The organism is Pararhizobium sp. A13, from assembly GCF_040126305.1.
Taxonomy (GTDB): Bacteria; Pseudomonadota; Alphaproteobacteria; order Rhizobiales; family Rhizobiaceae; genus Pararhizobium.
In genome coordinates, this window is record NZ_CP149512.1 from 288,358 (window position 1) to 344,917 (window position 56,560).

At 61.5% G+C, this 56,560-nt stretch carries 55 protein-coding genes and 1 riboswitch (2 of these 56 running past the window's edge); of the genes, 20 read left to right on the plus strand and 35 right to left on the minus strand.

The window, feature by feature from the left end; all coding sequences use genetic code 11:
• The 3 genes from WI754_RS29950 to WI754_RS29960 all read right to left on the minus strand — a co-directional run.
• Window positions 1–286, minus strand: partial view of an SDR family oxidoreductase gene (locus WI754_RS29950; RefSeq protein ID WP_341486312.1) — the start only. Its footprint begins 491 nt before the window's first position; the window shows 286 of its 777 coding nt (coding positions 1–286); the start codon lies at window positions 284–286; the stop codon falls past the left edge of the window.
• 28 nt (window positions 287–314) lie between these two features.
• Entirely contained in the window at window positions 315–1,178 is an 864-nt protein-coding gene (locus WI754_RS29955) for a MurR/RpiR family transcriptional regulator (RefSeq protein WP_341486313.1), read from the minus strand.
• A 125-nt stretch (window positions 1,179–1,303) separates the two neighbouring features.
• Window positions 1,304–1,693, minus strand: coding sequence for a RidA family protein (locus tag WI754_RS29960; RefSeq protein ID WP_341486314.1), 390 nt, complete (start codon window positions 1,691–1,693; stop codon window positions 1,304–1,306).
• A gap of 113 nt (window positions 1,694–1,806) precedes the next feature.
• Between WI754_RS29960 and WI754_RS29965 the strand changes: the two genes are divergently transcribed.
• Both WI754_RS29965 and WI754_RS29970 read left to right on the plus strand, forming a co-directional pair.
• Complete coding sequence (locus tag WI754_RS29965) at window positions 1,807–2,298, plus strand: hypothetical protein (RefSeq protein WP_341486608.1); 492 nt, start codon at window positions 1,807–1,809, stop codon at window positions 2,296–2,298.
• 23 nt (window positions 2,299–2,321) lie between these two features.
• Entirely contained in the window at window positions 2,322–3,797 is a 1,476-nt protein-coding gene (locus WI754_RS29970; RefSeq protein ID WP_341486315.1) for a M81 family metallopeptidase, read from the plus strand.
• 136 nt (window positions 3,798–3,933) lie between these two features.
• Here WI754_RS29970 and ugpC read toward each other — a convergent pair whose 3' ends face one another.
• The 15 genes from ugpC to WI754_RS30045 all read right to left on the minus strand — a co-directional run bounded on the left by ugpC (window position 3,934) and on the right by WI754_RS30045 (window position 20,554).
• Complete coding sequence (gene ugpC, locus WI754_RS29975) at window positions 3,934–5,067, minus strand: sn-glycerol-3-phosphate ABC transporter ATP-binding protein UgpC (protein ID WP_341486316.1); 1,134 nt, start codon at window positions 5,065–5,067, stop codon at window positions 3,934–3,936.
• 90 nt (window positions 5,068–5,157) lie between these two features.
• Entirely contained in the window at window positions 5,158–6,321 is a 1,164-nt protein-coding gene (locus tag WI754_RS29980; protein WP_341486609.1) for an extracellular solute-binding protein, read from the minus strand.
• Between the two features lie 100 nt (window positions 6,322–6,421).
• A complete protein-coding gene (locus WI754_RS29985; RefSeq protein ID WP_341486317.1) occupies window positions 6,422–7,282 on the minus strand; it encodes a carbohydrate ABC transporter permease in 861 nt (286 codons plus the stop codon).
• Window positions 7,279–8,163 carry a sugar ABC transporter permease gene (locus WI754_RS29990; RefSeq protein WP_341486318.1) on the minus strand — a complete coding sequence of 295 codons (885 nt, stop codon included), beginning with the start codon at window positions 8,161–8,163 and terminating at the stop codon, window positions 7,279–7,281. The genes WI754_RS29985 and WI754_RS29990 overlap by 4 nt, the downstream gene beginning before the upstream one ends.
• Before the next feature lie 10 nt (window positions 8,164–8,173).
• Window positions 8,174–9,331, minus strand: coding sequence for a Gfo/Idh/MocA family oxidoreductase (locus WI754_RS29995; protein WP_341486319.1), 1,158 nt, complete (start codon window positions 9,329–9,331; stop codon window positions 8,174–8,176).
• 299 nt (window positions 9,332–9,630) lie between these two features.
• Entirely contained in the window at window positions 9,631–10,401 is a 771-nt protein-coding gene (locus WI754_RS30000; RefSeq protein WP_341486320.1) for an enoyl-CoA hydratase, read from the minus strand.
• Window positions 10,402–10,441: 40 nt separating this feature from the next.
• Window positions 10,442–11,338 (minus strand): 3-hydroxyisobutyrate dehydrogenase, encoded by an 897-nt coding sequence (mmsB, locus tag WI754_RS30005; RefSeq protein WP_341486321.1) that lies wholly within the window; start codon window positions 11,336–11,338, stop codon window positions 10,442–10,444.
• Entirely contained in the window at window positions 11,335–12,444 is a 1,110-nt protein-coding gene (locus tag WI754_RS30010) for an enoyl-CoA hydratase/isomerase family protein (RefSeq protein ID WP_341486322.1), read from the minus strand. Before WI754_RS30010 ends, mmsB begins: the two co-directional genes overlap by 4 nt.
• Window positions 12,428–13,825: a dihydrolipoyl dehydrogenase gene (gene lpdA, locus WI754_RS30015; RefSeq protein ID WP_341486323.1), complete on the minus strand. Its 1,398-nt coding sequence runs from the start codon at window positions 13,823–13,825 to the stop codon at window positions 12,428–12,430. Before lpdA ends, WI754_RS30010 begins: the two co-directional genes overlap by 17 nt.
• Before the next feature lie 5 nt (window positions 13,826–13,830).
• Window positions 13,831–15,105, minus strand: coding sequence for a dihydrolipoamide acetyltransferase family protein (locus tag WI754_RS30020; protein ID WP_341486324.1), 1,275 nt, complete (start codon window positions 15,103–15,105; stop codon window positions 13,831–13,833).
• A gap of 2 nt (window positions 15,106–15,107) precedes the next feature.
• Entirely contained in the window at window positions 15,108–16,121 is a 1,014-nt protein-coding gene (locus WI754_RS30025; protein WP_341486325.1) for an alpha-ketoacid dehydrogenase subunit beta, read from the minus strand.
• Window position 16,122: 1 nt separating this feature from the next.
• Complete coding sequence (locus WI754_RS30030; RefSeq protein WP_341486326.1) at window positions 16,123–17,355, minus strand: 3-methyl-2-oxobutanoate dehydrogenase (2-methylpropanoyl-transferring) subunit alpha; 1,233 nt, start codon at window positions 17,353–17,355, stop codon at window positions 16,123–16,125.
• A 67-nt stretch (window positions 17,356–17,422) separates the two neighbouring features.
• Window positions 17,423–18,550 carry an acyl-CoA dehydrogenase family protein gene (locus WI754_RS30035; protein WP_341486327.1) on the minus strand — a complete coding sequence of 376 codons (1,128 nt, stop codon included), beginning with the start codon at window positions 18,548–18,550 and terminating at the stop codon, window positions 17,423–17,425.
• Window positions 18,551–18,574: 24 nt separating this feature from the next.
• A complete protein-coding gene (locus tag WI754_RS30040) occupies window positions 18,575–19,762 on the minus strand; it encodes an acetyl-CoA C-acyltransferase (RefSeq protein ID WP_341486328.1) in 1,188 nt (395 codons plus the stop codon).
• Window positions 19,763–19,783: 21 nt separating this feature from the next.
• Window positions 19,784–20,554 carry a 3-hydroxyacyl-CoA dehydrogenase gene (locus tag WI754_RS30045; protein WP_341486610.1) on the minus strand — a complete coding sequence of 257 codons (771 nt, stop codon included), beginning with the start codon at window positions 20,552–20,554 and terminating at the stop codon, window positions 19,784–19,786.
• Window positions 20,555–20,752: 198 nt separating this feature from the next.
• Between WI754_RS30045 and WI754_RS30050 the strand changes: the two genes are divergently transcribed.
• Complete coding sequence (locus WI754_RS30050) at window positions 20,753–21,778, plus strand: AraC family transcriptional regulator (protein WP_341486329.1); 1,026 nt, start codon at window positions 20,753–20,755, stop codon at window positions 21,776–21,778.
• Window positions 21,779–21,937: 159 nt separating this feature from the next.
• Here WI754_RS30050 and WI754_RS30055 read toward each other — a convergent pair whose 3' ends face one another.
• The 8 genes from WI754_RS30055 to WI754_RS30090 all read right to left on the minus strand — a co-directional run bounded on the left by WI754_RS30055 (window position 21,938) and on the right by WI754_RS30090 (window position 30,296).
• Window positions 21,938–22,573 carry a hypothetical protein gene (locus WI754_RS30055; RefSeq protein WP_341486330.1) on the minus strand — a complete coding sequence of 212 codons (636 nt, stop codon included), beginning with the start codon at window positions 22,571–22,573 and terminating at the stop codon, window positions 21,938–21,940.
• Between the two features lie 29 nt (window positions 22,574–22,602).
• The gene (locus WI754_RS30060) at window positions 22,603–23,997 is read right to left on the minus strand and encodes a selenium-binding family protein (RefSeq protein ID WP_341486331.1); all 1,395 of its coding nucleotides are present in this window, start codon (window positions 23,995–23,997) and stop codon (window positions 22,603–22,605) included.
• Window positions 23,998–24,383: 386 nt separating this feature from the next.
• Window positions 24,384–25,370: a beta-ketoacyl-ACP synthase III gene (locus tag WI754_RS30065; protein WP_341486332.1), complete on the minus strand. Its 987-nt coding sequence runs from the start codon at window positions 25,368–25,370 to the stop codon at window positions 24,384–24,386.
• Window positions 25,370–26,635: an adenosylmethionine--8-amino-7-oxononanoate transaminase gene (locus WI754_RS30070; protein ID WP_341486333.1), complete on the minus strand. Its 1,266-nt coding sequence runs from the start codon at window positions 26,633–26,635 to the stop codon at window positions 25,370–25,372. Before WI754_RS30070 ends, WI754_RS30065 begins: the two co-directional genes overlap by 1 nt.
• The gene (gene bioD, locus WI754_RS30075) at window positions 26,632–27,264 is read right to left on the minus strand and encodes a dethiobiotin synthase (protein ID WP_341486611.1); all 633 of its coding nucleotides are present in this window, start codon (window positions 27,262–27,264) and stop codon (window positions 26,632–26,634) included. The genes WI754_RS30070 and bioD overlap by 4 nt, the downstream gene beginning before the upstream one ends.
• Window positions 27,264–28,409, minus strand: coding sequence for an 8-amino-7-oxononanoate synthase (locus WI754_RS30080; protein ID WP_341486334.1), 1,146 nt, complete (start codon window positions 28,407–28,409; stop codon window positions 27,264–27,266). The genes bioD and WI754_RS30080 overlap by 1 nt, the downstream gene beginning before the upstream one ends.
• Window positions 28,406–29,347, minus strand: a complete 942-nt coding sequence (gene bioB / locus WI754_RS30085) for a biotin synthase BioB (RefSeq protein ID WP_341486335.1) — start codon at window positions 29,345–29,347, stop codon at window positions 28,406–28,408. Before bioB ends, WI754_RS30080 begins: the two co-directional genes overlap by 4 nt.
• Before the next feature lie 280 nt (window positions 29,348–29,627).
• Complete coding sequence (locus WI754_RS30090) at window positions 29,628–30,296, minus strand: GntR family transcriptional regulator (RefSeq protein WP_341486336.1); 669 nt, start codon at window positions 30,294–30,296, stop codon at window positions 29,628–29,630.
• A gap of 220 nt (window positions 30,297–30,516) precedes the next feature.
• Window positions 30,517–30,655: riboswitch (TPP riboswitch) on the plus strand.
• 94 nt (window positions 30,656–30,749) lie between these two features.
• Between WI754_RS30090 and thiC the strand changes: the two genes are divergently transcribed.
• From thiC to WI754_RS30125, 7 genes are all read left to right on the plus strand, one after another.
• Window positions 30,750–32,585 carry a phosphomethylpyrimidine synthase ThiC gene (gene thiC / locus WI754_RS30095; protein ID WP_341486337.1) on the plus strand — a complete coding sequence of 612 codons (1,836 nt, stop codon included), beginning with the start codon at window positions 30,750–30,752 and terminating at the stop codon, window positions 32,583–32,585.
• A gap of 2 nt (window positions 32,586–32,587) precedes the next feature.
• Window positions 32,588–33,646 (plus strand): glycine oxidase ThiO, encoded by a 1,059-nt coding sequence (thiO, locus tag WI754_RS30100; protein ID WP_341486338.1) that lies wholly within the window; start codon window positions 32,588–32,590, stop codon window positions 33,644–33,646.
• The gene (gene thiS / locus WI754_RS30105; protein ID WP_341486339.1) at window positions 33,643–33,840 is read left to right on the plus strand and encodes a sulfur carrier protein ThiS; all 198 of its coding nucleotides are present in this window, start codon (window positions 33,643–33,645) and stop codon (window positions 33,838–33,840) included. The genes thiO and thiS overlap by 4 nt, the downstream gene beginning before the upstream one ends.
• A 2-nt stretch (window positions 33,841–33,842) precedes the next feature.
• Window positions 33,843–34,616: a thiazole synthase gene (locus tag WI754_RS30110; protein WP_341486340.1), complete on the plus strand. Its 774-nt coding sequence runs from the start codon at window positions 33,843–33,845 to the stop codon at window positions 34,614–34,616.
• Entirely contained in the window at window positions 34,613–35,218 is a 606-nt protein-coding gene (locus WI754_RS30115) for a thiamine phosphate synthase (protein ID WP_341486341.1), read from the plus strand. The genes WI754_RS30110 and WI754_RS30115 overlap by 4 nt, the downstream gene beginning before the upstream one ends.
• A gap of 10 nt (window positions 35,219–35,228) precedes the next feature.
• Complete coding sequence (locus tag WI754_RS30120) at window positions 35,229–35,978, plus strand: hydroxymethylpyrimidine/phosphomethylpyrimidine kinase (RefSeq protein ID WP_341486342.1); 750 nt, start codon at window positions 35,229–35,231, stop codon at window positions 35,976–35,978.
• Window positions 35,979–36,142: 164 nt separating this feature from the next.
• Entirely contained in the window at window positions 36,143–36,637 is a 495-nt protein-coding gene (locus tag WI754_RS30125) for an acyl-CoA thioesterase (protein WP_341486343.1), read from the plus strand.
• A 14-nt stretch (window positions 36,638–36,651) separates the two neighbouring features.
• On the opposite strand, the gene WI754_RS30130 is transcribed toward WI754_RS30125, so the two are convergent.
• Both WI754_RS30130 and WI754_RS30135 read right to left on the minus strand, forming a co-directional pair.
• Entirely contained in the window at window positions 36,652–37,185 is a 534-nt protein-coding gene (locus tag WI754_RS30130; RefSeq protein ID WP_341486344.1) for a DUF992 domain-containing protein, read from the minus strand.
• 230 nt (window positions 37,186–37,415) lie between these two features.
• Entirely contained in the window at window positions 37,416–38,753 is a 1,338-nt protein-coding gene (locus tag WI754_RS30135) for an aspartate aminotransferase family protein (protein WP_341486345.1), read from the minus strand.
• 141 nt (window positions 38,754–38,894) lie between these two features.
• Here WI754_RS30135 and WI754_RS30140 point away from each other — a divergent pair, with 141 nt between their 5' ends.
• Window positions 38,895–39,443, plus strand: a complete 549-nt coding sequence (locus WI754_RS30140; protein WP_341486612.1) for a cupin domain-containing protein — start codon at window positions 38,895–38,897, stop codon at window positions 39,441–39,443.
• Between the two features lie 26 nt (window positions 39,444–39,469).
• On the opposite strand, the gene WI754_RS30145 is transcribed toward WI754_RS30140, so the two are convergent.
• From WI754_RS30145 to WI754_RS30155, 3 genes are all read right to left on the minus strand, one after another.
• On the minus strand, window positions 39,470–40,069 hold the full coding sequence (locus WI754_RS30145; protein ID WP_341486346.1) for a DUF922 domain-containing Zn-dependent protease: 600 nt from the start codon (window positions 40,067–40,069) through the stop codon (window positions 39,470–39,472).
• 107 nt (window positions 40,070–40,176) lie between these two features.
• The gene (gene dmeF / locus WI754_RS30150; RefSeq protein ID WP_341486347.1) at window positions 40,177–41,118 is read right to left on the minus strand and encodes a CDF family Co(II)/Ni(II) efflux transporter DmeF; all 942 of its coding nucleotides are present in this window, start codon (window positions 41,116–41,118) and stop codon (window positions 40,177–40,179) included.
• Window positions 41,119–41,129: 11 nt separating this feature from the next.
• Entirely contained in the window at window positions 41,130–41,405 is a 276-nt protein-coding gene (locus tag WI754_RS30155) for a metal/formaldehyde-sensitive transcriptional repressor (protein ID WP_341486348.1), read from the minus strand.
• A 121-nt stretch (window positions 41,406–41,526) separates the two neighbouring features.
• On the opposite strand from WI754_RS30155, the gene WI754_RS30160 reads away from it, so the two are divergent.
• A complete protein-coding gene (locus WI754_RS30160) occupies window positions 41,527–42,069 on the plus strand; it encodes a Chromate resistance protein ChrB (protein WP_341486349.1) in 543 nt (180 codons plus the stop codon).
• A gap of 21 nt (window positions 42,070–42,090) precedes the next feature.
• Entirely contained in the window at window positions 42,091–43,305 is a 1,215-nt protein-coding gene (locus WI754_RS30165) for an MFS transporter (protein ID WP_341486350.1), read from the plus strand.
• A gap of 45 nt (window positions 43,306–43,350) precedes the next feature.
• On the opposite strand, the gene WI754_RS30170 is transcribed toward WI754_RS30165, so the two are convergent.
• Window positions 43,351–43,989: a TetR/AcrR family transcriptional regulator gene (locus WI754_RS30170; RefSeq protein WP_341486351.1), complete on the minus strand. Its 639-nt coding sequence runs from the start codon at window positions 43,987–43,989 to the stop codon at window positions 43,351–43,353.
• A 279-nt stretch (window positions 43,990–44,268) separates the two neighbouring features.
• Between WI754_RS30170 and WI754_RS30175 the strand changes: the two genes are divergently transcribed.
• From WI754_RS30175 to WI754_RS30195, 5 genes are all read left to right on the plus strand, one after another.
• The gene (locus tag WI754_RS30175; RefSeq protein WP_341486352.1) at window positions 44,269–44,832 is read left to right on the plus strand and encodes a TRAP transporter small permease; all 564 of its coding nucleotides are present in this window, start codon (window positions 44,269–44,271) and stop codon (window positions 44,830–44,832) included.
• Window positions 44,833–44,842: 10 nt separating this feature from the next.
• The gene (locus WI754_RS30180) at window positions 44,843–46,123 is read left to right on the plus strand and encodes a TRAP transporter large permease subunit (protein WP_341486353.1); all 1,281 of its coding nucleotides are present in this window, start codon (window positions 44,843–44,845) and stop codon (window positions 46,121–46,123) included.
• 55 nt (window positions 46,124–46,178) lie between these two features.
• Window positions 46,179–47,195, plus strand: a complete 1,017-nt coding sequence (locus WI754_RS30185; RefSeq protein ID WP_341486354.1) for a TRAP transporter substrate-binding protein — start codon at window positions 46,179–46,181, stop codon at window positions 47,193–47,195.
• Window positions 47,196–47,256: 61 nt separating this feature from the next.
• Window positions 47,257–48,117, plus strand: coding sequence for a shikimate dehydrogenase (locus tag WI754_RS30190; protein WP_341486355.1), 861 nt, complete (start codon window positions 47,257–47,259; stop codon window positions 48,115–48,117).
• A 25-nt stretch (window positions 48,118–48,142) separates the two neighbouring features.
• Window positions 48,143–50,032 carry a bifunctional sugar phosphate isomerase/epimerase/4-hydroxyphenylpyruvate dioxygenase family protein gene (locus WI754_RS30195; RefSeq protein ID WP_341486356.1) on the plus strand — a complete coding sequence of 630 codons (1,890 nt, stop codon included), beginning with the start codon at window positions 48,143–48,145 and terminating at the stop codon, window positions 50,030–50,032.
• A 165-nt stretch (window positions 50,033–50,197) separates the two neighbouring features.
• Here the strand turns inward: WI754_RS30195 and WI754_RS30200 are convergent, their stop codons facing one another.
• Window positions 50,198–50,941, minus strand: a complete 744-nt coding sequence (locus tag WI754_RS30200; RefSeq protein WP_341486357.1) for an SDR family oxidoreductase — start codon at window positions 50,939–50,941, stop codon at window positions 50,198–50,200.
• Window positions 50,934–51,686 (minus strand): SDR family oxidoreductase, encoded by a 753-nt coding sequence (locus WI754_RS30205; RefSeq protein WP_341486358.1) that lies wholly within the window; start codon window positions 51,684–51,686, stop codon window positions 50,934–50,936. The genes WI754_RS30200 and WI754_RS30205 overlap by 8 nt, the downstream gene beginning before the upstream one ends.
• Window positions 51,687–51,781: 95 nt before the next feature.
• Here WI754_RS30205 and WI754_RS30210 point away from each other — a divergent pair, with 95 nt between their 5' ends.
• A complete protein-coding gene (locus tag WI754_RS30210) occupies window positions 51,782–54,862 on the plus strand; it encodes an FAD-binding and (Fe-S)-binding domain-containing protein (RefSeq protein WP_341486359.1) in 3,081 nt (1,026 codons plus the stop codon).
• 38 nt (window positions 54,863–54,900) lie between these two features.
• Complete coding sequence (locus WI754_RS30215; RefSeq protein WP_341486360.1) at window positions 54,901–55,632, plus strand: FadR/GntR family transcriptional regulator; 732 nt, start codon at window positions 54,901–54,903, stop codon at window positions 55,630–55,632.
• A 171-nt stretch (window positions 55,633–55,803) separates the two neighbouring features.
• On the opposite strand, the gene WI754_RS30220 is transcribed toward WI754_RS30215, so the two are convergent.
• A protein-coding gene (locus WI754_RS30220; protein WP_341486361.1) for a thiamine pyrophosphate-binding protein crosses the window boundary here: on the minus strand, window positions 55,804–56,560 show its 3' portion. It continues 929 nt past the right edge of the window; only the last 757 of its 1,686 coding nucleotides appear in the window; the start codon falls outside the window, past its right edge; the stop codon is at window positions 55,804–55,806.

A 56,560-nucleotide genomic window follows, 5' to 3' on the forward strand; every position in this document is an offset into this window, starting at 1 on the left:
CGTGAAGACTGACCGCGCGGGCCGCGCCGGCATTGTTGACGAGGGTTCGCACCATTCCCAGCGCCGCGGCACGCCGCGCCATATCGGCGACATTTGCCGGATCGGTGATGTCACAGGCAAAGGCGACGAACTGACCGGGGGGGCCGAGGCTGGCTGCTGCCCTCTCGGCCGCAGCGCCGTCGAGATCGGGCATCAGCACGATATCATGGTCTTCGCCCAGACGGCGGGCGATCGCCCTACCGATGTCGCCAGCGGCCCCCGTTACGATCGCGACAGATGAAGTCATGCCGGTTCCCTTCTGACCATATCGTTTGCTAATCCCCGAGAAGCTGGCGGTCGTCGCCGTCACGATGGGCGACCAGTTGCTGCTTGATGCGTCGCAGCGTCACTGTCGCCTGCGGCTGGATGTGGTAGGCGACAAGGCTCGCGATGATATCGACCAGCGCAAGGTAAGCGATGCGGGTCGATGTCGGCCGATAGATATTGTTGCCCTCCGGCAAATCGACCGAAACGGTGATATCGGCTGCGCGGGCAACCGGACTGCCGCTCTGCGTCAGCGCGATGGTCGTTACTTTCTGGTCGCGCGCCAGCGAGAAGGAGCGGACGAGTTCGGCGTTGCGGCCGGAAAACGAGGAGCCGATGAGCACGTCCGTCGGTCTGGCGGCGGCGGCCATCATCAATTGCATGCTGTGATCGGAGCTCGCCGTCACCCGCAGCCCCAGACGAAAGAGACGGTTCTGCATTTCGCTGGCAATCATCGACGAATTGCCGCCGGAGCCGAACGCATAAATCATATCTGCCGCGGCGAGCCGCTCGGTGGCCCGTTCGATCGCCGCAAGGTCGAGATTGCGGTGCAGCAGGAAAAGCGCGTTCTGCGCCTTGGTGACGATATCCTGGGCCACGTCGGCAGGCTCCCGGCTCTTCGGCTCCGGCTTGAGATAGCGCATGCCGACATAGGCGGTGCGCGCCAGCTGAACCTTGAAATCGGAAAAGCTCTCGCAGCCGAGGCGGCGGCAAAAGCGGGTGACGGTCGGCGGCGAGACATCTGCCTTGCCCGCGAGCTCGATGATCGAGGCATTCACGGCAAACTCAAAATCGGTGAGCAGGATCTCTGCGATGCGGCTTTCGGCTTGCGAGAGCTTGCCTTTCTCTTCCTGAAGCGTGGAGAAAATATCCATTTAGAGTGCACCTTTCATGAGATCGCGAGCCCGCTTGAGGAGGCTCCCTGCAACCGCTGCAATGCTGCGATCCGGCACACGATTCTCACCTTATGTCCACCCTATTCCCGGCGCTTACCTCTGCCTCACGCAGTCTTTTCCTTGTAGGCGACGCAATCGATCTCTAACTTGCAATCGACCATCATCGACGCCTGTACGCAGGCACGGGCGGGCGGATGCTCGCCGAAATAGTCCTGATAGATCTTGTTGAAGGTCCAGAAGTCGCGCGGGTCGTCGAGCCAGACGCCGCAGCGGACGATATGCTCGGGGCCGTAGCCGGCTTCAGCCAAAATCGCCAGCAGGTTGGCGATCGTCTTGTGGGTCTGCGGGATGATGCCGCCCTCGATGATCTCGCCGTCTTCCATTGCAACCTGGCCGGAAACATGGAGCCAACCATTCGCCTCTACCGCGCGGGCGAACGGCAGCGACTTGCCGCCAGCGCCGGTCTGTTCGGCGCCGTAACGTTTGATGGGCATTCCGTTATCCTTGCAAATTATTTTCTTGATCCGTTGACAAATGACCATAGAAAGCGGAATTTGACCAGAGAAAAACGTCATTTATGAAAAGAATTTCAATCCAGGGAGCAAGCGTGCGCGATCCTTTCCGCAATCCGTTTCCATCATCCGACTCGGCCCGTCACGCAATCTGGCAAATGCTGGTCGAACGCGACATCGATGCTTTCCTCGCCGCCGACTGGTCCAAAGTCGCTGGCGATTTCGTGGAAGACGGCTTCATCGGCATCGACGGCAAACGCGAAATCAACCCCGACAAATGGCGCCTTGCCTTCCCTTCGCTGAATGCCTATTGCAACGAATGGCTGCGGCAGGCAGAAGACTTCGCCCAGCAATCCTTTGCCGAAGACCCGCGCACGGCGATCTTCACGACCACGACGCTTGAGGATATCGAGATCGAAGGCGAGGTGGCGCTTGCCCGCAAGAAATTCGACGGCAGCCTGAGGAAATCGGATGGCAGCGTTGATGTCCTGAAGTGGCAGACGCTCTATTATTGCCGCCTGCACGAGGGGCGGTGGAAGATCTGCGGCTTCACCGGCTACCTGCCCAATCCGATGGGCGAGGCCTGAGAAGCGAGCAAGAGGCAACGGCATTGCGCATATTTACCGCCGCCCTGGCAACCGAAACAAACACCTTCTCGCCGATCTGCGTCGATCGCCGCGCCTTCGAGGCCTCGCTTTACGCACCACCGGGCGAGCATCCCGAAACGCCGACGCTCTGCTCGGCGCCGATCACCGTCGGCCGCCGGCTTGCCACTGAGCGGGGTTTCGAACTGATCGAAGGAACGGCCGCCTGGGCAGACCCGGCCGGCCTTGTCAATCGCCTGACCTACGAGGGCCTGCGCGACGAGATTCTCAATCAGTTGCGCGCAGCTCTTCCGGTCGACGCTGTCGTGCTTGGTCTTCACGGCGCCATGGTCGCCGACGGCTACGAGGATACCGAAGGCGATTTCCTCGCCCACGTGCGCGATATCGTCGGACCGGATATCCTGGTTTGCGCCGAGCTCGACCCGCACAGCCATCTGACAGCGAAGCGCCTGGCGGCCGCGAATTTCTTCGTCTATTTCAAGGAATTCCCGCATACCGACTTCGTCGATCGCGCCGAGGACCTGTGGTGCATCGCGCTCAATACGCTCGCCGGCCGCGTCAAGCCGGTGATGTCGGTGTTCGACTGCCGCATGATCGACGTCTATCCGACATCACGTGAGCCGATGCGTTCCTTCGTCGACAAGATCATGCGGATGGAAATCGCGGATGCGGATATTCTGTCGATCTCCGTCGTGCATGGTTTCATGGCTGGCGACGTGCCGGAAATGGGCACGAAAATGGTCGTGCTCACCGACGGTAAGCCGGAAAAAGGCGCCGTGCTCGCCCGCGAGCTTGGCCTTGAGCTTTTCGCCAAGCGCGGGACGTTCATCATGCCGCAGATCGACGAGAGAGCAGCGGTTTCCCGCGCTCTTGCCGCGGCAAGCGGACCGGTGGTGATCGCCGACACCTGGGACAATCCGGGCGGCGGGACGGCCGGCGATGCGACGGTGCTGCTGGCGGAATTGCTGGCGCAGGGCGCAAAGGACACGGCGGTCGGCACGATCTGGGATCCGATGGCGGTACAGATTTGCATGGCGGCCGGCGAAGGCGCCGAGATCCAGTTGCGCTTCGGCGCGAAATCGGCGCCGGGCACCGGCAATCCGATCGACGGCGTCGTCAAGGTCGTCCGGCTCGTGCGCAATGCCGAGATGCGTTTCGGCGAAAGCTATGCGCCCTTCGGTGATGCGGCGCATATCCAGCTCAACGGCATAGACATCATCCTGAACTCGACGCGGGCACAGAGCTTCGACCCGAGCCTGTTTTCGGTGATGGGGATCGAGCCGACATCGCGGAAAATACTGGTCATCAAATCGACCAACCATTTCTACGCATCCTTCGCCCCGATCGCCTCGGAAATCCTCTATTGCTCGGCAGGGACGCCCTATCCGAACAACCCGACCCGCACGGCCTATCGCCGGGCGCCGCGTGACATCTGGCCGATGGTGGACAATCCGCATGGGATGGACCAGGGCGCGGCTTGAACCGATGGTTTAGGGCGGCGGTGCCAAGTGTTGGCCCTGCACTGGGGCGTTATCCGGTTGCTTCCACATATATGGAAAAGGGCGCCGTTGACGCGCCCTTCAAAGCTGCTTGATCGATCGCGATCGGCGCAGCCACTCAGACCGCGCCTGCCTTTAAAAGCCCCATGTCGACATCGGTGAGTTCGACCCGGCGCTCAAGCGCGATGCCGTCGGCATCGAAGAGGTGGCAGTCGGCGGCGTTGATGCCGACCGGAACCGTCTCCTCCGTCCGGATCGCGGCGCTGCCGGGCAGCATGGCGCAGAAGTTCTCGCCTTCGCCATTGAGCGCGGCATAGGCAACGGTGTGGGCACCGAGGCGCTCGATCACCGAAGGCGCAATTGTCATGACGAGGTCGGCCGCACCGAACTGGATGTGTTCCGGGCGTATGCCGAGCGTCAATGGCTGTCCGACGAGGCCGGCCCGCCCCTCGACGGGGATCGTCGTCGACTGCCCCTGATATTCGATCTCGACGCCGCCGGCTCCCACGGATCTGCAGACGACCGGCAGCATGTTCATCTTCGGGTTGCCGATGAAGCCGGCAACGAAGGTGTTTGCAGGTTTGTGATAGAGCGCAAGCGGCGCTCCGGTCTGGGCGATCTCCCCGGCATTGAGGACGACGATCCGGTCCGCCATCGTCATCGCCTCGACCTGGTCGTGCGTGACGTAGATCATCGTCGCCTTCAATTGCCGGTGGAGTTTCGCCAGTTCGATGCGCATGTCGGCGCGCAGCGCCGCGTCGAGGTTGGACAGCGGCTCATCGAAAAGGAAGATCTTCGGCTCGCGCACGATCGCCCGGCCGATCGCCACACGCTGGCGCTGGCCGCCCGAGAGCAATCCCGGCTTCTGCTGGAGCCGTTGGTCGAGGTGAAGGATGCGAGCGGCGTTCTCCACCTTGGCCTTGAGCTTGTCCTCCTGCATCTTTTCGACACGCAGCGGGAAGGCAATATTCTCGAACACCGTCATATGCGGATAGAGCGCATAGGACTGAAACACCATGGCGATGCCGCGCTTGACCGGCGGCAGGTCGTTGACCCGCTTGCCGTCGATCAGGATGTCACCGGAACTGGTCTCGTCGAGACCGGCGATCATCCGGAGCAAGGTCGACTTGCCGCAGCCGGACGGTCCGACGAAAACGACGAACTCGCCGTTGCGGACCTCGAGGTTAATGCCTTTCAGCACCTCGAACGTACCGTAGAATTTCTGAACCGTGTTGAGATTGAGCTGTCCCAAGAAACTGTCTCCGGCCGCCGTCGAGAAGCGACCCTTTCATAGCAGAAGAGGAGTGGACCGCGAACCTCAAGGGTTCGCGGTCCGATGGTCTTACTTGTACTGCTCGATATCGGCAGCTGCCTTCTTCAGCGCGTCGGCCGGCTCTGCCTTGCCTGTTACGACGGACTGGACCATTTCGATGATCACGTTCTGGAAGCCCTTGTAGTCGGTGAAAAGCGGCTCTGGACCGCCATAGGCGATGCCATCGATGAACGGCTTCCAGTAAGGCTCCTTGGCTACGAATTCGTCGACAAGGGCACCTGGACGCAGGGGCGTCAGGCCGGCGCCGCCCTGCAGTTCGTATTCGTGCTGGATGTCGGTCGAGGTGATGTATTTGGCGAATTCAGCCGCCTTCTCCTCGACGCCCGTGCCCTTGAAGATCGCCAGGCTGTCAGTAATGAGAAGCGTGCCTTCGCCCTTGGCGGAGGGGCCGAGCGGCAAGGCTGCGACACCCCAGTTGATCTTGGTATCCTTGAGGCGGGCAGCGGCACCCGAGCCCGCCTGGATCATGCCGACTTTGCCGTCGAGGAAGATGGCGCGGATTTCGTTCTGTTCGTAGGCGGTGGCACCTTCGACGGAATAGGGCGTAATGTCCTTGTAGGCCTGCAGCGCTGCCAGCACTTCAGGGCTATCCATGACGATCTTGTCGCCATCGATCACCTTGCCATTGTTGGTGTAAACCCAATGCATGAACTGGTGCATCGTGTTGTCGAACGTTTTGGCCGGCAGGCCGTAGCCAGCGGTTCCGGTCTTTTCCTTGATCTGCTTGGCAAAGGCGATCTCGTCCGCCCAGGTCTTCGGCGGGGTTTCCGGGTCGAGACCAGCAGCCTTGAACAGATCCTTGTTCCAGTAGAGAGCCTTGGTCGAGAAGGCGATCGGCACGCCCCACTGGTTGCCGTCGAAGGTGACGGTATCGACGATGTTCGGATAGTAGGCCTTCTTCTCGTCGTCAGTCATCGGGACCGGGATGATCAGATCGTTCTGCGCGAACTCCTTCAGCGTGCGCGAGCCGACATAGGCCATGCCGACCGGCGTACCGGCAACGGCAAGCGTCGTCGCCTTGTCCTGGCACTGCTCCCACCCGACAACCTCGGGCGCGATCTTCCAGCCGGCGTTCTGGCCTTCCCATTCCTTGATGTATTTTTCGTGAATCGGATCGATCTTGTCGCCGCAATAGATCCAGCTGATTTCCTGGTCAGCAGCCTGTGCAGTCATGGCGCCGAGTGCGGTCGAGCCGAGCAAGGCAAGGGCAAACAGCCCAGTCTTGAAATGGATTGTCACGTTTTTAGCTCCCATTTTTCTCTGGTGGTTCGGTTTATTGTTTCACCGCGCCGGCGGTCAGCCCGCTGACGAGATAGCGTTGAAGGAAGAAAATCACGATCATGGCCGGTGCGATGCCGACGAAGCTTGCGGCCATCAACTCGTTCCAGATGACTTCCTGCCGTCCGAAATAGGCAAACAGGCCAACCGGCAGCGGCGCATACTCCGTCTTGGAATTGAAGGTCAGCGCGTAGATGAACTGCTGAGCGTAGGAGCCAATGAAGGTGGTAATCGCAACCACCGTGATGCCCGGCATGGCGATCGGAAGGATGACGCGGCGCAGCGTATAGAAATGGCTCGCACCATCGACGAAAGCAGCCTCGTCCAACTCCCGCGGAATGCGCATCATGTAGGTGCGCAAAAGCCAGATGGCAGACGGGATCAGGAAGGCGACGCCGGGAACGATGATGGCGAAATAGGTGTTCAATACACCGAAAGAACGCATCAACCGGAAAAGCGGTATCAGCAGCACCGCGCCGGAAAACATATTGACGGCAAGGAATGCTCCAAGCAATTGGCCTGAGCCCTTGAACTTGAAGCGAGCAAAGGCGTAAGCCGCCGGGACGACCAATATCAGAACGACGGCGGTCACAATGGTCGAGATGAAAAAGGAGTTGAAAATATAACGCGCAAAGCCCGGAACGCTCACCCACATCGTCCGGTAGGCTTCGAAAGACCCATTTTGCGGAATGAACCGATATGGAGATGAAAAGAGCTGGCTGAGCGGCTTCAGCGAAACCAGGAAACCCTCGACGAAAGGCGCCAGGATAAAGGTGAGAAAGGCCAGGATGCCCGCATAGATGCCGATCAGTTCGTACCAGCGATAGCGGTTGATCATGGCTGGCTGGGTGCTCATCGGTTGTCTCCCGAGGAAAGACGGCTGGTGACGCGGAAATAGGCGAGGCAGAAGATCGACAGGAAGATGCAGATCAGTACAGCGCGGGCGGCGCCTTCCCCGTATTTTTTCGATCCGATCGCCGTGTGGTAGGTGTCGATGATCATCGTCGTGGTCTCGCCGCTCGGTCCGCCGCGGGTCAGGATCCAGATAATGTCGAAGGAATTAAAGGTCGCGATGAGCGACAGCATCGACATGGTGATCAGCGAAGGGATCAGCAGCGGCAAGGTAATGCGGCGGAACCGGTAGAAACGCCCCGCCCCGTCTGTCCAGGCAGCCTCATAGAGATCCTGCGGGATCGACTGCATGGCGGCCAGCATGTAGAGCGTTACCAGCGGCACGCCGATCCACACGTCGGTGATGATCGTTGCCCAGAATGCCGTCGAACCCTGTGCGAGAAAGGCGACCGGACCATCTGCGAAGCCGAAACGCTGCAGCAAGCCGGAGATCATGCCGAACTGGCCGTTATACATCCAGCCCCACATGAAGATGCCGATCGCCATGGGCACGATCCATGGCGGCATGGTCAGGACGCGAAACAGCGCGCGGCCGGGAACGGCGGCGTTGAGCATCGAGGCGCCGAAGACGCCGATGATCATCTTGATCGACACGGAGAAGAAGGTCCACACGAAGGTGCGCATGATGACCTCCGCGAAGGTCGCATTAAAAATCTTGCCGTAGTTGACCCAGCCAACCCAGTTGGTCGTTTTCTTCAGCGAGGCATCGGTGAAGGACAGGATGAACGTGTCGACCAGCGGATAGGCGACAATCACCGTCACATACAGGACGGCCGGCAGCAGCAGGATCCAGGCGAAGATGACGGTGCTGCGCTGAACACTCATCCTCTCCTCCTCAAGCCGCGCGGGCGTGGAGCGCTTCGTCGAAGCGATCCCAGATGGGTCTGAGATCGACGACGCTGCGCTTGCGGCGCGCCTCGTCCATCGACAGCGCCAGAATACCGGCTTCCAGCGCATCGATCGTCGAAACGGGCAATGCCCGGCCGTCGCGGACATGGCCGATGATGTCGGCCGCCATCTGTTCGTCGGCGCCGTAATGCTGCGACAGTTCCGTCGCGGCATATTTGTTTTCAATGACCTTCTTGCCGGTCAGCATCTCGTGGACATCGAAATAGCCGCGGATGAAATCGCCCTCGGCCATACCACGCGAGCCCATGATGCAGAAGCGGCGGAACTGGTCCGGGACGTTGAGGTTGGTGTGGAAGTTCATGCCGACGCCGTTGGCGTATTCGACGATCGCGACCTGGTAGTCGATGATGTCGCCATCGCTGTCGAAAACCTTGTCGGAGCCCATCCAGCCGCTCGGCTTGCGATGGAAGAGTTCGAGATCGTTGATGCCTTCACGGGCCGGGTCGTTGGCGGGGATGAAGCTCTTGCGCCCGCCGAAACTGGCGACGCGCTCCGGCCGCGCGCCGACGATGCCATTGTAGAGATCGAGGTCGTGGCAGCATTTTTCCAGCATGAAGCTGCCGGAATAGCGCTCGTAGCGGCGCCAGTCGCGCATGAAGAAGGCGCCGTGATAGGGCTCGATGTGCTCGGCCGCCTCGATCGAGACGACCTCACCGAGGGTTCCGGCAGTTTGGGCGGCGCGCAGGTCGCGGTACATCGGCGCATAGCGCAACACGAGACCGACCATCAGCCGTTCATGCCCGTACCTGGCCATCAACCGGGCAAGTTCCAGGCTTTCCTCGACGGTCGTAACGATCGGTTTTTCGCTGAAAACCTTGAGGCCGGCTTCGAGCCCGATGCGAATATGATCGAGATGCATGTGGTTCGGCGAACCGATCATCAGAAGATCGAGCTTTTCGTTGGCGATCAGCTCTTCGGGGGTCGCATAGGCGGTGCCGGCGGAAATGCCTTTTTCCGAAAGACTGGACAAGCCGGCCGGGTTCGGATCGACATAACCGGCGATCTCGAAGCTTTCGTCCATAGCCTTGAAGACATAGCCCAGATAGCCAAGACGGAATCCGAGCCCGATGATGCCCACTTTCATTCTTCTGGTATTCCCCGTTTATTGTCGTAATTTATTTTCTCAGACTGAGGCAGATTTTCATCATCGTCAACCGAAATCCGCTGAAAACTTTATTTTATGAAATTCATTTTCATATGGGTTGATGCGGTATCAGATTGGTCCGCTTCTGGACTGCATGCGACGTGCGGTTGAAACGCTGATGAAAGATGCCAGCACGATGGGCTGCTTGCCGCCTTGGGAAACACATAAAAACGGCGGCGGCTGAAAGACAGCCGACCCGCCGGTCCCATTGATATCGCCGCCTGTTTTGGGGGTAGGGTCTATTTTCCCTGAAACTTCGGGTCCCGCTTTTCGATGAACGCCGCCATGCCCTCTTTCTGATCAACGGTTGCAAAGAGCGAGTGAAAAAGCCGGCGCTCGAAAAGGAGGCCTTCCCGCAGTCCGCTCTCGAGTGCGCGATCTACGGCCTCGCGCGCGGCCATGGTTGCGGCCTTGCCGTAACCGGCGATGGTGCGGGCGGCGGCAAGCGTTTCGTCCATCAACGTCTCGGCCGGAATGACGCGCGCAACGAGGCCGCAGCGTTCGGCCTCCGTCGCATCCATCATCCGTCCCGTCAGGATCATGTCCATGGCCTTCGACTTGCCGATGAGTTTCGTCAGCCGCTGCGAGCCACCCATTCCGGGCATCACGCCGAGTTTGATCTCGGGTTGGCCGAACATGGCGGTGTCGGCGGCAAAGATGATGTCGCACATCATCGCGAGTTCACAACCGCCGCCGAGCGCGTAACCCGACACCGCGGCGATCCTTGGCGTCCGAAAAGAAGCAAAGCGATCCCAGGCTGCAAAGAAATCCTCGCCGAACATTTCGGCGAAGGATTTATCCGCCATCTCCTTGATATCGGCGCCTGCGGCGAAAGCCTTGTTCGAGCCCTTCAGCACGAAACAGCCGACGCCCGGGTCGCGGTCAAGCGGCCCGAGTTCGGCTGCCAGCGCGTGCATGATCTCGGAATTCAGCGCATTGCGGGCCGCGGGCCGGTTCAACGTGACGATGACGACCCGGTCCTGTTGTTCGATAATGATCGGTTTTTCCACTGTCTTGCTCCTGAATTTTCGCGGCCGCAGGCTGGACCTGTTACGCGGCTCCGGCGCCTGATTTTTCTCGCAACAGATTGATGATACCCGAAAAGTCCTTGTCGGCGTTTCCGAGTTCGTTGAACAGTTGATAGAGTTCTGCGGCCTTGGCGCCGAGCGGCGTCGTCGCTCCGGTCGCTGCTGCCGCCTCCTGCGAAAGCTTCAGATCCTTCAGCATGAGCGCTCCGGCAAAACCCGGCTGGTAGTCGTTGTTGGCCGGTGAGGTGGGAACCGGACCGGGCACGGGGCAATAGGTGGTGAGTGACCAGCACTGCCCCGATGAAACGGACGCCACGTCGAAGAGCGCCTGATGCGTGAGGCCGAGCTTCTCGCCGAGCACGAAGGCCTCACCGACGGCGATCATGCTGACGCCCAGGATCATGTTGTTGCAGATCTTAGCCGCCTGGCCAGCCGTCGCGCCACCACAGTGAATGATGCGTTTGCCCATTGCCGCGAATATTGGTTGAGCCTTGGCGAAAACGTCCTGATCTCCACCGATCATGAAGGTCAGCGTTGCCGCCGCAGCACCGCCTGTACCGCCGGAAACCGGAGCATCGAGAGAAGGACAATTCTCCGCGGTCGCCATGGCATGCGCCTTGCGGGCGCTGTCGATATCGATGGTCGAGCAGTCGATGAGCAGCGTGCCGGAGGGCACCGATACCACCAGTTCCTCCCAAACCGAAAGCACGTGCTTGCCGGCCGGCAGCATGGTGATCACGGTATCGACGGCATCAACGGTTTCGGCAAGGGACGCGCACGGGATCACGCCGTTTTCACGCGCCTGTTCCAGCAGGGGTTGCGACAGGTCAAAACCCCTGACCGTGTATCCTGCCTTGACCAGATTGGACGCCATCGGGCCACCCATGTGGCCGAGGCCGATAAAGCCGATGGATGTCATGTGCGTGGTCCTCCCTCAAACGTTTCTGCAAAAAGCGGATGGGCAGATGGCTGGAAATAGGCTGCGACCTGGGCCTCGGTCACATCGCCGAGGCGGCCCGGATGCCATTGCGGATTGCGGTCCTTGTCGATAACGGCGGCGCGCACCCCTTCGTAGAAATCGTGGCTGCGCAGAACCGCCGCGGTCGCGGCGAATTCCCGTTCGAGACAGGTTTCCAGGCTTGTCGTTTGCCGTCCCAGCCTCAGCAGGCGGAGCGCGACCTTAAGGCTGAGCGGTGATTTTGCCGAAAGCACGGCAAGAACGTTTTCGGCGAAGGGGCTTCCATCTCGGCGCAGTGCCTCGAAAATTTCCTCCACGGTCTTAAAGGCAAACAGGCGGTCGATTGCCTGCTGATGCGCCTTGAGCACGCCCGCGGGAGGCGCTGCCGAAAAGCCGTGGATGGACGCGGATATCTCCTCGCCGGAGGCGCCTGCCGCAAGACCCGCCAATGCTTTCGCGAGCGCAGGCAGGCGATCAGACGAAACAAACGTATCTGCAAGGCCAGTCAGGATGACATCGGCCGCACGAAGCGGCTCGCCAACAAGCGCAATATAAGTACCGAGTTCGTTGTTCTGGCGCGTCAAAAACCAGGAAGCGCCGATATCAGGGAAAAAGCCGATGCCGGTTTCCGGCATGGCAAAACGGGTTCGCTCCGTGACGATGCGGTGGCTGCCATAGACGGAGATACCGACGCCGCCGCCCATGACAATGCCGTCCATCACGACCACATAGGGTTTGGGATAGCGGCCGATCCGGGCATTGAGACGGTACTCCTCGCGCCAGAAGGTTGCCGGCAAATCCGATCCGGCCTTTCCGGCGTCATAGATGGCGCGGATATCGCCGCCGGCACAAAGACCACGCTCGCCCTCGCCTGTAACGAGAACAGCGGCAATGGCCGGATCGTGCTCGAACCGATCAAGGGCAGCTTCGATGTCGCGCACCATGTCAAGCGTCAGGCTATTCAGCGCCCTGGGGCGATTGAGCCGGATGCGACCGAGCGCGCCATCGCGATCGACCAGCGTTTGTGGCTCGGCGCCGAGAGAAACGGGCTCAGATGTGGAGGGCATGGCCAAGGGCTTTCAATGCGGCTTCCTGGAAGCCTTCGCTGCGTGTCGGATGCGCGTGGATCGTCGCGGCGATGTCTTCCAGGCGTGCGCCCATTTCGATCGCCAACGCAAAGGTGCTCGACAGCTCCGACACGCCGGCACCGACCGCCTGCACGCCGAGAACAAGATTCGTGTCCGCACGTGCCACGACCCGCACGAACCCGTCCTCGGACAGCATTGTCATCGCCCGGCCGTTGGCGGTAAGGGGGAACAGCCCCACCCGGATTTCAAAACCTTGCGCCCTCGCCTCATCTGGCGAAAAACCGGCGGTTACGATTTCAGGGTCGGTGAAGCAGACGGCCGGGATGCAGCGCTTGTCCCACACGCGCTTCTTTCCCGCGACGATTTCGGCGACCATCTCGCCCTGCGCCATGGCGCGATGCGCAAGCATCGGTTCACCGGTGATATCGCCGATGGCATGGACGCCGCGCATCGACGTCCGGCAGCGATCGTCGATGCGCAGGAATTTGCCAGTGCGGTCAAGGTCGAGCTCTTCCAATCCCCAGCCTTCGGTGCGCGGCTTGCGCCCGACGGTCACCAGGATCCTGTCGGCCGGGAGCCGCTGCTCCTCGCCATCCGCAGTTTCGATAAGAAGTGCAAGGCCGCCGTCCGAAAGCGCCTTGGCCTTGGCACCGGTCAAGACCCGGACGCCCAACTCGCCCAGCCGCTTGGTCACGGGCCGTACCAGTTCCGCATCATATTGCGGCAGGAGCTGCTGAGTCGCCTCCACCACTGTCACTTCGGAGCCCATCTTGGCAAAAGCAGTCCCGAGTTCGAGCCCGATATAGCCGCCGCCGACAATGATCAGCTTCTTCGGGACGACTTTCAGCGACAAGGCCTCGGTCGAGGATATCACCGGTCCGCCGAAGGGAAGCGACGGCAGTTCAACCGGCTCGGAGCCGGTTGCGATCACCACCGTCTCGGCGCGGATGACCTGCGTTCCCGTTTCCGTCTCGACCTCGACGGTCTTGCCGTCCCGGAATGTTGCCTTTCCATGCACGATCTTCACCTTGGCCTTGCGCAGCAATCCGAGCACGCCGCTGTTCAGCCGGCCGACGATGCCGTCTTTCCAGGCGACTGTCTGGGCAAGGTCAAGTTTCGGCGCTTCGATGCTGATCCCGAGTGGGCTTTTCGCGCCGGCCATATGGATGACCCTGTCGAATTCCTCGGCCGCGTGGATCAGCGCCTTGGAAGGTATACAGCCGATGTTGAGGCAGGTTCCGCCGGCCTTGACGGCCTCGACGATGACGGTATCAACCCCAAGCTGCCCGGCGCGGATGGCGCAGATATAGCCACCAGGCCCGGCGCCGATGACGAGAAGTTTGCAGACGATCTCTTTCATGGGCATCAGCCTTCGATAAAAATCAGAGCGGGGGTTTCGAGCAGGACCTTGAGCCGCTGGACGAAGGTCGCCGCGTCCCAGCCGTCCACCACCCGGTGATCGAAGCTCGACGAAAGGTTCATCATCTTGCGCGGAATGAACTGGCTGCCATCCCAGACGGGCCGCGTCATGATCTTGTTGACGCCGACAATCGCCACTTCCGGATGGTTGATTATGGGCGTCGTCGCGATACCGCCCATTGCGCCGAGCGAGGTAATAGTGATCGTCGAACCGGAAAGCTCTTCACGCAGGGCCGAGCCGGTTCTCGCCGCCTCCGCAAGCCGTACCATCTCGGCGGCGCAATCCCAGATGCCGCGCGCTTCCGCATGACGCACGACCGGGACGGTCAGGCCCGCGGGCGTTTGGGTGGCGATGCCGATGTGCACGGCACCGTGGCGGGTGATGATGCCGGCATCGTCGTCGAAGGTCGCATTGACGCCCGGTTGCTCGGCCACCGTCTTCACCAGCGCCCGCATCAGGAAGGGCAGGATAGTCAGCTTCGTCTGGTCCGACTTGCGGCTGCCATTCATGGTTGCCCGCAAGTCCTCCAGATCCGTGACGTCGATCTCCTCCACGTAGGTGATGTGAGGAATGCGTGAGGTGGCAAGCACCATTTTCTCGGAGATGCGGCGGCGAAGGCCGGTGACCCTGATCTCCTCAACGGCCGTTTTCCTGGCAAGACCCGCTGGCATGACGGACAACTGTGTACCACGCGCAAGAAACTGGTCGAGGTCGTCATGGGTGATGCGACCGGCAGGCCCGGTGCCCGGCACCTGGCGCAGATCGATGCCGCTTTCCTGCGCGCGAAGGCGGACGGCCGGCGAGGCGAGCGGTTTTTCCGCAGGCGTCTGTACCTCACCCCGTGTGACCGGCGCGGCCTGGATTGCTTTCTTGCTCTCAAGCGGCGGGCTCTCCACCTTTGCGACAGGGGATTGCTCTTCGACGGTCTCGATAGTCACCGTCTCCGGCATCGCGGTCGCGGTCAACTCGCCCCCCTCGCCGGCAACTTCAATCCGCACCAACGGCGCCTTGACGGCAACCGTGTCGCCGATCTCTGCCCCGAGCCACAGAACAGTGCCGGTCACCGGTGAAGGAATCTCGACCGTCGCCTTGTCGGTCATGACAGCGGCGAGCACCATGTCTTCGCGAACGGGATCGCCCGGCTTCACATGCCATTCGACAAGCTCGGCTTCGGCGACGCCTTCGCCGACATCCGGCATCTTGATGGTGAATTCACCCATGGTCACGCCTCCATCACTTCAGCGAGCGCGCGCCCGACGCGGCCGGGTCCGGGGAAATAGTCCCATTCCTGCGCATGCGGATAAGGCGTGTCCCAACCCGTCACGCGCACGACCGGCGCCTCCAGATGGTAGAAGCAATGCTCCTGCACCAGCGCCACCACCTCAGCACCGAAGCCGGATGTCAGGGTCGCCTCGTGTACCATGACGCAGCGACCGGTCTTGGTAACCGATTGCATGATGGTGTCGAGATCGAGCGGCAACAGGCTGCGCAGGTCGATCACCTCGGCGTCGATCCCCATCTCTTCCGCAGCCGCCAGTGCGACATGGACCATGGTGCCATAGGTGATGACGGTGACCGCAGATCCCTGCCGCCGCACCTCGGCCTTGCCGATCGGAATGCTGTAGTGGCCTTCCGGCACCTCGCCCAGTTCATGTTTCGACCATGGCGTCACCGGCTTTTCGTGATGGCCGTCGAAGGGGCCGTTGTAGAGGCGCTTGGGTTCAAGGAACATCACCGGGTCCGGGTCCTCGATCGCCGCGATCAGCAATCCCTTGGCATCGTAAGGATTCGAGGGGACGACGACTTTCAGGCCGCAGACATGGGTAAACAGCGCCTCGGGGCTCTGACTGTGCGTCTGTCCGCCGAATATGCCGCCGCCCGTCGGCATGCGCAAGACGATCGGGCAGGTGAAATCGCCATTCGAGCGGTAGCGGATGCGGGCGGCCTCCTGCGTGATCTGGTCGTAGGCCGGGTACATATAGTCGGCGAACTGGATTTCGACGCAGGGTTTCAAGCCATAGGCCGCCATGCCAATTGCCGTGCCGACAATGCCGCTCTCGCTGATCGGCGTATCGAAGCAGCGGGTCTTGCCGTATTTCGCCTGAAGCCCTTGCGTGCAGCGGAAGACGCCGCCGAAATAGCCGACGTCCTCGCCGAAGACGACCACGTTGTCGTCGCGCTCCATCGACACGTCCATGGCGCTGCGCACGGCCTCGATCATTGTCATTCTGGCCATGTCAGTACCCTGCCTTCTGCCGCTGGCGGCGAATATGTGCGGGCATCTCGGCATAGACCCCCTCGAAGATGTCGCGCACCGAGGGCTTTCCGCCAGCATGCAGCGTGCCGTGCGCCTCCGCCTGTTTCTGTGCCTGGATCACCTCGTCGAGGATCTCCGCCTCTGCTTGAACATGACGCTCCTCCGACCAGACACCCTTCACGACCAGATGCTTCTTCAGACGAAGGACGGGATCTCCAAGTGGCCAGGCCTCGGATTCGGTTTTCGGGCGGTAGGCACTCGGGTCGTCGGAGGTCGAATGCGCGCCGACCCGATAGGTGACATACTCGATCAGCGTCGGCCCGAGATTGCGCCGGGCGCGCTCGGCCGCCCAACGGGACACGGCATAAACGGCGAGATAGTCATTGCCATCGACACGCAGCGCCGGGATGCCAAAACCAAGGCCGCGAGCGGCAAAGGTTCCGGAACCGCCGCGAGCAATGCCCTGGAACGTCGAGATCGCCCACTGATTGTTGACGATGTTGAGGATGACCGGCGCCTTGTAGGTCGAGGCGAAGACGAGCGCGGAATGAAAGTCCGATTCCGCAGTCGAACCGTCACCGATCCACGCGGCGGCGATCTTGGTATCGTTCTTGATGGCCGACGCCATGGCCCAGCCGACTGCCTGGACATACTGGGTGGCGAGGTTGCCGGAGATGGTGAAGAAACCGTGCTCCTTCGACGAGTACATGATCGGCAACTGCCGGCCGCGCAACGGATCACTTTCGTTCGAGAAGATCTGGTTCATCATCTCGACCATCGGATACTCGTCGGCGATCAGGAGGCCCGCCTGGCGATAGGTCGGGAAGTTCATGTCGCCTTTCCTGAGCGCCTTGCGAAAGGCGCAGCTTACGGCTTCCTCGCCGAGATGCTGCATGTAGAAGGACGTTTTTCCCTGCCGCTGCGCCATCAGCATGCGGGCGTCGAAGGCGCGCAGCTTCATCATGTTGCGCAGGCCGGTCAGCAATTCCTCATCCGACAGCAGCCCTGCCCAAGGGCCTACCGCTTCGCCGTCACGGTTGAGGACGCGAATGATCGAATAGGCCAGATCACGGATCGATTCCGGCGCGGCGTCAACTTCCGGGCGCGGAACCGCGCCTGCCTTGGCGATATTGACGTTGGAAAAATCCGGCTGACCGCCAGGCCGGACGGCCGGCTCCGGAACATGCAGACTCAATTGCGGGAACTCGGTCATGCCGTACTCTTCCTCCTTTTTGGACCCCGTTTTCCTTGCTCTCTCCCGGAAAACGAGGCCTCCTCCCTCATAGATTACGTGCAATGACGATGCGCTGCACGTCGCTTGTTCCCTCATAGATCTGGCAGATACGAGCATCGCGGTAGATCCGTTCGACCGGATAATCCGACATATATCCATAGCCGCCATGGATCTGGATCGCATCCGAGCAGACCTTCTCTGCCATTTCCGAGGCGAAGAGTTTTGCCATGGAGGCTTCCGTCAGGCAGGGCACTCCGCTTTCCTTCAGCTCGGCGGCATGCAGCACCATTTGGCGCGCCACCTCGATCTGCGTCGCCATATCGGCAAGCCGGAAGGCGACGGCCTGATGCTCGACGATCGGCTTGCCGAAGGCAATGCGCTCGCGGGCATAGTCGCGTGCCGCCTCGAAGGCCGCGCGCGCCATGCCGACCGATTGCGACGCAATGCCGATGCGGCCGCCTTCCAGATTGGCGAGCGCGATCTTGTAGCCTTCGCCTTCCGCACCCAAGCGCAGATCCGCGGGAATGCGCATGTCGGTGAAGGCGAGCTGGCAGGTATCGGAGGAATGAAGGCCGAGCTTATGCTCCACCCGCACGACCTCGTAGCCGGGCGTATCGGTCGGTACGATGAAGGCGGTAATGCCCTTCTTTCCAGCATCGGGATCGGTGACGGCGAAGACGATGATCACGTGCCCGTTCTTGCCGGACGTCGTGAACTGCTTGGCGCCATCCAGCACATAATGATCGCCGTCACGCCGGGCGCGGGTGCGCAGATTGGAAGCATCTGAACCGGCCTGCGGTTCGGTCAGCGCAAAACCGCCGATCCATTCACCGGAAGCCAGTTTCGGCAGGAAGCGCTGCTTCTGTTCCTCCGTGCCGAATTTTAGGATAGGCACGCAGCCAACGGAACTGTGGACACTCATGATCGTCGAGCACGGGCCATCACCGGCGGCGATCTCTTCCAGCGCGACGGCGTAGGCCACAGTGCCCGTCTCCGAGCCGCCATAGGCTTCCGGCACCAGCATGCCGAGAAAACCAAGTTCGCCCATTTCCTTCAATTCATCTTTCGGAAACGCATGCGAGACGTCGCGCTCGGCGGCGCCCGGCAGCAGGCGCTCGCGTGCAAAGTCACGGGCCATGTCGCGAATCTGGATTTGTTGTTCAGTCAGGATCATCTGTCGGTCTCCTCCCCAGCCCGATCAATGCCGCTCGAGGGCGATCGCTGTCGCCTCGCCGCCGCCGATGCAGAGCGCGGCCATGCCGCGCCTCAACCCATAGCGCTCGAGTGCTGCCAAAAGCGTGACAATGACGCGGGCGCCGGATGCGCCGATCGGATGACCAAGCGCGCAGGCGCCGCCATGCACGTTGACCTTGTCATGCGGCAGGTCGAGGTCGCGCATTGCCGCCATGGCGACGACAGCGAATGCCTCGTTTATCTCGAACAAATCGACATCCCTGAGGTTCCACCCTGTCCGGTCGGAGAGCTTGTTCAGGGCACCGATAGGAGCGGTCGCGAAGAGATTGGGCGCCTGCGCGTGGGTCGCGTGACCGGCGATGGTTGCAAGCGGCGTGAGCCCCCTCCGGTCCGCTTCAGAGCGGCGCATCAGCACCAGGGCGGCCGCGCCGTCGGAAATCGAAGAGGAATTGGCGGCCGTCACCGTTCCGTTTTCACGGAATGCGGGCTTCAGGGTCGGGATCTTTTCGAGTCTTGCCTTGCCGGGCTGTTCGTCGCGGCCGACGACATTTTCCGCCCGTCCCGCCCTCACCGTGACCGGCGTGATTTCGGCATCGAAAAGCCCCTCCTCGACCGCCTTCTGCGCGCGGGTCAGCGATGTCACGGCAAAATCGTCCTGCGCGGGCCGTGTGAACTGATAGGCCTCGGCGCAATCCTCGGCAAACGTGCCCATCAGCCGCCCCCTGTCGTAAGCATCCTCCAGCCCGTCGAGGAACATGTGATCAATGACGCGGCCATGGCCGAGCCGGTAACCACCGCGGGCACGATCAAGCAGATAGGGCGCATTGCTCATGCTTTCCATGCCGCCGGCAACAGCGATGTTCGCGCTGCCGGCGGCAATCAGGTCATGCGCCAGCATCACCGCCTTCATGCCGGAGCCGCACATCTTGTTGACGGTGCTCGCGCCCGTCGCGTAGGGCAGGCCCGCGCCGATTGCCGCCTGTCTCGCCGGCGCCTGTCCCTGGCCGGCCGGCAGGACGCAGCCGAAAACCACTTCCTCCACCGCCTCGGCGGAAACTTGGCTGCGCTCCAAGGCGGCGCGGATAGCCGCTGCGCCGAGTTGGGGAGCGGTCGCATCCTTCAGGTCGCCCTGAAATCCACCCATTGCGGTACGGGCGGAACCGACGATGACGATGGGATCATGCACAGTCATTTCAACCTCCCGGGACCAGCCTCAACGCGGCCCCATGCGCAAGGCGCCGTCCAGCCGGATCACCTCGCCATTCAGCATTGTATTTTCGCAGATATGGCGCACCAGCGCTGCAAATTCGATGGGTCGGCCGAGGCGCGGCGGAAAGGGCACGTTCTTGCCGAGCGCGTCCTGAACCTCCTGCGGCATGCCCGCCATCATCGGTGTTTCGAAAATGCCTGGCGCGATCGAAACGACGCGGATGCCGTGGCGGGCGAGTTCGCGGGCGATCGGCAGGGTCATGCCGACAACCCCACCCTTCGACGCAGCGTAGGCGGCCTGACCGATCTGCCCGTCGAAAGCCGCGATCGAAGCGGTGTTGACGATGACACCCCGCTCACCTTCGCTGTCCGGTTCCTCATTCTGGATGACCGATGCGGCAAGACGGACCATGTTGAAGGTGCCGATGAGATTGATGCCGACTGCGCGGGCGAAATTTTCCAGGCGATGCGGGCCGTCGCGCCCCAGCACCTTTTCGCCTGGCGCGATGCCTGCGCAGTTTACCAGGCCATGCAGATGACCGAAGGTCTCAAGCGCTGCGTTGACCGCGGCAAGGCCGTCCTCTTCGCTGGTCACGTCCGTGCGCACGAAACGGGCGCTCGCTGCTCCCAGTTCGGCACTGATCTGCTCACCGGCCTCAGGGTTGACGTCGGCAATAACGATGCTGGCACCGGCCTCGACCAGCAAGCGGGCAACAGCCGCGCCCAAGCCAGAGCCACCACCTGTAACCACAAAAACCTTGCCGGGGATCAGCATGATATTCCGCTCCCGTTTCGAACAGGTGCGGGTGCTGATTTTCGATCCGTCATGCAGCCCTCCCCTGCCGCGTTTCGTCGATGGCTCCTGCATTTTTACAGCACCATCTTGCAGGACTCTACGCTGACGCGGTATTGCAAGCGATGACAGAACTGTCCTTCATTTTTCGGCCAGTTTTGCCATATTGGAGAAGAACCGATGGCAGACGCAGACCGGCGCATGATCTCGCCCTCCTTCGTTGAAGAGGCCCTCGATTGTTTGCGCCGGCAGGGTAAGCCGACCGCCCCGATGCTCGCATCGCTGGGTCTGCCGCCGGTGGTCGACAGGCCGATTTCCGCGGAAGCCTATGGTGCGCTTTGGTTGGCGATCGCGGCCGAAGTCGATGACGAATTCTTCGGCATGGGCGGACGGCCAATGCGCAGCGGCAGCTTTACGCTGCTTTGTCATTGCGTACTGCATGCGGAGACCCTGGAACAGGCGCTACGGCGGGCCTTGCGCTTCCTCGGCGTGGTGCTGGAAAACCCGAGCGGTGAACTCGTCATCCGCGACGGGCTCGCCGAGATCGTGCTGACGGACAAGGGCGAGGCCCGCTCGGCCTTTGCCTATCGGACCTACTGGATTCTGCTGCATGGCATCACCTGCTGGCTGGTCGGCCGCCGCATTCCGATCCGCATGGTGGATTTCCGCTGCGCCGAGCCACAGCAGGGAACAGACTATCGCCTGTTCTTTGGAGCGCCCGTCCAGTTTTCCCAGCCTGTCAGCCGCCTCGCCTTCGACCGGGCCGTGCTCAAGCTGCCGATCGTTCGAACCGAGCAAGCCTTGAAACAATTTCTCCGCGGCGCTCCCGCCAACATTCTCGTGCGCTATCGGTACGACGCCGGTCTGGCTGCCAGCGTGCGCAAGCGGCTGCGGCAAGCGGCGCCTTCGGCTTGGTCCGGCTTCAGTGAGCTTGCCGTACAGATGCGGATGTCGCCATCGACGCTGCGCCACCGCTTGCAGGGCGAAGGACAAAGTTATGCCGGCATCAAGGACGAGATCCGTCGCGATCTTGCCGTCGAAATGCTGCTCCATGGCAACAGCAGCGTCGGAGAGATCGCCGCGCAACTCGGCTTCTCCGAACCCAGCGCCTTTCATCGCGCCTTCCGCAAATGGACATCGAAGAGCCCGGCTGCCTTCCGGCGCGAGACGGGTTCGGTTGCTGCTCTAACCGAAAGTCCGGAATAGGCAAATGCCACAAAATTCCGTCGCGCAATGTTACCGAAAATCAAGCAACAGAGCCCTGGACCAAGCTTCCATCGACATGAAGAATTGAAGGTCCAGCTGCACTCGGCGGACACCAAGGCGGAGAAACGTGATCCCCAACCCGCATCCTGTTCGCCTTCGCTAGATGATCAACAGCACGGCACCGGTGGCGAGCAGAACCAGCGTCCATACGAGGTCCACGTTGATCCAGGCGCTGCGCAATATCTCGAGCCCGACCCAGCGATAGACTGCCAGGGCAACGAAACTTGTGGCGGTCAACATCGCAAGGGTATGGACACCGACCGCTGCGATCGCCATCGCCATCGCGGCGGACCCATCACCGCCGACTTCTCGCAATGGCGACTCCGCGAGACAGAGGGGCATCAACGCCGGCAGGATCATGAGGCCGGCGCCATGGGCCGTCGCCATCAGGAAAGACCAGAACGCAAGGCCGGCAAGCCCCGTGCGCATACCGATGCGAACGCGGCGCCCGTGTCCGAAGAAATGATGCCAGACGGCCCACGCTACGAGACCCCCTCCGGCAGCCATGCGCACAGCACCCTGGTCCACGAAAATACCGGCCACGACCAGGGCTCCCGCCACCAGGGCGATGGACGCGGCGTGTCCGAGGGCGATAGCGGGCACTGCCCGAACCACCGCAGCAGAACTCTGCCGGTGAACGCCAAGCGCCACGGCAAACAGCCATCCCATCGCCGGGTTGAGACCATGAAAGGCACCCAGTCCCGCCAGCAGCATCCAGGGCCAGAACTCGTTCATGGGCGCCTCATCCGGCTGTCCTTCGCTCCTTACGGATAACAATAGGAATCTGACGAGCAATCTCCACCCTGCAGGCGGACCTGATGCGGGCGATGCGACTTTGGCCATTCGACGAAGAATTTCTCGTCGAAGGCTATGCCGCCGTCCGGTTCCGCATCAAGCTTCACCATCCAGCCAGAGACGCCATCGGGATAGAACTGCTCATCGATCGCGCCATAGAGCGAGTTGGTGAAATAGACGCGGCGACCGTCGCGGCTGATCTCGACCATCTGCGGGCCGCCGTTCAGCGCGCCGTTCTTTCCTCCTGGATGCGAAGCGCGCGAAACGATACCGCCGATCCGGACCTTGCCTGTCAGTTTAGGCTTGAAGGGATCGGAGACATCGTACTGATGCAGATCGCCGGTTCCCCAGCAGGACACATAGAGAAATCTGTCGTCCATCGAAAGGTCGATGTCAGTGACGAGTGGCGGCACGGCACTGAAACCCTTGAGCATCGGCGGCAACAGGTCCGGATCGGCGGGCTCCGCCGGAATGTCGATCACCTTTGTCACCGCCCACTTCGTGCCGTCACGGTGCCAGACCCATATCGAGGAGGAGAGGTCCTCAAGACTGAGAACACAGTTGACAAAACCATAGGCTTTCGTGGGGTCATGTGCGGGTCTGAGTTCGAAGACGAGCTGATACTTGTCACCGAAATCAATCGTCTGCAGGTGCTTGCGCTTGTGCAGATCCCAGAAATGCAGACGGCGGCCGTATTTCGCGCCAAGCAGGATTTCCGGGATCAGGCCGTTTTCGAAGGTATCCGGCGTGCCCCATTCGCTGGTGACGAGCGTATCATGGCCAAGGTGCCACCAGAGGTCATAGGAAAGCTGTTGCGGTCCGCGATCCATTTCCCACTGGCCGCGCACATCGAATGTCTCGTGATCCATGAGGAACACGCCCCCCGGTCCCTTGCCCTCGGCGTTGCCAAGGGCTGCGACATAGATCCCTTCCGGCCCGCAGTGAATGGTATGCGGCCTGGAGTATCCGGCCCGTTCGGCGACTTCACCGGGTTCGATGACCTTGACGATCGATGGCCTGCGGCCATCGGGTTTGGTGTCGATGATATGGATCCGCGACGATCTGAGCCCCGGCACGACCAAATAGCGGCGCTCCGCATGCGGGTGCGGCGCATTCGGGCAAAGGCAGGACGAGCAGGCGTTCCAGCCGAAATGATGCAATTCGTCGCCGACATTGGGCATCGCGACAGATGTGACGATCTGACCATAGGAGGCCGATTTGGGATCGACATCGACGACTGCGAGTTCGTCAGGAACCGCTCGCGTCGGATCGAAGGCGACGACGTAGGCAAGCGTCTCCGGCGCGGCCTTCATGGCCATTCGCGGTGACGGATAAAAGCTTGGATCGGGTTTCCACGTTACCATGTGAAGTGCTCCTGGCTCGCGTTTGCAAAACATGAAAGATGTTCGCTGGAAGCTTGCCGACAGCCGACTCATCGCTGCGGACGGGGCAGGATCGAGAATGCTTCAACGGGATACTGTTTCGAGATAGTCCTCTGTGGCGAGCCACGAGGGGCGATCCTCCCCGCCCGATTGTCTCAGATAAAGGCGAGTTTGGGCAGTCCCTTTTTCGTCGCCATCAAGGGTTCGGTGGGCGGGTTTTTCTACTATCCGGGTCGAAGGCAGTCGCCATGGTCCGCAAATGGGCCCGTTGCTTCCGGATCGTAGGCATTTGGGGCCGCGATGGGCCCATTGGCGGTCAGAGTGAACCGTTGGCAATTAGTGGATCCGCTTCACCAACGGGGGCTCTGCTACATCCCGATCACGCAGGCACCGCCCGTCAGCCCCGCGCCCGCCGCAGTCAGCAGCAGTTTTTCGCCGGCGGCAAAAGGCGCAGCCTGATGGGCAAGCGAAAGGGAAAGCGGGATCGTTGCGGCCGAGGAGTTTCCATAGTCCATGATCGTACGAACGGTCTTTTCCGGTTCGATGCGGAGATGGCTGCAAACTGCATCGAAAATACGTGCATTGGCCTGGTGCGGAACAAAGCGGCTGATATCCGCCGGGCAAAGCCCTGCCTGTTCAAGAGCGCGTTCGGCACAGTGCCCCATCAATTCGACCGCCTGCGCGAACATCTCCCGCCCGTCACGCATCGTCATCAGGCATTCACTCGCCGCCACGTCCGCCGCGAAGGGCCTGTTGCTTCCTCCTGCCGGGATCGAGATCAGGTCGTAACGGCTGCCATCGGAAGCGAGATCGACGCCGAGAATCCCCGTTTGCTCATCCTCAGACGGCATCAGGACGACAGCGCCAGCTGCATCAGCGAACAGCACGGCGCTTGCCCGTTCAGCGGGGTTGATGCGGCGGCTCAGTATGTTGGCCGCAACGACCAGCACCGGCCGACCCTGCGCGCGGACAAAGCCGTCGGCGAGCGTCAGCGCATAGAGAAAGCCGGAACAGGCGCCGGCAAGATCGATCGCGCCGGAATTGGCAAGGCCGAGACGATGGGCAAGTAGTGGCGCGGAAGGCGGCAGCAGATGATCGGGCGTCGATGTGGCAAGAAGCGTGAGCGCGATATCGGCCCGGGCGATGCCGGCATTTTTGAGTGCCACATCTCCGGCCCTCGCCGCAAGGCCAGACAGCGTATCGCCGGGCTCCGCCCAATGCCGTGCCCTGATGCCGGTCCGGCGCTCGATCCAGCCCGGATCGAGGCCGAGCCTCTCTTCGATCTCGGCATTTTCGACGCGCCGCGCCGGAACGCAATGGCCAAACCCGGCAAGGCGGGACGAACGTGCGCCCATCACAGCCGGCCCGCCGCAAAACACGCTGCCGCTTCGTCGATCGCGTCATAGGCCCGGTCGAGCTCAGCGGCGGCGACACAATAAGGTGGCATCAGATAGATCACGTTTCCCAACGGCCGGATCAGCAGTTTTCGGTCGCGAAAGAAGGCCCTGAGCCGCGGTCCAACCTCAGAAAGATAGCCGCCCGTCGACACCTCGAGATCAAGAGCGGTGATCGTGCCGACTTGGCGAACGTTGACGAAGCGCGGATCGTCTTCGAAGCGCTGCAGCCGCTCCCATTGCATCCGCTCGAGCGCGCCGATCCGCTCGCGCACCGGCTCCTTGTTCCAGACCGCCAGATTGGCAACCGCGGCGGCGCAGGCGATCGGATTGGCGGTATAGGAACTCGAATGGAAAAACGTCCGGCGGCGATCCGTCGAGAGGTGCGCGTCGAATATTTCGGCCGTGCAGAGCGTGGCCGCGAGCGGCAGCGCACCGCCGGTCAGCCCCTTGGAAGTGCACAGGATATCAGGCGTCACGCCCGCTTGCTCGCAGGCAAACAGGCTGCCTGCGCGCCCCCAGCCGGTCATCACTTCGTCGGCGATCATCAGGGCGCCATGCCTTTCAGCGATCCGCTTCAACTCAGTGAGGACGGATGCCGGATAGGTGCGCATGCCGCCGGCGCCGAGAATGAGCGGCTCGATCAGCAGCGCGGCCACCTGACCGGTCGCGCAGAAAAGTTCAAAAGCGTCGAGCGTTTCCTGTTCGCGCCCGGGCGCCGGGAACGGCAGGCGATCGACGCCGAACAGCAGTGGCTCGTAGGCCTGGTTGAAGACGCCGCGTTCGCCGGCCGACATCGTGCCGATTGTGTCACCGTGATAGCCGTTTTCCATGACGCAGATGCGACGGCGCGGCGTGCCGGAATTATGGAAGAAACCAAGCGCCATTTTCAGCGCGACTTCGACGCAGGTCGAGCCGCTGTCGGAATAGAACACATGCGCAAGCCCCGCGGGCGCGATCTCGATCAGCCCCCGCGCCAGGTCCTCGGCGGGCTCATGGGTGTATTCGGCGAAGATGATCTGGTCGTAGTTCTCGCATGCCGCCTGAATTGCCTTCATGATCACGGGGTGGCGGTGACCATGGGTAATGACCCACCAGGAGGATATGGCATCGAGGATACGCGAGCCGTCTTCCTCGATCAGGCAGGCGCCATCCGTTTGTACGATGCGCTTCATCGACGGTTCCAGCCCGTGCTGGGTGAAGGGGTGCCAGACGGGTGAGTTCATGCCGTCCTCTCCTGGAAGGATGAAAGAGGGAAATGGTCGCGAAAGGCCCACTGCAACCGCTCAGGCGTCAGCGGATCAAGCAACGGCAGACGGCCGAGCACCCGCACCTGTCCCATCGCGGCGATGATCCGCTGCGTTTCGGCCATCTCTTCGCCGATAAAGGCGATGCCGAACACCGGAATCGAGCGGCTGCGCAGCGCTTCGAGCGACAGCAGCGTGTGGTTGATCGTGCCGAGCCCCGTGCGTGCGCAGAGAATGACGGGGATGCGCCAGCGCGCAAAGACATCGGCGAACACTTGGCTTTCCGTCAGCGGCACCAACAGGCCGCCGGCGCCCTCGATGATGAGCGGGGCGCCTGTCGCGGGCGGCGTCAGCATCTCAGGCTCGATCGTCACCTGGTCGAGCCGCGCCGCAAGATGCGGCGACGCGGGTGTCCGGAGCCGGTAGGCTTCCGGTAGAATGCGTTCGGAAGGAAGACGCCCGAGCCGGCTGACGGTCTGGCAGTCCGTCTCTTCGTCGAGCCCGGCTTGGATCGGTTTCCAGTAAGCGGCGCCGAGTGCAGCAGCCAGCGCCGCCGAAAAAACTGTCTTGCCGATGCCCGTATCCGTGCCGGTCACGACGAAGCGCATCACAGCTTCTCCTCTCCCATGATCGCCGCCAGCCGGGTGAACATGCGTGTAATCGTCGGCATGTCGACGTTGAGCGTGATCGCGATCCTGAGCCGTGCCGTGCCTTCAGGAACGGTCGGCGGGCGAATGGCCCGGATGTCGAAGCCTTCGGCCCGCATGCGTGCGGCAATCCGCACTGCCTGGCCATTGTCGCCGATCAGCACAGGCAGGATCTGCGAGCCGCTGCCCGCCACCCCGAGCTTTGCGGCAAGTTCCGTGTTGGCAAAGGCGCGCAGCGCGTCGAAATCCGCGCGCCGCTGGGGTTCATCCACGAGCATTCGCAGCGCTTCACGCACGGTCGCTGCCATCAGCGGCGACGGCGCGGTCGAATAGATGAAGCCGCGCGCCCGGTTGACCAGATAGTCGCAGAGCGTTGTGCTCGCCCCGAGCAGCGCACCGGAGACCCCAAGCGCCTTGCCGCACGTGTGCAGCACGATAACATTCCTCCGGTTCTCAAGATCAGCGGCCAGACCACGGCCACTGGTGCCGAAGACGCCGGTCGCATGCGCCTCGTCGATCACCAGAAATCCGTCATGCCTTTCGGCAAGTGCTGCAAGCGCAGCGAGTGGTGCGCGGTCGCCGTCCATCGAATAGAGGCTTTCGACGGCGATCCAAGGATGGCCGGTACCGCCGCCCTGCCGCCAGCGGATGATCGCCTCTTCGAACGCCGCGACATCGTTGTGCGCTGCCGGCACCGCCTGTGCCCGGCTCGCCTTTATTCCCTCGTGCGCGCTGGCATGCACCAGCGCGTCATGCACGATAAGATCGCCGCGCTGTGGCAAGGTTGAGAAAAGCGCCGCGTTGGCGGCATAGCCGGTGCTAAAATAAAGGACGCGCTCGGCCCCGAAAAAGGCAGCAGCCTCCGCCTCCAGCGCCTCGTGTTCCGGGTGGTTGCCGCGCAACAGGCGCGAGCCGCCGGCACCGACGGGCACATTGCGCTGAAGCGCGGCAGTGACCGCCGTCGCCAGGCGCGTCGAACCGGCGAAGCCTAGATAGTCGTTCGAACTGAAATCGACCCCGTCGCGCGCCATCAGGGTCCGGAGCCTTTCCTTTCGCTCCAACCCCGCCAGCGTCGCTTCATGACGCGCGAGCCGCGTCGGCGTCATTCAGCCGGCTCCAGCTCCATCGGCTTCAAACCGAGACGGCGGAAGAGTGCCGTGTCATGGTCCTCGCCTGGATTTTCGGTGGTGAGCAGTGTATCGCCGGCAAAGATCGAATTCGCGCCGGCGAAGAAACAGAGCGCCTGCATTTCGTCACTCATCTGCGTGCGCCCGGCCGACAGCCGTACATGGGAACGCGGCATCAGGATGCGGGCAAGCGCGATGGTCCTGACAAATTCGATCGGATCGACCGGCTCTGCATCGGCGAGCCTGGAGCCTGGGATTGGGATCAGCATGTTGATCGGCACGCTTTCGGGCGGCTCCGGCAGAGTGGCGAGGGTCACCAGCATGGAGATGCGGTCGTCCGTCGTCTCGCCCATGCCGAGAATGCCGCCGGCGCAAACCTTCATGCCTGCCTCGCGCACATTGGAGAGCGTCTCCAGCCGGTCGGCGAACGTGCGGGTGGTAATGATTTCAGAATAGAATTCTTCCGACGTATCGATATTGTGGTTGTAATAGTCGAGGCCAGCCTCGGCCAGCGCGCCGGCCTGGGGAGGCGATAGCATGCCGAGCGTCATGCAGGTTTCCATGCCGAGCGCCTTGACGCTTGCGACCATCGCGACCAGCGTTTCCATGTCACGGTCCTTCGGACTGCGCCAGGCGGCGCCCATGCAATAGCGGGTGGCCCCTTCGGCCTTGGCCTTGCGCGCTTCGGCGACAACCTTTTCGACCATCATCAGCTTGGACGCCTTGAGGCCTGTCGGAGAATGCGCCGACTGGCTGCAATAGCCGCAATCCTCGGCGCAGCCGCCGGTCTTGATCGACAGCAACCGGCTCATCTGCACGGCGTTGGGATCGAAATTCGCCCGGTGAACTGTCTGCGCCCGGAACAACAGATCGTTGAACGGAGAATTATAGATAATTTTCGCCTGAGCGAGAGACATCGACTCCGCCTGGGTGACAACGGGTGTCTCAGCGCGGTCTGCGGCTGTGTTTCCTTGCAACATTTTCGATCGATTCCCTCTTGTCGCGCCTGCCTGCAAGCTCACTATAGATAAGACCTGATATTATCTATAATTTATTGCAGCGCAATCAGACGCAAGCGCCCTTTCGTTGAGGGTGTATAAAACATCAACCAATGCGAGAGCTCAGGACGACGGCACGGCGCGAAGTTGGACACGCATCGGCCAGATAAACCGGTCAGGACATTGGCCGAGGCAGCCGTCAGCCGACGATCGCGAAGACGTCGCGCGTCGTTCCGGAGGCATTCCGGACGGGTTTTTGCCCGATCCATTGCACGTGGCGTTCGAGAACGGCGGCGGCGTTCTCGACATTGCCCTGACGCAGAAACGTCAGGATCGCGCGATGGTCATGGTCGGTACGGACTTCCCATTCCGAGCGCCAGCTGGCGAACAGGAAGCGGGCGCTGGCGGCATGCAGATCGTTGATCGCGGCAAGCAGGCGCGGCATGCCACAGGGCGCGAGGATCAGGCTATGAAAACGCCGGTTCGCCTCCTCCCAGGATCGAACGTCGCGGGAATTGTCGCCAGCGACCGTCGCCAATTCGGCGAGATCGAGGATCGATGGCGTGAGGTGCGGTGCTGCGTGGCGAAGCGCCAGCACCTCGAGTGCTGCGCGCATTTGCGCGACTTCGCGGACCTCCTCAAGATCAAAGGACGCGACCCGCACGCCACGGCGCGGCTCGCTGACCGCCAGCCCTTGCGCCTCCAGCCGTCGGAACGCTTCGCGCACGGGCACATGGCTCGTTCCGAACTCCTCGGCAATATGATCCTGCCGCAGCTTCGTGCCCGGATCCAGTTGTCCGGTCACGATCCTGTCTGCAAGGATGCGGCTGATGCGGCTGGCAATCGTGTCTTCGCTGATCGAGGTCATTTTTTATAGATAATTTGCCGCAGCGACACTGTCGAGGCCAAGTCTTGTATCCTTGGCCTGTTCATCGCCGCCATCGGCACAATGTCCCCATGGATTTTCTGCCCAGGATCAAAACCTTGGCGTTTCCGGACCTTCGGTTTCCAAAGATGGCAGCGATCCTGACGCGCCGCAGAACAGCCAATTGCTCTTGACGCACCTTGGCGAACCATGCCTTACTGGCCGCATTCACCAGGGGGGTCCCGACAAGGGGCTGAGATTCTGCTGGCGCGAAAGGTGGTCTTGCCACCCTCAAGCAGCGCAGTGACCCGTTGAACCTGATCCAGTTCATACTGGCGTAGGGACGGTGCAAGCGCTGCCACGACTCGATATCCGTTTGCGGATTCGTGTCAGCGTCTTTCCATCATTCCGGCTCTAAAGGACTGGGTCTCCAACCTAAAATTTGGAGCCTCAACCATGAATATTGCCGCAAAAAACCTCACTCCGACTGTCACCACGGGCCCACTGCCTGCCTCCCGCAAAGTCCATGTTCCGGGCGATCTGCATCCAGAAATCCGCGTGCCGATGCGGGAGATCGCGCTTCATCCAACGTCGGGCGAACCGCCCGTCATCGTCTATGACTCCTCCGGCCCCTACACTGATTCCGACCTCATCGTTTCGATCGACACCGGGCTGCCGCGACTGCGCCAGGCCTGGGTGACGGCGCGTGGAGACGTCGAGGCGTATGAAGGCCGGCATGTCAAGCCCGAAGACAACGGCTTTGCCACCGGCGAACGGCTGACGCCGGAATTTCCCATCCGCAACCGGCCGCTCAAGGCCAAGGACGGCAAGGCCGTCACCCAGCTTGCCTATGCACGGGCCGGGATCATCACCCCGGAGATGGAATATATCGCCATCCGCGAAAACCTCGGGCGCAAGGCCGCGAAGGAGGCTCTTGTTCGCGACGGCGAAAGTTTCGGTGCCCGCATTCCGGATCACGTCACAGCCGAGTTCGTGCGCGAGGAAGTTGCGCGCGGGCGAGCAGTCATCCCCGCAAACATCAATCACCCCGAATCCGAACCGATGATCATCGGCCGCAACTTCCTGGTGAAGATCAATGCCAATATCGGCAATTCCGCCGTCACCTCATCGATGGCCGAGGAAGTCGAGAAGATGGTGTGGGCGACCCGCTGGGGTGCCGATACCGTCATGGACCTGTCAACCGGCCGCAACATCCACAACATCCGCGAGTGGATCATCCGCAATTCGCCGGTGCCGATCGGCACGGTGCCACTCTATCAGGCGCTGGAAAAGGTGAGCGGAATTGCCGAGGATCTCAGCTGGGAGGTCTTCCGCGACACGCTGATCGAGCAGGCCGAGCAGGGCGTCGACTATTTCACCATCCACGCCGGCGTGCGGCTTCACTACATTCCGCTCACCGTCAACCGCGTCACCGGCATCGTCTCACGCGGCGGTTCGATCATGGCCAAGTGGTGTCTGCATCACCACAAGGAGAGCTTCCTTTACGAGCATTTCGAGGAAATCTGCGACATCTGCCGGGCCTATGACGTCTCCTTCTCGCTCGGCGATGGCCTGCGTCCCGGCTCGATTGCCGATGCCAATGACGCCGCGCAGTTCGCGGAACTGGAGACGCTGGGCGAACTGACGCAGATCGCCTGGGCGAAGGATTGCCAGGTGATGATCGAAGGCCCCGGCCACGTGCCGATGCACAAGATCAAGGAGAACATGGACAAGCAGCTGGAAGTCTGCGGCGAGGCCCCGTTCTATACGCTCGGACCGCTGACGACCGACATCGCGCCAGGCTACGATCACATCACCTCGGGCATCGGTGCTGCCATGATCGGCTGGTTCGGCACGGCCATGCTCTGCTACGTCACGCCGAAGGAGCATCTTGGCCTGCCCGACCGCAACGACGTCAAAGTCGGCGTCATCACCTACAAGATCGCCGCCCACGCAGCCGACCTTGCCAAGGGGCATCCGGCAGCCCAGTTGCGCGACGACGCGCTTTCGCGGGCCCGTTTCGAGTTCCGCTGGGAAGACCAGTTCAACCTCTCGCTCGATCCGGAAACGGCGCGCTCCTTCCACGACGAGACCCTGCCGAAGGAAGCGCACAAGGTCGCGCATTTCTGCTCGATGTGCGGCCCGAAATTCTGCTCCATGAGGATATCGCACGACATCCGAGCCGAGGCGCAGAAGGAGGGGCTGGAAGCGATGGCCGCGAAGTTCCAGGCAGGCGGCGACCTCTATATGCCGCTTGGTACCGATGGGAGCATTCCGCCCGCGGGAGAATAGCCATGCGCGTGCTGATCAGGGGGGCCGGCGTTGCCGGCCTCACGCTCGCCCACGAGTTGCGGGCAAGAGCGATCCATGTCGAGATCGCAGAGACGGCGGCGCGCGCCGGCGGCGGGGCCTCATGGTTCGCCGGCGGCATGCTGGCGCCGTGGTGCGAAAGGGAAAGTGCGCCTGACACCGTCCTGACGCTCGGGCGCACTGCAGCCGACTGGTGGGACGCCACGCTGCCTGGCCATGTCATTCGCAAAGGCACGCTGGTTGTCGCGCCGCCGCGCGACACCGGCGAGCTTTCCCGCTTCGCGGCCCGCACCTGCGCGTTCGACTGGCTGGATGCGGATGAAATAACGGCGCTTGAACCGGACCTTGCCGGGCGGTTCCGCAAGGCACTGTTTTTCCGGGATGAAGCGCATCTCGATCCGCGACGGGCAATCGCTGCTCTCCACGACAGGCTGCAGGCGATCGGCGTGCGGTTCCATTTCGGAGCGGCGCCGGATTTTCCGGATGCCGGGTTCGACCGTGTCGTCGATTGCACCGGGTCATGCGCCATCGGCCAAGCGGCGAAACTGCGCGGCGTGCGGGGAGAGATGTTGATGCTGGAAACGCCGGAGGTGAGGCTGTCGCGTCCGGTCCGGTTGTTGCATCCACGGATTCCGCTTTACATCGTGCCGCGTGGCGACAGGCGTTTCATGGTCGGGGCAACGATGATCGAGAGTGACGATCCCGGGCCGATCAGCGCCCGGTCGCTGATGGAACTCCTGAATGCGGCCTACGCGCTTCACCCGGCCTTCAGCGAGGCTCGGGTGATCGAAACCGGGGCCGGCGTGCGTCCCGCCTATCCGGACAATCTGCCACGTTTTGAGATTGATGGCAGTACCATCCGCGTCAACGGCTTTTACCGCCACGGATTTCTGCTGGCGCCTTCCATCGCAAGGGAGGTTGCAGCCCACCTCAGCGGCGACTGGCGCGGAGACATCGGGCAGATGCCCGTCGGCGCCGCGTCGGCGCTTCATGTGCCCGAACGCGTGAACGCCATTCCACTTCAGACTGGAGCAAACCGATGAAACTGACCATCAACGGCGAAGACCATCAAACAGACATTTCCGTTCTTTCAGAGCTCCTGGTCTCGCTCGACTACGAAGGCGATTGGCTGGCGACAGCGGTCAACGGCGAACTGGTGCATCGCGAGGACCGCCCGGGCTTCGTCCTTTCCGACCGAGACCGCATCGAAATCCTCTCGCCGATGCAGGGAGGCTGATCATGCCTGAACTCTATGGTACCTCGGTTGCCTCCCGCTTGCTGCTCGGAACCGCGCGTTACCCATCGCCCGCCATCCTCGCCGACGCTGTCCGCGCATCGAAGACCGATATCGTCACCGTCTCTTTGCGCCGCGAAACGGCCGGCAGCCGCACGGGTGGCGCCTTCTTCGAGTTGATCCGCACGCTCGGCGTAAAGGTCTTGCCCAACACCGCCGGCTGCCACACCGTCTCCGAGGCTGTCCTCACGGCGAAAATGGCGCGTGACGTCTTCGCCACCGACTGGATCAAGCTCGAGGTGATCGGCAATCATGACACGCTGCAGCCTGATGTGTTCGCGCTGGTCGAAGCCGCGCGCATCCTGAACGGCGAAGGGTTCAAGGTCTTTCCTTATACGACCGACGATCTGGTCGTGGCGGAGCGGTTGCTGGAAGCAGGGTGCGGGGTACTGATGCCCTGGTGTGCGCCGATCGGTTCGGCCATGGGGCCTTTAAGCCCGCCAGCGCTGCGCAGCATGCGCGCGCATTTTCCAGACACCCCGCTGATCGTCGATGCCGGCATTGGCCGTCCTTCCCATGCTGCCACTGTCATGGAATTCGGCTTTGACGCCGTGCTGCTCAACACCGCCGTCGCCGGCGCCACTGATCCTGCGGCGATGGCGGCGGCTTTCGCCGGAGCGATTGACGCAGGCCGTATTGCGTTCCAGGCGGGCATGCTGGAACCGCGCGACATGGCGGTGCCCTCAACGCCGATCATCGGCAAGGCGGTGTTTTCATGAAGCTCGATCCCTTTTATCTAATCGTCGACAGCGCCGACTGGATCGACCGCCTGGTGCCGCTCGGCGTGAAACTGGTGCAACTGCGCATGAAGGATTGCGCGGAGACGGACCTGCGAGAAGACATCCGCCGCGCGAAAGCGATCTGCGCGGCGCATGGCTGCCAGCTCATCGTCAACGACTACTGGCAACTGGCGATCGACGAAGGTTGCGAATTCGTCCATCTCGGCCAGGAGGATCTTGCCGTGGCCGATCTCGCCGCGATCCGCGCCGGTGGCCTCAAACTCGGGCTCTCGACCCATGACGAGACGGAGCTGGAAACCGCGCTCGCAGCAGCGCCGGACTATGTGGCGCTCGGTCCGGTCTGGCCGACGACCCTGAAGAAGATGAAATGGGCACCGCAGGGTATCGACAGGCTGCGCAACTGGAAGGCACGAATCGGCGAGCTGCCGCTCGTCGCCATCGGCGGGATCAACACCGAGCGTATCGACAGTGTCTTTGCCCATGGCGCCGACAGTGCCGCCGTCGTCACCGACATCACTCTCAATGCGGATCCGGAAGCGCGGACGCGAGAATGGATCGAGCGGACGGCGCAATTTCGATGAAGAGCGAGCGATGAAGAAGAGGCCGCATGTGCTTGTCGTCGCTGGCTCGGATTCCTCGGGCGGCGCCGGCATCGTCCGTGACATCGAGACGCTGGCCGCGTTTGGTGTGAAGGCCTCGGCGGCCGTGACCGCGGTCACGGTCCAGACCCATCGCGGCGTTCAGCATGTCGATGACATTCCGGCAGAGCGTGTCGCCCAGCAGATGCGTGCGGCGCTTACAGCCAACCAAGTCGATGCGATCAAGATCGGTATGCTGGCATCAGCCGCGACGATCACGGCCGTCGCTTCGGTTCTCACGGACCATCCGGATATTCCCGTGGTGCTCGATCCGGTTCTTGCATCCACATCGGGCAGCGTATTGCTCGCCCCGAACGCGAAAGCCTCGTTGCATCGGCTGTTTCGCCAATGCGCGCTCATTACGCCAAACCTGCCGGAGCTTTCGCATCTCACGGCTCCTGCTGGAGGCGCACCGACAGAGGATGCAATCGCTCAGGCACGACGTCTGGTCGCCGCAGGCGTGCAGGCGGTCCTCGTCAAGGGTGGTCATGGCGACGGGCTTCAATCCGTCGATGTGCTCGTTCAGGCGGGCCACGCCGTTCAGTGCTTCGGGGCCCCTCGCCTTGCCGCCTCGATGCGCGGGACCGGCTGCATGCTGGCGAGCGCGATTGCGGCGCGGCTGGCCTCGGGCGACGATCTGGTCACTGCGGTCAGCGACGCCAAGGCCTTTGTTCATGACAGGCTGGCCGAGCGGAACCGTTGATTTCGGGGTAATGCCCACCAGAGCGCGTGCGCCTGGCGCAAACGGCATTTCCGCTCGTTGACGACCTATCCCGCTTTATCAATCTCGCCTACATTGAGCCGCCGGGTTGCAGGCACCGCGTGTTCCGAGTTCGGCGCTGCGGCAAATGGAGTTGGAGGTTGAGCATGGAAGACAGTCACGACACGAGCCAACTCGAGATGGTCGTGCTGATGACGCCCGACATGGCGAATTTCAGCGGCAAGGTCCATGGCGGGGCGCTCCTCAATCTCCTGGACCGGGTCGCCTATTCCTGTGCCTCACGATATTCGCAGGAATATGCGGTGACGTTGTCGGTCGATCAGGTCGTCTTCCGTCAGCCGATCCATGTTGGTGAACTCGTCACCTTTCGCGCTTCGATCAACTATGCCGGACGGACCTCCATGGAAGTCGGCATAAGGGTCGAAGCGGAGAATATCCGGACCGGCGAGCGGCGGCACACCAATTCCTGCTACTTCACGATGGTCGCCGTCGATGCGGAGGGACGCCCGACCAATGTGCCTCCTTATACGCCGGTTAGTGAAATACGAGAACGCCGCCTGCGCGCGGCAGAGACGCGGCGCAGCCTGCGGCGCGAATTCGAAGAACGGTTTCGCGCCGCAGGCTCCACGCATGACGAGTAGCCGCGTTATCCGGCTTAGTTCACGGCCGTCAGGGTTACAGAGGTGCCGCCGGCAGCGAGGTTAAGGCCAAGCTGACCCGTGAGGCTGACGGTCTGGAGGTGTATCGAACCCGACGTGCCGCCGACCAGTATGTTGGCGCCGACACCGGCACCGACCGTCGCTTCGGCGCTCGCACCCTGATAGAGACCGCTCAGCGAGCCCTGATGATACCCTGCTGTCGGCGCAAAGACTGCCCAGATCAGCTTGCTGCGGGTCGTGAAACCGAGATCGACCCCCATCTTCCTGACCGCACCCGTGTAGTGGTCAGTGCGCTCCTCACCGATGCTCGAGTGGAAGACGCAGTCTATGTCCTTCGCAGATCCGAGAACGTAACCGGCACCGCCGCCGACATCGCACTGGAGATAGCCGATCTTGACGCCGCCACGGACATCCGATTCCTGATACGTTGGGACTGGATCGCTGGCCCTCAGATCGGCCGCTCTGGCGGCGGTTGCGCCGGTTATGCCCATTGACGCGGCGAAAAGCATGATCGCGGCAGATTTTTTCATCGTTTTTTCCTTCTAAACCCCAACCGGTGCGGGAGCCGAGCAACTCTCGGTCCATGGCATAACGCATCGTGTCGGGAGAGTGTTCCCATACGCGCTCTTGACGCAGCTGGCGTCGAAGTGTGGACGGACTACACGTTAACAGACCATTCACATTTCAACTGCCAATAGGACTTTTCGAAGGCACGATACCGCAGAGCGACCGGAGGCCGGCCGCGCTGCGGGCGCATCAATCAGGCGGCCCGTTTCAGGGCATCGCCAAGCACGGAGACGATCTCGCCGATCTGCTCCTTCTCGATGATCAGGGGCGGCGAGAAGGCGATGATGTCGCCGGTAACCCTGATCAGCAGGCCCTTCTGGAAGCAATCGACGAAGACATCGTAGGCGCGCGCGCCGACCGCCCCATCCCGGGATGCAAGCTCGATGCCGGCAATCAGGCCAATCGTGCGGATGTCGACGATGTGCGGCAAGCCCTTCAGCGAGTGCATGGCCTCATGCCACGCCGTTTCGAGTTCGGCAGCGCGCGTGAGAAGCCCCTCGTCGCGGTAGATGTCCAGCGTGGCAAGGCCCGCGGCGCACGCTGCCGGGTGACCGGAATAGGTGTAGCCATGGAAAAGCTCGATCTGACCTTCGGGCCCATGCATCAACGCGTCATGTACGGCGCGGCTGGTGAACACGGCCCCCATCGGGATCGCGCCGTTGGTCAAGCCCTTCGCGGTTGTCACGATATCCGGGCGGACACCGAAATAGTCCGTCGCGAAGGCGGCGCCAAGGCGGCCGAAGCCCGTGATGACCTCGTCGAAGATCAGGAGAATGCCGTGGCGGTCGCAGATTGCCCGCAGCCGGTCGAGATAGCCTTTCGGCGGCACGAGCACGCCAGTCGAGCCTGCCACGGGCTCGACGATGCAGGCCGCGATCGTTTCCGCGCCGTGAAGCGCAACCAGGCGCTCGAGATCATCGGCAAGCTCCGCTCCGTGCTCCGGCTGGCCCTTCACATAGGCGTTGCGGGCAAGATCATGGGTGTGGCGCAGATGGTCGGAACCGGCGAGCTGCGGGAAAACGCGGCGATTGTTGACCAGCCCGCCGACCGAAATGCCGCCGAAGCCGACACCGTGATAACCGCGCTCGCGCCCGATCAGACGGGTGCGGGTGCCTTGGCCGATGGCACGCTGGTAGGCGATGGCGATCTTCAACGCCGTATCGACCGATTCCGAGCCGGAGCCCGTGAAGAAAACCCGGTCAAGCCGGTTGCCCGGCCCGCCCGGCGCGATTTCCGCCAGCCGCTCGGCAAAATCGAAAGCAATCGGATGGCCCATCTGGAAGGACGGCGCATAGTCGAGCGTGGTCAATTGACGCTCCACCGCCGCTGCGATCTGGCGGCGTCCGTGGCCGGCGTTGACGCACCATAGCCCGGCGGTGCCATCGAGGATCTTGCGTCCACCGACCGCCGTATAGTGCATCCCCGATGCCGATTCCAAGAGGCGCGGCGCCGCCTTGAATTGCCGGTTGGCGGTGAAAGGCATCCAGTAACTGTCAAGTACCGGGGCGTTTGGCTTGGTGTGCGCGTCCATCGAAATCTCCCTTGCGATGGGCTATTGCCGCCATGATTTAGCCGATCGAACAAGTCCTTTTCTTCATTCGTTCAACCCATTGAATTTATTTGTTCGCCATGTCTATGTTTGCGATATTTCGAACAACAGAAACGGATGCACATGTCAGTCGATATCGGCGGCCGCCTCAGGCACCTGCGGATGATGCGCAATCTTTCCCAGCGCGAGCTGGCAAAACGGGCTGGCGTGACCAACTCGACGATCTCGCTGATCGAATCGAATTCGTCCAATCCGTCGGTTGGCGCGCTGAAGCGGATTCTCGACGGCATTCCGATCGGCCTGGCCGAGTTCTTCGCCTTCGAACCGGAGCGTCCCCGCGAGGCATTCTACCGCTCCGATGAACTGACCGAGATCGGCAAGGGACCGATCTCCTATCGGCAGATCGGCGATAATCTGTTCGGGCGCAGCCTGCAGATTCTCAAGGAGTGTTATCAGCCGGGGTCTGACACCGGAAAGGTTCCGCTCGTTCATGAGGGCGAGGAAGGCGGGATCGTTCTGTCGGGGCGCCTGGAGGTGACTGTGGATGACGAGCGGCGCATTCTCGGACCCGGAGACGCTTATTATTTCGAGAGCCGGCGGCCGCACCGGTTCCGCTGCGTGGGACCGGTCGCATGCGAAGTGATCAGCGCCTGCACGCCGCCGACGTTCTGACACGTCTGCTTTGTGCGACGACGCGTCTAAGGTCCGTTGACCAATGTCAGAATAAGCTGGTGGATATTGCCGCCATTGCTGAGTTCGACGCGGTCGAAGTCCCGGCTTTGCTGCCTTTGAGCCTGTGAGAGCGCGCCAAGGCGCTTGGTCATTTCGGTCTTGATCTTGCGGCAATTGGGGTCGCCGGGAGACGACAGACCGACTGTGGCAGTTTCGATCTTCTTCACCATGTCCTTGATTTGATCGCCGTGAACCAGTTCGTGCTTGTGCACACCGGTGATGAAGGTCTCCCAGCCCTGCCTGGTGGAGGCGGGCAGATGCTCAGCCGGTTTGGGCAAGGTGTAGGTGATGATGAGCTTCGGCTGCGCGGAAACGAGCACGCAAGCATCGCCTTGCGCTTCATATTTCCTGGTCCAGGTCAGCTTGAAATTGGTGTGCGCGATGGCGCGGACCAAGCCGCCAACCTTGGGGCCCCGTTCCCCGATGGAGGCATAGAGCTCCGCGCCGGTTTTCCCGGCGACGGTGTAGGGCTGCACTTTTTCGACGGCCTGCCATTCCGCAAACGCATCCACCGGCAGAAACGCCGTGCAACCCGCCAGCAAACAAACTCGGACATCCAGCTTCACGCGAACCCCTCATAAGACCGTCGTTTCCTCGGCATCATGACTAAAGGAGACGAACACCACGTTCAATCGGGCATATACCGATCCTCGTCTGGCGTTCGGTGCCGGCGCTATCGGGTTTCGACCGTCAGGTGGGCCAGCTCATGCAGTGATGCAAGGCGCAAACGCACGGTCTCGCTATCGACTGGACCCATCACGCTGACAATAGCGGCATGCGCCCCCGGCCCCACTCGCCAGATATGCAGGTCGGTGATACGGGCGTCGCCCCTGCCCTCAACATGCCCGCGCACTTTGGCTTCGAGATGCGCGTCGGTCGTATCGAGCAGAACCGCCGCCGTTTGCCGGATCAGCGACCATGACCAGGTGGCTATCACAATGGCACCGGCGATGCCCACTGCCGGATCCGGCCAGACCCAGCCGAGATAGCGGCCGCTGAGCAGCGCGGCGATCGCCAGCACCGAGGTCAGGGCGTCGGCGATGACATGCACGAACGCCGCCCGCATGTTGTTGTCATGATGGTGTGCGCCATGGCTGTGGTTGTGGTTGTGGTCGTGGCGATGATCGTGACCGGCATTTTGATGGCCGTGCGTGTGTCCGCCGCTTAGCAGCAGCGCGCTGACAATGTTGACCAGCAAGCCGACAACAGCCACCATCGTCGCTTCAAAAAAAGCAACCGGACGCGGATCCAACAGCCGCCCGACGGACTCGACGGCGATACCGAGCGCGATGACACCCAGGATCAGCGCAGAGGCGAAGCCGGCAAGGTCACCCACCTTGCCGGTGCCAAAGCTGAACCGCCGGTCGCGCGCATGTCGTTTGGCAAAGGCATAGGCCCAAGCCGCGATCGCAAGGGCGCCAGCATGCGTTGCCATATGAAAGCCGTCCGCCAGAAGCGCCATTGAATTGAAGATCGAGCCGGCGACGATCTCGCCGACCATCATTGTTGCCGTCAGCGCCACGACCCAAAGGGTCCGCCTGGCATTCGCGTCATGGGAATCGCCAAGGTAGCTGTGTTCGTGTGTGTAAAGGTTGATGTTGCCGTGTCCGGCCATAGCCCTACCTCCTACTTGGCGTAGCGGCGGATCACCGCGATCAGTTCGTCCGTACCTTTCGCGCGGGCTGCGTCGTCGAGGCCGGGATGCGCGACATGCTCCCGCAAATGGTCCTCGATGATCTCGTCCATCAGCCCATTGATCGCCCCGCGCGCGGCAGCGACTTGTTGCAGGACGACCGCACATCCGGTCTCGGCTTCAAGCGCCCGCTCGATTGCCGCCACCTGACCGGCGATGCGCCGGACCCTGGCGACGAGTTGATCTTTGTTGGTCTTTGTATGGCTCATACTATACTCGTATACAGTATAGGCGTGGCGGGAACAAGCCGCGCTCGTCTGACGAGCAGCCAGATTCAGTGAGCCGGTCATTGCAGTAGATATGTTACGACCGTTACGGTAAACTGCCTCCATGGTTACACTCACCTGGCTTCTCCTCACCTACAAGGTGCCGCCCGAACCGGCCGCCAAGCGCATCGCTTTGTGGCGCCGGCTGAAGGGCCTTGGCGCCGTCTACCTGCAGAACGGTGTCTGCCTGCTGCCGAAGAGCGAGGATCACGTTCGGCGGCTCAAGATGCTGGAAAACGACATTGGCGAAATGGGCGGAGACGCCGTTATCCTGGAGACGGTCGCGCTCGATCGCGTGCAAGAGGAAAAGGTCGTCGCGCGTTTCAAGGCCGATCGCGACGAGCAGTATCGCGAGTTCCTTGGGCGCTGCATGGATTTCGAGGCGGAAATTGCCAAGGAGATCGCCATCAACAAGTTCACTTATGCCGAACTCGAAGAGGAAGACATCGACCTGCGGAAACTCCAGGGGTGGCTGGAGAAGATCCGCAAGCTCGATTTCTACGGAGCCGCCCTGGCTGAAGATGCAGCGGCTCGGTTGCGGGGCTGCGAAGAACTGCTCGATGCCTACGCCCGCCGGGTCTTCGACGCTCACGACGAAAACAGATGAAGGAAGACCGGAGGCAATCGAGTGACGATCAATATCTCGGAACCACAGGACGGCCGGAGGTCCATTCCGGTGGGGATTTGGGCGCTCGGTTTCGTATCGATGCTGATGGATATCTCTTCGGAGATGATCCATGCCTTGCTGCCGGTCTATATGGTGGCGGTGCTTGGAACGTCGGCGCTCGCTGTGGGTATCATTGAGGGGATCGCGGAGGCAACCGCTTCGGTCACCAAAGTGTTTTCCGGGGCGCTCAGCGACTGGCTCGGCAAGCGCAAGGTCCTCGCTGTTATCGGCTACGGTCTCGCCGCCCTCACCAAGCCGATCTTTCCGCTCGCCCCGACAGTGGGATGGCTCGTTGCCGCGCGTTTCATCGATCGGGTCGGCAAGGGCATTCGCGGCGCCCCGCGCGATGCGCTCGTCGCCGACATCGCTCCACCGCATCTGCGCGGTGCGAGTTTCGGCCTGCGCCAATCGCTCGATACGATCGGCGCCTTTCTCGGGCCACTTCTCGCCATCGGCCTGATGTGGCTGACGGCAGATCATTTCCAGACAGTGTTCTGGGTCGCCGTCATCCCGGCGTTTCTGGCGGTTGCACTGCTCGTTTTGGCGGTCAAGGAGCCGAAGCCGACGGAGGGATTGCGCAGGGTCCGCATGCCCTTGCACCGCGACGAACTCGGCCGCCTCGGCGCGCGCTACTGGTGGGTCGTCGTTGTCGCAACCGTATTTACCTTGGCGCGCTTCAGCGAGGCCTTTCTTGTGCTGCGTGCTCAGTCGGACGGCCTGCCGTTCATGCTCATTCCAGCCATCCTCGTGGTGATGAATATCGCCTATGCGCTGTCGGCCTATCCGGCAGGAATATTGTCCGACCGCGTGAACCGGGTCGCGATGCTGGCGATCGGAATACTCCTGCTCATTGCGGCGGACGTGCTGCTTGCGCTTGTTCCCGGCATCGTCGGCCTGACCGCCGGTGTCGTGTTCTGGGGCCTTCACATGGGGTTCACGCAGGGCCTGTTCGCGACCCTGGTTGCCGACACCGCGCCGCCGGAACTGCGCGGGACGGGCTTCGGCATGTTCAACCTCGTCACGGGTGCCGCGTTGCTGCTCGCAAGTGTCATCGCCGGCATCCTGTGGGACATGGTGGGGCCACAGGGCACATTCCTGGTTGGCGCCGCTTTCTCACTTCTCGCGCTCATCGGGTTGACGCTTCTGCGCGATCGGTTGCACAGCGCTTCGGGTTAGTCCTTTGCCCCGCTGCTTCATCCGTGCGCCAAACTGGCTGTCGGCTCAGGTCTTCAAATAGCTTATGACGGCGTCGGCGATCAGCGCCTTGTGCCGCTGCGCCGTTTCGGGCACGGACAGATCACGGCGAAAGATCGTCCCGAACGTGTAGCGGTTCGACACCCGGAAGAAACAAAAGGCGCTGATGAGCATGTGAATGTCGATCGGGTCAGCATTGCGGTGGAATACGCCCTGGGCGACACCGCGATCAAGAATCCCGGCGATCGTTTCAATGACGGAGACGTTGAGATCGCGGATTGCCTCGGAGCGCAGCATATGCGCGGCATGGTGGATGTTTTCAATGCTGACCAGGCGGACGAAATCCGGGTTTGCCTCGTCATGGTCGAACGTGGTGGATACCAGCGTTCTTAGCGCCTCCTCCGGCTCCAGGCTGGATAGTTTCAGGTCCTCTTCGAGCGTGCGGATCTTTCGGTAGGAGCGCTCGAGGACGGCGAGATAGAGCGCCTCCTTGCTGTCGAAGTAATAGTAGATCATCCGTTTGGATGTGCGGGTTTTCTCGGCAATGGCGTCCACGCGCGCGCCGGCGAGGCCATGGGTGGCGAACTCCTCCGTGGCAACGATGAGGATATCCTCCTTCGTTCGCTGTGGATCGTTTTTGCGTCCGTTTTCTGATCGCGCCGCCATTCCTTGCCACTTCTCCCCCGCTACATTCCTGATTTTCAACGCGAAAGGCAAAGGGCCAGCGCGCCGCACAACGGCTCCGCTCCGCGTACTGACGAGTCTTATTGAGCTTGTGCACGTCTTTCAAGTTATAGCACTTGACATCCGAACTAGTTAGTACATTTTAAAGACATGCTACGAAAGCTTGGAGGAGTGGCCGTAGCGTCCGCCGTCTCGGTCGGCTGTCCTGACCGATCACGGTCATGACGCCGCAAGACGCGGTGAACCGCTTGGGAGGAGCAAATGGTCCGGGTAATCGAATTCTGTTTTCTGGTGCTGAAAGCCGCGATCGCGCTGCTGCTTGCGGGCATGGTCGTGCTCGTTTTCGGCAATGTCGTCCTGCGTTACGCCTTGAACACTGGCATCACCTATTCTGAAGAGCTGTCGCGTATCTTCTTCGTCTGGCTGACCTTCCTTGGCGCCGTCGTTGCCATGCGCGAGCATGCGCATCTCGGGGTCGATTCCCTGCTGAGGCGGCTGCCGCCGCGCGGTGCGCAAGCCGCTGTCCTCGCGGGCCACGCCCTCATGTTGTGGGCGACATGGCTGATGATCAGCGGAAGCTGGGCGCAGGCGGTGATCAATTTGCACGTCGCAGCACCCGCCACCGGCATCTCCATGGGTGTCTTCTACGGTGCCGGGCTCGCCTTCGGCATTCCCGCGTTCCTGATCATCCTGTGGGACGCCTTTGCCGTCGCCACCGGCCGCATCGATATCGCAACCGCGGAATTCGTGCGCGACAGCGAAGATCAGATCGCGCTCGACGATCACCCGGCGGCGCCGCTTGCGCAGCCGACCGTAAAGCTGTGAGGAGCGCGCGATGACCGTCACGATTTTTCTCGGCGCCTTGCTTGGTCCCATGGCGCTTGGTGTGCCAATTGCCTTCGCGCTGATCATCAGCGGCGTCGCCCTGATGATGTATCTCGGCCTGTTCGACGCCCAGATCGTCGCGCAGAACGTCCTGAACGGCGCCGACAGTTTTCCGCTGATGGCTGTGCCGTTCTTCCTTCTGGCCGGTGAAGTCATGAATACGGGCGGCCTGTCTCGCCGCATTGTCGATCTCGCCATGGCGATGGTCGGCCATATTCGCGGCGGCCTCGGTTTCGTGGCGATCTTCGCTGCCTGCATCCTTTCCAGCCTGTCCGGCTCGGCAGTGGCGGATGCAGCCGCTCTCGGCGCATTGCTTTTCCCGATGATGCTGAAATCGGGCCATGACCCGGCGCGCACGGGTGGCCTCTTGGCTTCGGCCTCGATCATCGGCCCGATCATCCCACCGTCGATCGGTTTCATCCTCTATGGCGTGGTCGGCGGCGTTTCGATTACCAAGCTGTTCCTCGCCGGCATTTTTCCCGGCTTAATGATCGCGGCTGCCCTGTGCGTCACTTGGCTGTTCGTTGCCCGCAAGGAGCAGTTCGCTCTGCCCGCAAAGCAAAGCGGTGCGGTGCGGCTGAAGGCATTCCTCGACAGCATCTGGGCGCTCATGCTGCCGTTGATCATCATTGTCGGGCTGAAGTTCGGCGTCTTCACCCCGACGGAAGCTGGCGTCGTCGCAGCGGTCTACTCTCTCTTTGTCTCGATGGTGATCTACCGCGAACTGCCGCCCGCCAAGGTATTCCACGTTTTCGTGGCGGCGGCGAAGATTACCGCGGTCGTGATGTTCCTGGTCGCCTGCGCTGCCGTTTCCGCCTGGCTGATCACGGTGGCGGACGTGCCCGGCGATCTGGCAAGGCTCGTCGAACCCCTGATGGACAACCAGACGCTCCTGCTGCTCGCGATCATGGGCCTGGTCGTCCTCGTCGGCACCGCCATGGACATGACGCCGACCATCCTCATCATGACGCCGGTGCTGATGCCGATCATCAAACAGGCGGGCATCGATCCGGTCTATTTCGGCGTCATTTTCATCATCAACAATGCGATCGGCCTGATCACGCCGCCGGTCGGCACGGTCCTGAACGTGATCTGCGGTGTCTCCAAACTCAACATGGAAGAGCTGATGAAGGGTGTGATGCCCTTCCTGATCGCCGAACTGATCGTGCTTCTGCTGCTCGTCCTGTTCCCGCAACTGGTGACCGTGCCGGTTTCCTGGCTCGGACACTAAAGCCTGCAAATTCAACCGGCCGATGGGAGAACCCGGCCAAATCTGGGAGGAAAACATGTTGAATAGATTGATGAAATTGGCCCTTGGCCTTGCCGTGCCGTTCGCATTGCTCACCGCCGGGCCGGCGTTTGCCGAAATCCGTGAGCACCAGCTCAAATTCGCTGCCGCCAATAACAAGGGCCACCCGCAGGTGACCGGCATGGAGAAATTTGCCGAACTGGTCTCGGCAAAAAGCGGCGGCAAGATCGAAGTCAAGCTCTTCCCCGGCGGCGTGCTGGGTGGCGACGTCCAGACCGTCTCGGCGTTGCAGGGCGGCGTGATCGAGATGACGGTGCTGAACGCCGGTATTCTCGCTGGCAATGTCAAGGAGTTCGGTGCAGTTGACCTGCCCTTCCTCTTCAACAGCGGCGAGGAAGCCGACAAGGTCATGGACGGCGCTTTTGGCACCGGCCTGATGGAACGCCTGCCTGACACCGGCCTGGTTGGCCTTGCCTATTGGGAGCTCGGCTTCCGCAATCTCACCAACAACCGCCATCCGGTCACCAAACTTGAGGATATCAAGGGCCTGAAAATCCGCACGATCCAGTCGCCGATCCCGATCGAGCTGTTCAACACCCTTGGCGCCAATGCGGTACCGCTGCCCTATACCGAGCTCTACACCGCGCTCGAAACCGGCACGGTGGATGGCCAGGAAAACCCTGCTGCCAACATCCTCAACGCCAAGTTCTATGAAGTGCAGAAGTACATGACGGTGACCCGTCACCAGTACAACCCGCAGATCGTGCTGATCAGCAAGAAGTTCTGGGACGGCCTCAACGACGAGGAAAAGGCTGTCTTTCAGTCGGCGGCCACGGAGGCCCGCGACTATCAGCGCAAGGTTTCGCGCGAACTCGACGCAAAGGCGATCGCGGACATCAAGGCGACCGGCATGGAAGTCAGCGAACTTCCGGCTGAAGAGACGCAGAAGCTGCGCGATGCGGTCAAGCCGGTGATCGAAAAGTTCAGCACCGAAATCGGCGCCGATACCGTCGCTGCGCTGTTCAAGGAAATCGACACCCTGCGTGGACAGTAAGCCTGCCGCCGGCCCGCGTAAACGGCGGGCCGGCATCCCCCGATCAATGGAACCAGTTGAGATGACCGAGACACTCCTCAAACCGCTAAAGGCCGGATTGATCGGCGCCGGCATCCAGGCGTCGCTCACCCCTGCCATGCATATGCGCGAAGGCGCGGCACAGGGCTTGCCCTATGAATATGAGCTGATCGACCTCAACCAGCGCGGCGCAGCGCCCGCGGACCTGCCGCAGCTCTTGCGGGAGGCGGAACTCAATGGTCTTTCCGGACTGAATATCACCCATCCCTGCAAGCAGCGCATCATCCCCTTCCTCGATGAGCTGTCGGACGAAGCCCGCGATCTCGGCGCCGTCAACACGGTCGTGCTGAAGGGCGGTCGCCGCTTTGGCCATAACACCGACTGGTGGGGGTTTGCCGAAAGCTTTCGCCGTGGCCTGCCCGATGCGGATCTGTCGTCTGCCGTGCAGCTTGGTGCCGGCGGTGCGGGCGTCGCCACGGCCTATGCGATCCTCTCGCTCGGTCTAAGGTCGCTCACCGTTTTCGACCGGGAAATGGACCGCGCCGACGCGCTGGCCACGAGCATGTCCACCCTTTTCCCGGATGCGGACGTCCAGGCTGGAACCGATCTCGTTTCTGCCATGAAAGCGGCCGCCGGCCTGATCCACGCGACACCAACGGGCATGGAGAAATACCCGGGAATGCCGCTTTCCGCAGACATGCTGGAACCCCGTCATTGGGTCGCCGAGGTCGTTTACTTCCCCCTGGAGACCGAGCTCCTTGCTGAGGCCAGGCGGCGCGGCTGCAGCACGCTCGATGGCGGTGGCATGGCCGTTTTCCAGGCCGTGGGCGCCTTCCGCCTGTTTACCGGACGCGAACCAGATGCCACCCGCATGCTCTCTCATTTCAAGGCATTGACCGCCTGAACCCGATACCGCCGAGGAGACCAGGATGAAGACTTCGATCGCAACCGTCTCACTCAGCGGTGATCTGCGCGACAAGTTGGACGCCATTGCCAAAGCCGGCTTCGACGGCGTCGAGATCTTCGAGAATGATTTCCTGGTGTTCGACGAAAGCCCCCGACAGGTGGGCCGGATCGTGCGCGACTACGGGCTGGAGATCACGCTGTTCCAGCCTTTCCGCGACTTCGAGGGCATGCCGGAGCCGCTCAGAACCCGAACCTTCGACCGGGCCGAGCGGAAATTCGACCTGATGCAGGAAATGGGCACGGACCTCGTTCTCGTCTGTTCCAACGTCTCGTCTGCTGCGATCGGCGGCCTGGACCGTGCAGCAGCGGACTTCCATGAACTCGGCGAACGGGCGGCCAAACGCGGCTTGCGCGTCGGTTATGAAGCACTCGCCTGGGGCCGCCACATCAACGACCATCGCGACGCCTGGGAGATCGTGCGTCGGGCCGATCACCCGAACATCGGCCTCATCCTTGACAGCTTCCACACGCTCTCGCGCAGGATTGACGTCAACTCGATCCGCTCGATCCCGAAGGAAAAGATCTTCATCATTCAGCTTGCAGATGCGCCGCTGATCGACATGGACCTGCTTTATTGGAGCCGGCATTTCCGTAACATGCCCGGCGAAGGCGACTTGCCTGTGCTCGACTTCATGAGGGCGGTGGCAGCAACCGGCTACGACGACTATCTCTCGCTCGAAATTTTCAACGACCAGTTTCGCGGTGGATCCCCCAAGGCGATCGCACTGGATGGCTATCGCTCGCTGCTCTATCTCGGTGACCAGGTGCGGCGTGCCGAACCCGAAAGCCTCCTCGCCGTGCCGGACATGCCGGCGCGAGCTGCCGTCGAAGGTGTCGCCTTCATCGAGTTTGCGATCGATGAAGGCGAAGCGCCACAGCTTGAAGCGCTTATTGCGACACTCGGGTTCCGCAAGGCAGCAAAGCACAAGACCAAGAACGTCGCGGTCTTTCGCCAGGGTGACATCAACCTCGTGGTGAACACGGAAAGCCGCGGGTTCGCCGCCTCCTCATATCTCGTACATGGCACGTCCGCCTATGCCATGGGTCTGCTCGTCGACGATGCGAGAGCGGCGCACAGCCGTGCGGTGGCGCTTGGCGCTGAACCGTTTGCGCAGCCGCTTGATCCCGGCGAGATCGAAATGCCGGCCGTGCGCGGCGTGGGCGGCGGTATCGTCTATTTCCTCGATCGCAAAAGCGCGCTTGCCCGCATATGGGATGTGGAATTCGAGCCCATGGAGAATACGTCAACGGTGTCGCCGGCGGGCCTGGAGGTGATCGACCATGTCGCCCAGACCATGCAATATGACGAACTGCTGACGTGGTTGCTCTTCTACACATCCCTGCTGGAGGCCCACAAGACGCCGGTTGTCGACATCATCGACCCATCGGGTATCGTGCGCAGCCAGGTCGTGGAAAATTCCGCAGGGTCGCTGCGCATCACCATGAATGGTGCCGAGAACCGCAATACCCTTGCCGGCCGCTTCATCGCCGAGACCTTCGGCTCCGGCATCCAGCACCTGGCCTTCAGGACCGACGATATCTTTGCGACAGCAGCGTCGCTCTCGGCAAACGGCTTTGTCTCTTTGGCAATCTCACCGAACTACTACGACGATCTCGAAGCGCGGTTCGGACTTGATCCGCAGATGAGCGAGCAGCTGAGGACGCACAACATCCTGTATGACCGGGACGAGCACGGCGAGTATTTCCAGCTCTACAGCCCGACCTTCGGCGAAGGCTTCTTCTTTGAAATCGTCGAACGCAGAGGCTATCGCGGCTATGGCGCCGCAAACGCAATCTTCCGCATCGCCGCGCTGCGCAAACATCTGAGGCCCGCGGGAATGCCGCGCACTTAGAGTATCCGTCTACGATCGGAATGCATGGTATCTCGAACGTCGATGAAACGAAGCTCCTTGTGCGTATCTAGAGAACCAGATTCGATATGGCAAAGCTCTGTATGCCAGCCATTTCGAAAACCAGGCCCGGGTAGATAGGGGCGCTTCCATTGGAATTGATGTCTGTTATTTCTGAGGGAACTTCACCATCGTGCCGCCACCTGTCGCCTGATCGGTGGGGAACACTTCGACGCGCGCCACATCGACATAGACGGGAAGATCGATCACATCGTTGATGATGCGCGCGACATGTTCGGGCTGGATCGACCGATATTCGTCATAAAGGAGGGCCGCGGCCTGACCATCGGGGATCGATGTCCGGTAGAGTTCGGTCTGCACGCGGCCGGGGACGATTTCGCTCACGCGCACGGAGCTGCCGAGCAGATCGCACCGGAGGTTGTCACAGAACAGGCTGATGCCTGCTTTGGACGGACCATAGGCACCCATATTGGGATAGGGTGCCCGGCCGCCGCTTGATCCGATGTAGATCAGGTGGCCGCGCTGACGCTCGACCATTCCAGGCAGAATGGCGCGGGTAAGATGCATCGGCGCCTTGAGATTGGTGTCGATCATCGCATCGATGTCTGCGGGTTCAATTTGATGGAACTTCGCCCGGCTCGAGAGGATACCGGCGTTGTTGACGAGGATATCGACCTCCACGTCCGCCAATGCCTCGACGATCGAGGCCGTATTGCGCACATCAGCCTGGATCGGGATGGCACCGGAGCGGTCGGCAAGTTCCTCGAGCGCTTCGCGGCTGCGCCCCACGGCATAGACAGTGAGACCTCGGGCGCGAAGCATCGGCACGATAGCTTTACCAATCCCACTGGTCGCGCCGGTGACGACGGCGACGCGGTAGCTATCAGACATAAATGTAACCCCCGCTGATGACGACGTTTTCGCCCGTCGCGTAGGTATTGCGGCTGCTCGCCATCATCACGATCCATTCGGCCATCTCGACCGGTTCGGCAGCACGGCCAAGCGCGCTCGCCCTCGCAAGCTCCGGAAGAAAGCCAAGCTCCTTGGCGCGGTCGGTCGCGAAACCCGCGGGCGCGACAGAATTTACGAGGATCTGATCCTTGGCACATTCCTGCGCAAAGGACTTGGTGAGGCTGACGACCGCTGCTTTCGTCGCAGCATAGTGAGCATTCTGCGGATGAGCCTTGAAGGCATCGACCGATGTGACGTTGACGATGCGCCCGGTCACGTCCGGCGCGTTCACGTATTGACGCATGTGCCGAACGGCAGCGACCATCATGTGGTAGGTGCCCTTGATGTTGATAGCGTTCTCAAGATCCCATTCCTCATCAGTAATCTCGAGAATGTGCTTGCGGGGGTAAATGGCAGCGCTGTTGACGAGCACATGCAGGCGGCCCAATTTCTCAACGATCTCCTCAAAGCCGCGATGGGCGGTTTCAGCACGCGCTATGTCGGCCACGGATATCGCGACCTCCTCCGCACCCAAAGCGCGAAGCGACTCGGCAGAGGATGCAAGCAATTGCTCATTGCGGTCGATAAGACCGATTTTCGTTGCCCCATGCGAAATCATCAGTTTGGCGGTCGTCAGTCCGAGCCCGGAAGCGCCCCCGACAATAACTGCGGTCTGGTTCTTCAAGTTCCACCTCGTATTTAGCGTTGCGCGGCCTAATTTGTATGTTATCACTTATATGCCAGCTTTAACAAAGCTCAAGTGCTTTCTGAAGGTCTGCGATGATTCCTCGCCTCGATCCAACTGTCGATACGGCCCTGCCTCCCGCCGGCTTCTTTGAGCGACTGATCGAGGCTGGCTTTGGCGGCGAAATCGAAACGGGCGAGGCGGGACGCACGGTCTTTTCGACCGACAATTCGATCTACCAGGTGAAGCCCGCTGGGATCGTTTTTCCCAAGGAGACGGCGGACCTGAAAATTTTAGCGACTGTGCTGTCGGAACCTGCTTTTTCGTCGATTTCGGTCGCGCCGCGCGGCGGCGGCACCGGCACGAATGGGCAATCACTGACCTCCGGCGTGGTCGTCGATTGCTCTCGCCACATGAACCGCATCCTTGGGATCGACCCGGTCCGCCGCATCGCCCACGTCGAGGCTGGCGTCGTCAAGGATCAGCTAAACAAGGCCCTGAAGCCTTATGGCCTGTTCTTCGCGCCGGAGCTTTCGACTTCGAATCGCGCCACCATAGGCGGCATGATTTCCACCGATGCCTGCGGTCAGGGCTCCTGTCTCTATGGCAAGACTAGTACCCACGTGCTGGGCCTGCGCGTGGTGCTGACGGACGGCAGCGAATGGTGGTCACGACCGCTCTCCAACGAGACGCTCAACGAAATCCAGGTCCGACCGGACCGCATCGGTGAAATTCACCGGGTTGCGGAACGCATCGCGCGGGAAAAGCGCGACCTGATCGCCGAAATCTTCCCGAACCTCAACCGGTATATGACAGGCTACGACCTTGCTCATTTGCGCCGAGAAGATGGCCGCTTCGACCTCAACGCCGTCCTCTGTGGCTCGGAGGGAACTCTGGCTTTGATCGCCGAAGCAGAACTCAACCTCCTGCCGATCCCTGCTCATACGGCTCTGGTCAATATCCGTTACGATGATTTCAACACGGCGCTCGAAGACGCTCGCTCGCTCGTGGCGCTGAAGGTCGCATCGGTGGAAACGGTGGACGAGAAGGTTCTCGGCCTGGCCAAAGGAGACATCGTCTGGACCGGAATCGCCCGCTTTTTCCCCGAGGATGCCTCCAGGTCCGTGAGCGGGATCAACATCGTCGAGGTTCTTGCTGACGACAAGGACGAGCTTTCGCGAAAGCTTGCCCAGGTGACCTCAGCGCTGGACGCAAGTGCGGACGCTCGGCACAAGGGCTATACGATCACCTGCGATCACAAGGAGATCGAAGCGATCTGGTCGATGCGCAAGCGCGCCGTCGGCCTGCTTGGCAATGTCGAGGGGCCTGTGCGCCCGGTCGCATTCGTCGAGGATACAGCAGTTCCCCCGGAGAACCTCGCCGCCTATATCCGCGAGTTCCGCGCTCTTTTGGATGCGGAAGGGCTTTCATACGGCATGTTCGGCCACGTCGACGCAGGCGTGCTTCATGTGCGCCCGGCACTTGATCTCACGCGCCAGGAACATGCATCGCTGGTACGCCGGGTCAGCGACCGCGTCGTGGCGCTGACCCGCAAATATGGCGGCGTGCTCTGGGGCGAACACGGCAAGGGGATCCGCTCGGAATATGTGCCGGAATTCTTTGGCGACCTCTATCCGAGCCTCCAGGACATCAAACGCGCATTCGACCCCGACAATCGGCTCAATCCCGGCAAAATCGCCGCTCCCTCCTCCGAGCCACTTACAAAAATCGACGGGGTGCCGCTCCGCGGGAGCCTCGACCGCGTCATCGGAGACGAAATCCGCGCCGCGTTCGACAATGCCGCCTTTTGCAACGGCAATGGCGCCTGCTTCGACTTCGACGAAACCAGCCCCATGTGTCCGTCCTACAAGGCGACGCGCGACCGGCGTTACTCACCAAAGGGTCGTGCGTCGCTGATGCGTGAATGGCTGCGGCTCCTCGCAAAAAAGGGCGTCGATCCCTTGAAGGAAGCCGAGAAGGCGCGCGGTACGAATATGCTCATCAGCCTGATGATGCGAGCCTGGAACTCCTTCAGTCCGGTAAACCGCAACGACTTCTCACATGAGGTGCGTGCGGCGATGGACACTTGTCTCGCCTGCAAGGCCTGCGCCGGCCAGTGTCCAGTCAAGGTAAACGTGCCTGCATTCCGTTCGAAATTCCTCGAACTCTATCACACGCGATATTTGCGCCCTGTGAAGGACCCGATCGTTGCTGCGATCGAGGGCGCCTTGCCACTGATGGCTGAGTTAAAGCCAGCCTACAACGCGGTCGTTGGTTCTCGCTCGGGAAAGCTGCTGATGCGGCTCGTCGGACTTACAGCGCTTCCTTCCATGGCGAAGTCCTCCGTCGAGCGGGAGACCGCGCGCCTCGGGGTGCAACTTGCCACATTGCGGCGTATTGAGCGTCTATCGCCGCAACAGCGTGCAGACGCCGTCGTCCTCGTGCCTGACGCCTTCACGACCTATTTCAACCCCGAAGTTGTCCTCGCTGCTCTGCAACTGGCGAAAAAACTGGGCTTTACTCCCTATCTTTCCGTTCCCCATCAAAACGGCAAGGCACTGCATGTGCACGGCTATCTAGGGGCTTTCCAGAAACGGGCCCAAAGGACAATCCGCTACCTTGATCGTCTGTCGGATATGGGCGTTGCCCTGGTTGGTCTCGATCCGTCGATGACACTGACGTTTCGTAGCGAATATAGGAGCCTGCCTGCCGCCCAGCCGAGGGCACATGTGCTCTTGCCGCAGGAATGGCTTGTCGCGCATCTCGAACGGCTCGACGCCGTGACGACAGCAACAGCTGACGAGCGTTTCAGATTAATGCTCCATTGCACCGAACGCACCAACGCGCCGGCGTCTGCAACACAATGGGCGACAGTATTTGGAAAGCTTGGGATCCACCTCGATGTCGCCGATGTCGGCTGCTGCGGCATGGCAGGGACTTTCGGCCACGAGGTCCGCAATCGTGAGATTTCCGAAAAACTCTATGCCATGACCTGGGCACAACAGATCGGCGAAACGACTGATGGAGAATTCGTTATGGCAACAGGCTACTCGTGCCGCTCTCAGGTCAAAGAGATCGACAGTAGAAAGATCCCTCATCCCGTTGAAGTGCTGAACGAACTCGCCTTACGGCCGGAAAACAGCCGTCCACAAGGTGGCATGATATGTGACATGTGATATATATAGACATGAAATCAAATGTCTGGAGCAAACAGGTGTCGATTATTACGCAGCGCGGCAACCTTGCGGAAATAGTGGTTGCGAAGCTCACTGAACGTATCGACTCTGGTCTTTACACGCCAGGCGAGAAAATACCGTCCAGCGCGCAGCTTTGTGAAGAGTTCGGAGTTTCGAGGACCGTTGTCCGGGAAGCCCTCGCCTCCCTAAAGGTTGCAGGCCGGGTTATCGCACGGCAAGGAGCCGGCGTCTACGTCACCGAGAAGGACGCAAAAGTTCTCAATTTCGAAATTAGCCGGATCGAGGACATCCGGTCCGCCATGCAGATATTGGAACTGCGTCTTGGCGTCGAAATGCAATCCGTCGCTCTTGCTGCCGCTCGACGTACTCCTGAAGCCCTTGCCGAGATTGCAAGAGCCTATGATTATCTTGAGAACCTCGAAACGGACGATGCAGAACTGGAAGCCCAGGCTGATTTCGAGTTCCACCTTGCAATCGCCAAGGCGACGAGAAACCCACATTTCCCGCACTTTCTTGAAGCTGTGAAGGGCGAGATCAGCTTTGATCTGGTGCTAAAGCATAGACAGTCCGCGCGCACGTATCAGACCTATCTCAAGAAGATCAACAAGGAGCATTCCGTTATCCTGGCGGCGATCACCCAAGGCGATCCCAAGGCGGCAAAGAACGCCTTGGGACTTCACCTGGAAGAAAGCCTCAACCGCTATCGTGCGATGCTTGATGAGCCGGCTAGCAGCGAACTGACTGAGTAGGCAGAGGGCGGCAATGTGCGTCGACTGTTTCGGGCCCTGCCAACCATCTATCTCGACGCGTTCTGCGTATCGCCTTCGGACAAGGTGGGTAGATTGCCTAAACCGGGCCAGTGGGGCTAAACAATAGATCGAGGCGCCGACTGTTCCCACAGTCGGCGCTTTTCAGTTCAGTCACCTGCCTTGCGCTTTCGCCTGTTCGCGGATTTGGGTCAAGCTCATCTTCGGCGTGAGCGCTTCCGGATCAATCCGGATTTCAATTAGCGCCGGCTTGCCGGAGGCTTCGCAACGCTCGAAAGCCGGCGCAAAATCGGCTGTCGCCTCGATCGTTTCTCCATGCAAGCCATAGGAACGGGCGAGCGCCGCGAAGTCTGGGTTCGTAAGCTGGGTACCGGATACCCGACCAGGATAGCTGCGCTCCTGATGCATGCGGATCGTTCCGTACATACCGTTGTTGATGACTAGGAAGATCACACGTGCATCATATTGCATCGCCGTCGCGAGTTCCTGACCGTTCATCAAGAAGCAGCCATCGCCGGCGAAGGCGACAACCGTGCGATTGCGGTCAGTGATCTTGGCGGCGATCGCCGCAGGCACGCCGTAGCCCATTGAGCCGTTCGTCGGCCCGAGTTGGGTGCGGAAGGTCCGGTACTGGTAGAAGCGGTGTGCCCAGGCCGAGTAGTTCCCGGCCCCGGTCGTTAGAATAGCATCGGGCGCCAGATGGCCGCGTAGCCATTCCATGACGTCACCCATCTGAACCGGTCCTGGCGTCTGCGGATGCATCAAATTGTCGAGATAATCTGCATGCGCCGTTTTGGTCCACTTCTCCCACACCGGTGTCGCCTGGGGCTTCAGCCGTTTCGCCTGCGACAGAAAACCGGCAACGCTTGCGTTGATAGGCAGCGTGGCGTGATAGACACGGCCCAGCTCT

What these genes read in the sequence shown, in the direction of transcription:
- WI754_RS29955 (WP_341486313.1), bottom strand. Translation starts at nt 1,178, where the DNA reads ATGGATATTTTCTCCACGCTTCAGGAAGAGAAAGGCAAGCTCTCGCAA.
- WI754_RS29960 (WP_341486314.1), bottom strand. Translation starts at nt 1,693, where the DNA reads ATGCCCATCAAACGTTACGGCGCCGAACAGACCGGCGCTGGCGGCAAG.
- WI754_RS29980 (WP_341486609.1), bottom strand. Translation starts at nt 6,321, where the DNA reads ATGACTGCACAGGCTGCTGACCAGGAAATCAGCTGGATCTATTGCGGC.
- WI754_RS29985 (WP_341486317.1), bottom strand. Translation starts at nt 7,282, where the DNA reads ATGAGCACCCAGCCAGCCATGATCAACCGCTATCGCTGGTACGAACTG.
- WI754_RS29990 (WP_341486318.1), bottom strand. Translation starts at nt 8,163, where the DNA reads ATGAGTGTTCAGCGCAGCACCGTCATCTTCGCCTGGATCCTGCTGCTG.
- WI754_RS29995 (WP_341486319.1), bottom strand. Translation starts at nt 9,331, where the DNA reads ATGAAAGTGGGCATCATCGGGCTCGGATTCCGTCTTGGCTATCTGGGC.
- mmsB (WP_341486321.1), bottom strand. Translation starts at nt 11,338, where the DNA reads ATGACATCCATCGGCTTTATCGGCCTCGGCCACATGGGTGGCCCGATG.
- WI754_RS30010 (WP_341486322.1), bottom strand. Translation starts at nt 12,444, where the DNA reads ATGCCCTCCACATCTGAGCCCGTTTCTCTCGGCGCCGAGCCACAAACG.
- lpdA (WP_341486323.1), bottom strand. Translation starts at nt 13,825, where the DNA reads ATGAAAGAGATCGTCTGCAAACTTCTCGTCATCGGCGCCGGGCCTGGT.
- WI754_RS30020 (WP_341486324.1), bottom strand. Translation starts at nt 15,105, where the DNA reads ATGGGTGAATTCACCATCAAGATGCCGGATGTCGGCGAAGGCGTCGCC.
- WI754_RS30025 (WP_341486325.1), bottom strand. Translation starts at nt 16,121, where the DNA reads ATGGCCAGAATGACAATGATCGAGGCCGTGCGCAGCGCCATGGACGTG.
- WI754_RS30030 (WP_341486326.1), bottom strand. Translation starts at nt 17,355, where the DNA reads ATGACCGAGTTCCCGCAATTGAGTCTGCATGTTCCGGAGCCGGCCGTC.
- WI754_RS30035 (WP_341486327.1), bottom strand. Translation starts at nt 18,550, where the DNA reads ATGATCCTGACTGAACAACAAATCCAGATTCGCGACATGGCCCGTGAC.
- WI754_RS30040 (WP_341486328.1), bottom strand. Translation starts at nt 19,762, where the DNA reads ATGACTGTGCATGATCCCATCGTCATCGTCGGTTCCGCCCGTACCGCA.
- WI754_RS30045 (WP_341486610.1), bottom strand. Translation starts at nt 20,554, where the DNA reads ATGCTGATCCCCGGCAAGGTTTTTGTGGTTACAGGTGGTGGCTCTGGC.
- WI754_RS30050 (WP_341486329.1), top strand. Translation starts at nt 20,753, where the DNA reads ATGGCAGACGCAGACCGGCGCATGATCTCGCCCTCCTTCGTTGAAGAG.
- WI754_RS30055 (WP_341486330.1), bottom strand. Translation starts at nt 22,573, where the DNA reads ATGAACGAGTTCTGGCCCTGGATGCTGCTGGCGGGACTGGGTGCCTTT.
- WI754_RS30060 (WP_341486331.1), bottom strand. Translation starts at nt 23,997, where the DNA reads ATGGTAACGTGGAAACCCGATCCAAGCTTTTATCCGTCACCGCGAATG.
- WI754_RS30065 (WP_341486332.1), bottom strand. Translation starts at nt 25,370, where the DNA reads ATGGGCGCACGTTCGTCCCGCCTTGCCGGGTTTGGCCATTGCGTTCCG.
- WI754_RS30070 (WP_341486333.1), bottom strand. Translation starts at nt 26,635, where the DNA reads ATGAACTCACCCGTCTGGCACCCCTTCACCCAGCACGGGCTGGAACCG.
- bioD (WP_341486611.1), bottom strand. Translation starts at nt 27,264, where the DNA reads ATGCGCTTCGTCGTGACCGGCACGGATACGGGCATCGGCAAGACAGTT.
- WI754_RS30080 (WP_341486334.1), bottom strand. Translation starts at nt 28,409, where the DNA reads ATGACGCCGACGCGGCTCGCGCGTCATGAAGCGACGCTGGCGGGGTTG.
- bioB (WP_341486335.1), bottom strand. Translation starts at nt 29,347, where the DNA reads ATGTCTCTCGCTCAGGCGAAAATTATCTATAATTCTCCGTTCAACGAT.
- WI754_RS30090 (WP_341486336.1), bottom strand. Translation starts at nt 30,296, where the DNA reads ATGACCTCGATCAGCGAAGACACGATTGCCAGCCGCATCAGCCGCATC.
- thiC (WP_341486337.1), top strand. Translation starts at nt 30,750, where the DNA reads ATGAATATTGCCGCAAAAAACCTCACTCCGACTGTCACCACGGGCCCA.
- thiO (WP_341486338.1), top strand. Translation starts at nt 32,588, where the DNA reads ATGCGCGTGCTGATCAGGGGGGCCGGCGTTGCCGGCCTCACGCTCGCC.
- thiS (WP_341486339.1), top strand. Translation starts at nt 33,643, where the DNA reads ATGAAACTGACCATCAACGGCGAAGACCATCAAACAGACATTTCCGTT.
- WI754_RS30110 (WP_341486340.1), top strand. Translation starts at nt 33,843, where the DNA reads ATGCCTGAACTCTATGGTACCTCGGTTGCCTCCCGCTTGCTGCTCGGA.
- WI754_RS30115 (WP_341486341.1), top strand. Translation starts at nt 34,613, where the DNA reads ATGAAGCTCGATCCCTTTTATCTAATCGTCGACAGCGCCGACTGGATC.
- WI754_RS30120 (WP_341486342.1), top strand. Translation starts at nt 35,229, where the DNA reads ATGAAGAAGAGGCCGCATGTGCTTGTCGTCGCTGGCTCGGATTCCTCG.
- WI754_RS30125 (WP_341486343.1), top strand. Translation starts at nt 36,143, where the DNA reads ATGGAAGACAGTCACGACACGAGCCAACTCGAGATGGTCGTGCTGATG.
- WI754_RS30130 (WP_341486344.1), bottom strand. Translation starts at nt 37,185, where the DNA reads ATGAAAAAATCTGCCGCGATCATGCTTTTCGCCGCGTCAATGGGCATA.
- WI754_RS30135 (WP_341486345.1), bottom strand. Translation starts at nt 38,753, where the DNA reads ATGGACGCGCACACCAAGCCAAACGCCCCGGTACTTGACAGTTACTGG.
- WI754_RS30140 (WP_341486612.1), top strand. Translation starts at nt 38,895, where the DNA reads ATGTCAGTCGATATCGGCGGCCGCCTCAGGCACCTGCGGATGATGCGC.
- dmeF (WP_341486347.1), bottom strand. Translation starts at nt 41,118, where the DNA reads ATGGCCGGACACGGCAACATCAACCTTTACACACACGAACACAGCTAC.
- WI754_RS30155 (WP_341486348.1), bottom strand. Translation starts at nt 41,405, where the DNA reads ATGAGCCATACAAAGACCAACAAAGATCAACTCGTCGCCAGGGTCCGG.
- WI754_RS30160 (WP_341486349.1), top strand. Translation starts at nt 41,527, where the DNA reads ATGGTTACACTCACCTGGCTTCTCCTCACCTACAAGGTGCCGCCCGAA.
- WI754_RS30170 (WP_341486351.1), bottom strand. Translation starts at nt 43,989, where the DNA reads ATGGCGGCGCGATCAGAAAACGGACGCAAAAACGATCCACAGCGAACG.
- WI754_RS30175 (WP_341486352.1), top strand. Translation starts at nt 44,269, where the DNA reads ATGGTCCGGGTAATCGAATTCTGTTTTCTGGTGCTGAAAGCCGCGATC.
- WI754_RS30180 (WP_341486353.1), top strand. Translation starts at nt 44,843, where the DNA reads ATGACCGTCACGATTTTTCTCGGCGCCTTGCTTGGTCCCATGGCGCTT.
- WI754_RS30185 (WP_341486354.1), top strand. Translation starts at nt 46,179, where the DNA reads ATGTTGAATAGATTGATGAAATTGGCCCTTGGCCTTGCCGTGCCGTTC.
- WI754_RS30190 (WP_341486355.1), top strand. Translation starts at nt 47,257, where the DNA reads ATGACCGAGACACTCCTCAAACCGCTAAAGGCCGGATTGATCGGCGCC.
- WI754_RS30195 (WP_341486356.1), top strand. Translation starts at nt 48,143, where the DNA reads ATGAAGACTTCGATCGCAACCGTCTCACTCAGCGGTGATCTGCGCGAC.
- WI754_RS30200 (WP_341486357.1), bottom strand. Translation starts at nt 50,941, where the DNA reads ATGTCTGATAGCTACCGCGTCGCCGTCGTCACCGGCGCGACCAGTGGG.
- WI754_RS30210 (WP_341486359.1), top strand. Translation starts at nt 51,782, where the DNA reads ATGATTCCTCGCCTCGATCCAACTGTCGATACGGCCCTGCCTCCCGCC.